General features: G+C 70.1%; 54 protein-coding genes (1 of these 54 cut by a window edge). 36 read left to right on the top strand and 18 right to left on the bottom strand.

The window, feature by feature from the left end:
* A partial coding sequence (locus AB0C25_RS23605; RefSeq protein WP_357376406.1) for a fibronectin type III domain-containing protein occupies positions 1-725 on the top strand: 725 nt, incomplete at its 5' end.
* A gap of 123 nt (positions 726-848) precedes the next feature.
* On the opposite strand, the gene AB0C25_RS23610 is transcribed toward AB0C25_RS23605, so the two are convergent.
* The gene (locus AB0C25_RS23610; protein ID WP_357376407.1) at positions 849-1109 is read right to left on the bottom strand and encodes a YciI family protein; all 261 of its coding nucleotides are present in this window, start codon (positions 1107-1109) and stop codon (positions 849-851) included.
* 165 nt (positions 1110-1274) lie between these two features.
* Positions 1275-1397 (bottom strand): 50S ribosomal protein L36, encoded by a 123-nt coding sequence (locus AB0C25_RS23615; protein WP_030490864.1) that lies wholly within the window; start codon positions 1395-1397, stop codon positions 1275-1277.
* Between the two features lie 125 nt (positions 1398-1522).
* Here AB0C25_RS23615 and AB0C25_RS23620 point away from each other — a divergent pair, with 125 nt between their 5' ends.
* Entirely contained in the window at positions 1523-1867 is a 345-nt protein-coding gene (locus tag AB0C25_RS23620) for an SdpI family protein (protein WP_357376408.1), read from the top strand.
* A 57-nt stretch (positions 1868-1924) separates the two neighbouring features.
* On the opposite strand, the gene mgrA is transcribed toward AB0C25_RS23620, so the two are convergent.
* Entirely contained in the window at positions 1925-2920 is a 996-nt protein-coding gene (gene mgrA / locus AB0C25_RS23625) for an L-glyceraldehyde 3-phosphate reductase (RefSeq protein WP_357376409.1), read from the bottom strand.
* Positions 2921-2990: 70 nt separating this feature from the next.
* Between mgrA and AB0C25_RS23630 the strand changes: the two genes are divergently transcribed.
* The 8 genes from AB0C25_RS23630 to AB0C25_RS23665 all read left to right on the top strand — a co-directional run bounded on the left by AB0C25_RS23630 (position 2991) and on the right by AB0C25_RS23665 (position 11109).
* Positions 2991-3971: an aldo/keto reductase gene (locus AB0C25_RS23630; RefSeq protein WP_357376410.1), complete on the top strand. Its 981-nt coding sequence runs from the start codon at positions 2991-2993 to the stop codon at positions 3969-3971.
* Positions 3968-4474 carry a hemerythrin domain-containing protein gene (locus AB0C25_RS23635; RefSeq protein ID WP_112582361.1) on the top strand — a complete coding sequence of 169 codons (507 nt, stop codon included), beginning with the start codon at positions 3968-3970 and terminating at the stop codon, positions 4472-4474. Before AB0C25_RS23630 ends, AB0C25_RS23635 begins: the two co-directional genes overlap by 4 nt.
* 54 nt (positions 4475-4528) lie before the next feature.
* On the top strand, positions 4529-5773 hold the full coding sequence (locus AB0C25_RS23640) for a histidine kinase (protein WP_357376411.1): 1245 nt from the start codon (positions 4529-4531) through the stop codon (positions 5771-5773).
* Positions 5770-6420 (top strand): response regulator transcription factor, encoded by a 651-nt coding sequence (locus AB0C25_RS23645; RefSeq protein ID WP_357376412.1) that lies wholly within the window; start codon positions 5770-5772, stop codon positions 6418-6420. Before AB0C25_RS23640 ends, AB0C25_RS23645 begins: the two co-directional genes overlap by 4 nt.
* 76 nt (positions 6421-6496) lie before the next feature.
* Entirely contained in the window at positions 6497-7564 is a 1068-nt protein-coding gene (locus AB0C25_RS23650; protein WP_357376413.1) for a hypothetical protein, read from the top strand.
* A 274-nt stretch (positions 7565-7838) separates the two neighbouring features.
* Positions 7839-8012 carry an FxSxx-COOH cyclophane-containing RiPP peptide gene (gene fxsA / locus AB0C25_RS23655; protein ID WP_088946343.1) on the top strand — a complete coding sequence of 58 codons (174 nt, stop codon included), beginning with the start codon at positions 7839-7841 and terminating at the stop codon, positions 8010-8012.
* Between the two features lie 23 nt (positions 8013-8035).
* Entirely contained in the window at positions 8036-9211 is a 1176-nt protein-coding gene (locus AB0C25_RS23660; protein ID WP_357376414.1) for an FxsB family cyclophane-forming radical SAM/SPASM peptide maturase, read from the top strand.
* Positions 9208-11109 carry an HEXXH motif domain-containing protein gene (locus AB0C25_RS23665; protein ID WP_357376415.1) on the top strand — a complete coding sequence of 634 codons (1902 nt, stop codon included), beginning with the start codon at positions 9208-9210 and terminating at the stop codon, positions 11107-11109. Before AB0C25_RS23660 ends, AB0C25_RS23665 begins: the two co-directional genes overlap by 4 nt.
* Here the strand turns inward: AB0C25_RS23665 and fxsT are convergent.
* Together fxsT and AB0C25_RS23675 are read right to left on the bottom strand one after the other, a co-directional pair.
* Positions 11078-15133 (bottom strand): FxSxx-COOH system tetratricopeptide repeat protein, encoded by a 4056-nt coding sequence (fxsT, locus tag AB0C25_RS23670; protein WP_357376416.1) that lies wholly within the window; start codon positions 15131-15133, stop codon positions 11078-11080. The genes AB0C25_RS23665 and fxsT overlap by 32 nt on opposite strands.
* Entirely contained in the window at positions 15117-16397 is a 1281-nt protein-coding gene (locus AB0C25_RS23675) for a TIR-like protein FxsC (protein WP_357376417.1), read from the bottom strand. Before AB0C25_RS23675 ends, fxsT begins: the two co-directional genes overlap by 17 nt.
* Before the next feature lie 208 nt (positions 16398-16605).
* Between AB0C25_RS23675 and AB0C25_RS23680 the strand changes: the two genes are divergently transcribed.
* Genes AB0C25_RS23680 through AB0C25_RS23690 form a run of 3 tightly spaced genes read left to right on the top strand, consistent with a single transcriptional unit; the run spans position 16606 to position 20514 of the window.
* Complete coding sequence (locus AB0C25_RS23680; protein WP_357376418.1) at positions 16606-18066, top strand: sigma 54-interacting transcriptional regulator; 1461 nt, start codon at positions 16606-16608, stop codon at positions 18064-18066.
* 2 nt (positions 18067-18068) lie between these two features.
* Complete coding sequence (locus tag AB0C25_RS23685) at positions 18069-20021, top strand: VWA domain-containing protein (protein ID WP_357376419.1); 1953 nt, start codon at positions 18069-18071, stop codon at positions 20019-20021.
* 28 nt (positions 20022-20049) lie between these two features.
* On the top strand, positions 20050-20514 hold the full coding sequence (locus AB0C25_RS23690; protein WP_357376420.1) for a hypothetical protein: 465 nt from the start codon (positions 20050-20052) through the stop codon (positions 20512-20514).
* A gap of 131 nt (positions 20515-20645) precedes the next feature.
* Here the strand turns inward: AB0C25_RS23690 and AB0C25_RS23695 are convergent, their stop codons facing one another.
* A complete protein-coding gene (locus AB0C25_RS23695) occupies positions 20646-21731 on the bottom strand; it encodes a helix-turn-helix domain-containing protein (protein WP_357376421.1) in 1086 nt (361 codons plus the stop codon).
* Positions 21732-21783: 52 nt separating this feature from the next.
* On the opposite strand from AB0C25_RS23695, the gene AB0C25_RS23700 reads away from it, so the two are divergent.
* Positions 21784-23088: an MFS transporter gene (locus AB0C25_RS23700; protein WP_357376422.1), complete on the top strand. Its 1305-nt coding sequence runs from the start codon at positions 21784-21786 to the stop codon at positions 23086-23088.
* 19 nt (positions 23089-23107) lie between these two features.
* On the opposite strand, the gene AB0C25_RS23705 is transcribed toward AB0C25_RS23700, so the two are convergent.
* Together AB0C25_RS23705 and AB0C25_RS23710 are read right to left on the bottom strand one after the other, a co-directional pair.
* Positions 23108-23809, bottom strand: a complete 702-nt coding sequence (locus AB0C25_RS23705; protein WP_357376423.1) for an RICIN domain-containing protein — start codon at positions 23807-23809, stop codon at positions 23108-23110.
* A 74-nt stretch (positions 23810-23883) separates the two neighbouring features.
* Positions 23884-24354: a YbaK/EbsC family protein gene (locus AB0C25_RS23710; RefSeq protein ID WP_357242109.1), complete on the bottom strand. Its 471-nt coding sequence runs from the start codon at positions 24352-24354 to the stop codon at positions 23884-23886.
* A 93-nt stretch (positions 24355-24447) separates the two neighbouring features.
* Here AB0C25_RS23710 and AB0C25_RS23715 point away from each other — a divergent pair, with 93 nt between their 5' ends.
* From AB0C25_RS23715 to AB0C25_RS23760, 10 genes are all read left to right on the top strand, one after another.
* Positions 24448-25845: an FAD-binding oxidoreductase gene (locus tag AB0C25_RS23715; RefSeq protein WP_357376424.1), complete on the top strand. Its 1398-nt coding sequence runs from the start codon at positions 24448-24450 to the stop codon at positions 25843-25845.
* Positions 25842-27185, top strand: coding sequence for a class I SAM-dependent methyltransferase (locus tag AB0C25_RS23720; RefSeq protein WP_357376425.1), 1344 nt, complete (start codon positions 25842-25844; stop codon positions 27183-27185). Before AB0C25_RS23715 ends, AB0C25_RS23720 begins: the two co-directional genes overlap by 4 nt.
* Positions 27186-27286: 101 nt before the next feature.
* A complete protein-coding gene (locus AB0C25_RS23725) occupies positions 27287-27844 on the top strand; it encodes a helix-turn-helix domain-containing protein (RefSeq protein ID WP_030490876.1) in 558 nt (185 codons plus the stop codon).
* Positions 27837-28706 (top strand): SRPBCC family protein, encoded by an 870-nt coding sequence (locus AB0C25_RS23730; RefSeq protein WP_357376426.1) that lies wholly within the window; start codon positions 27837-27839, stop codon positions 28704-28706. Before AB0C25_RS23725 ends, AB0C25_RS23730 begins: the two co-directional genes overlap by 8 nt.
* 92 nt (positions 28707-28798) lie before the next feature.
* The gene (locus AB0C25_RS23735) at positions 28799-29098 is read left to right on the top strand and encodes a hypothetical protein (RefSeq protein WP_357376427.1); all 300 of its coding nucleotides are present in this window, start codon (positions 28799-28801) and stop codon (positions 29096-29098) included.
* Positions 29099-29168: 70 nt separating this feature from the next.
* Positions 29169-29402 carry a zinc-ribbon domain-containing protein gene (locus AB0C25_RS23740; protein WP_357376428.1) on the top strand — a complete coding sequence of 78 codons (234 nt, stop codon included), beginning with the start codon at positions 29169-29171 and terminating at the stop codon, positions 29400-29402.
* Between the two features lie 6 nt (positions 29403-29408).
* Complete coding sequence (locus AB0C25_RS23745) at positions 29409-29585, top strand: hypothetical protein (protein ID WP_357376429.1); 177 nt, start codon at positions 29409-29411, stop codon at positions 29583-29585.
* A 259-nt stretch (positions 29586-29844) separates the two neighbouring features.
* Positions 29845-32100, top strand: coding sequence for an EAL domain-containing protein (locus AB0C25_RS23750; RefSeq protein WP_357376430.1), 2256 nt, complete (start codon positions 29845-29847; stop codon positions 32098-32100).
* Between the two features lie 50 nt (positions 32101-32150).
* Positions 32151-32909, top strand: coding sequence for a MerR family transcriptional regulator (locus tag AB0C25_RS23755; protein WP_357376431.1), 759 nt, complete (start codon positions 32151-32153; stop codon positions 32907-32909).
* Positions 32910-32981: 72 nt separating this feature from the next.
* Positions 32982-33755: a hypothetical protein gene (locus AB0C25_RS23760; protein WP_357376432.1), complete on the top strand. Its 774-nt coding sequence runs from the start codon at positions 32982-32984 to the stop codon at positions 33753-33755.
* A gap of 8 nt (positions 33756-33763) precedes the next feature.
* On the opposite strand, the gene AB0C25_RS23765 is transcribed toward AB0C25_RS23760, so the two are convergent.
* On the bottom strand, positions 33764-35074 hold the full coding sequence (locus AB0C25_RS23765) for a serine hydrolase (protein ID WP_357376433.1): 1311 nt from the start codon (positions 35072-35074) through the stop codon (positions 33764-33766).
* A 191-nt stretch (positions 35075-35265) separates the two neighbouring features.
* Between AB0C25_RS23765 and AB0C25_RS23770 the strand changes: the two genes are divergently transcribed.
* On the top strand, positions 35266-35550 hold the full coding sequence (locus tag AB0C25_RS23770; RefSeq protein WP_357376434.1) for an antibiotic biosynthesis monooxygenase: 285 nt from the start codon (positions 35266-35268) through the stop codon (positions 35548-35550).
* Positions 35551-35574: 24 nt separating this feature from the next.
* On the opposite strand, the gene AB0C25_RS23775 is transcribed toward AB0C25_RS23770, so the two are convergent.
* Complete coding sequence (locus AB0C25_RS23775; RefSeq protein WP_357376435.1) at positions 35575-37128, bottom strand: gluconokinase; 1554 nt, start codon at positions 37126-37128, stop codon at positions 35575-35577.
* A 246-nt stretch (positions 37129-37374) separates the two neighbouring features.
* Here AB0C25_RS23775 and AB0C25_RS23780 point away from each other — a divergent pair, with 246 nt between their 5' ends.
* From AB0C25_RS23780 to AB0C25_RS23820, 9 genes are all read left to right on the top strand, one after another.
* Positions 37375-38514 (top strand): hypothetical protein, encoded by a 1140-nt coding sequence (locus tag AB0C25_RS23780; protein ID WP_357376436.1) that lies wholly within the window; start codon positions 37375-37377, stop codon positions 38512-38514.
* 45 nt (positions 38515-38559) lie between these two features.
* Entirely contained in the window at positions 38560-39099 is a 540-nt protein-coding gene (locus AB0C25_RS23785) for a hypothetical protein (RefSeq protein ID WP_357376437.1), read from the top strand.
* Positions 39100-39157: 58 nt separating this feature from the next.
* On the top strand, positions 39158-40432 hold the full coding sequence (locus AB0C25_RS23790) for an RNA polymerase sigma factor (protein ID WP_357376438.1): 1275 nt from the start codon (positions 39158-39160) through the stop codon (positions 40430-40432).
* A gap of 115 nt (positions 40433-40547) precedes the next feature.
* On the top strand, positions 40548-41222 hold the full coding sequence (locus AB0C25_RS23795) for a DUF998 domain-containing protein (protein ID WP_357376439.1): 675 nt from the start codon (positions 40548-40550) through the stop codon (positions 41220-41222).
* Between the two features lie 33 nt (positions 41223-41255).
* Positions 41256-41636, top strand: a complete 381-nt coding sequence (locus tag AB0C25_RS23800; protein WP_357376440.1) for a YciI family protein — start codon at positions 41256-41258, stop codon at positions 41634-41636.
* Between the two features lie 205 nt (positions 41637-41841).
* Entirely contained in the window at positions 41842-42978 is a 1137-nt protein-coding gene (locus AB0C25_RS23805; protein ID WP_357376441.1) for an epoxide hydrolase family protein, read from the top strand.
* 107 nt (positions 42979-43085) lie between these two features.
* Positions 43086-43853, top strand: coding sequence for a metalloregulator ArsR/SmtB family transcription factor (locus tag AB0C25_RS23810; protein WP_357376442.1), 768 nt, complete (start codon positions 43086-43088; stop codon positions 43851-43853).
* On the top strand, positions 43834-44229 hold the full coding sequence (locus AB0C25_RS23815; protein WP_357376443.1) for a VOC family protein: 396 nt from the start codon (positions 43834-43836) through the stop codon (positions 44227-44229). The genes AB0C25_RS23810 and AB0C25_RS23815 overlap by 20 nt, the downstream gene beginning before the upstream one ends.
* A 96-nt stretch (positions 44230-44325) precedes the next feature.
* On the top strand, positions 44326-45570 hold the full coding sequence (locus AB0C25_RS23820) for a hypothetical protein (RefSeq protein ID WP_357376444.1): 1245 nt from the start codon (positions 44326-44328) through the stop codon (positions 45568-45570).
* Between the two features lie 130 nt (positions 45571-45700).
* Here AB0C25_RS23820 and AB0C25_RS23825 read toward each other — a convergent pair whose 3' ends face one another.
* The gene (locus tag AB0C25_RS23825; RefSeq protein ID WP_357376445.1) at positions 45701-46138 is read right to left on the bottom strand and encodes a VOC family protein; all 438 of its coding nucleotides are present in this window, start codon (positions 46136-46138) and stop codon (positions 45701-45703) included.
* A 277-nt stretch (positions 46139-46415) separates the two neighbouring features.
* On the opposite strand from AB0C25_RS23825, the gene AB0C25_RS23830 reads away from it, so the two are divergent.
* Positions 46416-47528, top strand: coding sequence for a ricin-type beta-trefoil lectin domain protein (locus AB0C25_RS23830; RefSeq protein WP_357376446.1), 1113 nt, complete (start codon positions 46416-46418; stop codon positions 47526-47528).
* Between the two features lie 440 nt (positions 47529-47968).
* Entirely contained in the window at positions 47969-48268 is a 300-nt protein-coding gene (locus AB0C25_RS23835; protein ID WP_357376447.1) for a helix-turn-helix transcriptional regulator, read from the top strand.
* A 10-nt stretch (positions 48269-48278) separates the two neighbouring features.
* Here AB0C25_RS23835 and AB0C25_RS23840 read toward each other — a convergent pair whose 3' ends face one another.
* The 7 genes from AB0C25_RS23840 to AB0C25_RS23870 form a co-directional block, all read right to left on the bottom strand.
* Positions 48279-51365, bottom strand: a complete 3087-nt coding sequence (locus tag AB0C25_RS23840; protein ID WP_357376448.1) for a DUF3427 domain-containing protein — start codon at positions 51363-51365, stop codon at positions 48279-48281.
* A 53-nt stretch (positions 51366-51418) separates the two neighbouring features.
* Entirely contained in the window at positions 51419-52498 is a 1080-nt protein-coding gene (locus AB0C25_RS23845) for a macro domain-containing protein (RefSeq protein WP_357376449.1), read from the bottom strand.
* Positions 52495-53145 (bottom strand): DUF4433 domain-containing protein, encoded by a 651-nt coding sequence (locus AB0C25_RS23850; RefSeq protein ID WP_357376450.1) that lies wholly within the window; start codon positions 53143-53145, stop codon positions 52495-52497. The genes AB0C25_RS23845 and AB0C25_RS23850 overlap by 4 nt, the downstream gene beginning before the upstream one ends.
* 42 nt (positions 53146-53187) lie before the next feature.
* Complete coding sequence (locus AB0C25_RS23855; RefSeq protein WP_357376451.1) at positions 53188-54786, bottom strand: restriction endonuclease; 1599 nt, start codon at positions 54784-54786, stop codon at positions 53188-53190.
* Positions 54787-55112: 326 nt separating this feature from the next.
* Positions 55113-55679 carry a GNAT family N-acetyltransferase gene (locus AB0C25_RS23860; RefSeq protein WP_357376452.1) on the bottom strand — a complete coding sequence of 189 codons (567 nt, stop codon included), beginning with the start codon at positions 55677-55679 and terminating at the stop codon, positions 55113-55115.
* Positions 55676-57196 carry a hypothetical protein gene (locus AB0C25_RS23865; RefSeq protein ID WP_357376453.1) on the bottom strand — a complete coding sequence of 507 codons (1521 nt, stop codon included), beginning with the start codon at positions 57194-57196 and terminating at the stop codon, positions 55676-55678. Before AB0C25_RS23865 ends, AB0C25_RS23860 begins: the two co-directional genes overlap by 4 nt.
* A gap of 113 nt (positions 57197-57309) precedes the next feature.
* A protein-coding gene (locus AB0C25_RS23870; RefSeq protein ID WP_357376454.1) for a flavoprotein crosses the window boundary here: on the bottom strand, positions 57310-57671 show its 3' portion. The gene runs 157 nt beyond the window's last position; the window shows 362 of its 519 coding nt (coding positions 158-519); its start codon lies off the right edge, out of view; it ends in the stop codon at positions 57310-57312.

The following is a 57671-nucleotide window of genomic DNA, read 5'->3' on the forward strand; positions in this document are numbered from 1 at the left end:
GCTGTTCGGACACGATGAATCTGCTTTTCAATGGGACGACGTACGAGTTCCGGATCCGGGCGACGAACCTCAGCGGTGACTCGGCGCCCACGAACGTTGCCTCCGCCCGGCCTTGGCCTCCAATACCGCAGGCTCCATATACCCTCCGAGGCACTGTTGGTAAGAACGCCGTCACGTTGACCTGGTTTGCCAGTCCGACGCCGCGGATCTACTACCGGGTTTACATGCGTAACGTGACCCGGGGTGGCGGCTGGAGCACCGCGGCCGGATTTCTGACCACCACCTCGGTGTACGTGCCGTACCTGATCGGCGGTGACCGCTACGAGTTCAAGGTTGTGGCAGAGAACATGGCCGGAGAGAGCTCTCCGACAAACACGGCCAGCTTCCGGATACCTGACGTCTACGCAGACGTGAACTGCACCGACTACTACACCTCTATCAGAGGCATTCCGGTCGGGTGGACGGCGGTGGAGTCCAGCGCCTTCGGGATCGCCGGTGGGGACGGCGTGCGCATCAAGGTCCAGCTCAGGGTGTGGGAAAACAACGAACTGTGGACACGAACCGACTTCTGGTTGACCACCAGTAGTATCGGTTTCTGGAGCACCCGGGTGGACGAGCACGAGTCATACGGGGGTGGAGATTACAGCCTCTACGTCAATGTCTACGGGCCGAACGGCGAAGACTGGGGCCGGGACAGCGACTCGGCTTACTGTGACGGATCCTAGCCTCGCTCCCTGATCAAGGGCTGAATCCGAAGCAGGGGGGTCAAGCCACCAAGGGCAGCGGCCCGGTTGATGATCATCAACCGGGCCGCTTCTTTCGTCCCCACCCGTCCGCTCGCCGATGGCCTAGCGGACGATCGGCGACCACTCCTGCTGGCGGACGATCGTTACTCCAGGCGTGCGGTAGTAGGGGTCCTCGGCGACGACCGCGGCGAACGCCTCGGCATCCGGGACATCGAAGATCAGGAGCGCGCCGGAGTCGTCGGGGAACGGCCCGGCCATGGCCAGGCGACCCTCCTGACGCAGGGCCTGGAGACGTTCCCGGTGCGCGGGCCGAGCGGCAAGCCGGTCGGGTTCGTCGCCGAAGGCCAGTTCCAAGATGAACACGGGTTCCTCCTCGTCGGGGCGGTCTTCCGGACCCTAGTCGACGGGCTGTGCCGTCGCTGCCGCACCGAGGGCGTCCGTCGTGGGGCCATCTGCGAATGACAGAACGCCCCGACCGGAAGTGACCCGGTCGGGGCGTGCACTGCACTATGTCCGATAAGGGGGTTATCAGCCCTGGCGGCTCTTCCACTGCGGGTTCGCGCGGTTCACCACGACCACCCGGCCACGACGGCGGACCACCACCGAACCCGGCTTCTGCTTCAGCGCACGCAACGAGCTACGTACCTTCATGTCTGCCTCCTTGGTTCCAGCGGTTCCGAGTATCGAAACGCCGCACCCACCCTGGGGATTCCCCGCCACCTAGAATGATCCTGAGCGATGGGTGGGGAGGTGCCAGGGTGTTAGCCGGGGCATTTGTGACGGCGGTCTACGCGTTCCTCGGTTGGCTCGTGGTGTTCACCTCCCGGGTCGCACTGCGACCCACGGTGAACAGAAACCGCAGCCCCGGGGTGCGGACGCCGGCGACGATGCGCTCGGCCGAGCACTGGCACGCGGCGCACCAACGGGTCGCCCGGCCCCTGCGCCGCACGGGCATCCTGCTGGCGGTCGCCTCCCCGCTGCCGATCCTGCTCGGGGCCGCCTACGGGGACCCGCCGGTGATCGCGGCCGTGCTGGTGCTCGCCCTGCTCGCCGTGCCCTACCTGGCCTACCTGGGCTATCGCGCCGATCGCGCCGCGGCCGCCCTCGACGGAAGACGGTGACCGCGACCAACCGGTCGGGCGGGGCCGGATCTGGTGATCCGGCCCCGCCCGCGCGGATCAGCGCAGCAGACCGTCGATCTCGGCCAGTTCCTCGGCGGTGAAGTCGAGGTTGTCCAGCGCGGCGATGTTCGTCTCCAACTGCCCGACGCTGCTCGCCCCGATGATCAGGCTGGTCATCCGTGGGTCACGCAGCGCCCAGGCGAGCGCGAGCTGAGCGAGGGACTGACCGCGCCGCTCGGCGACCGCGCCGAGCCCGCGGATGGTGGCCATCTTCTCCTCGCTGAGGTCGCTCTCGTTGAGGAAGACACTCGTGCGCACCCGCGAGTCGTCCGGGATGCCGCCCAGGTAACGGTCGGTCAGCAGGCCCTGGGCCAGCGGACTGTACGCGATGCAACCCGCCCCGACCTGCTCCAGCGTGTCGAGCAGGCCGTCGGACTCGGTCCAGCGGTTGAGCATCGAGTACGACGGCTGGTTGATCAGCAGCGGTGTGCCCAGGTCGCGCAGGATCGCGGCGGCCCGTGCCGTCTGCTCGGAGTTGTAGTTCGAGATGCCCACGTAGAGCGCCTTGCCGGAGCGGACGGCGGCGTCCAGCGCGCCCATCGTCTCTTCGAGCGGGGTCTCCGGGTCGAACCGGTGCGAGTAGAAGATGTCGACGTAGTCCAGCCCCATCCGGCCCAGCGACTGGTCCAGCGACGAGATCAGGTTCTTGCGCGAGCCCCACTCGCCGTACGGGCCGGGCCACATGAGGTAGCCGGCCTTGCTGGAGATGACCAGCTCGTCCCGGTAGGCCCTCAGGTCGGTGGCGAGCAGCCGGCCGAAGTTCTCCTCCGCCGAACCGGGCGGCGGCCCGTAGTTGTTGGCCAGGTCGAAGTGGGTGACCCCCAGGTCGAAGGCGCGCCGGACGATGTCGCGCTGCCGTTCGAATGGGCGGTCCGGACCGAAGTTGTGCCAGAGCCCGAGGGAGACGGCGGGCAGTCGCAGGCCACTGCGTCCGCTGCGCCGGTAGGTCATGGTGTCGTAGCGGTCATCCGCGGCGAGGTAGGTCACGATCATGAGCGTAGCTCCGGCCCGTGGAACCCCGGATCACGCGTGCGAATCAGGACAGCGGGGTAGTTTCGACGCCATGCGTTTCATTGCGCTCGACACCCCCAAACCGTTGTCCAGGATCGGGTTGGGCACCTGGCAGTTCGGCTCCCGCGAGTGGGGCTACGGCCCGGACTTCGAGAAGCGGGCCGCGCAGATCGTCCGGCGGGCCGTCGAGCTGGGCGTGACGGTCTTCGACACCGCGGAGATCTATGGCTTCGGGCGCAGCGAACGGATCCTCGGCGGCGCCCTGGGCGACGACCGGCCCAGGGTGGTGGTCGCCAGCAAGATCCTGCCGGTCCTGCCGGTGGCGGCGGTGGTGCAGCAACGGGCGGTCGCCTCGGCGGCCCGGCTCGGCGTCACCCGCATCGACCTCTACCAGGTGCATCAACCCAACCCGCTCGTCGCCGACCACACCACCATGCGCGGCATGCGGGTGCTGCAGGACGTCGGGCTGGTCGGCGAGGTGGGCGTGAGCAACTACGGGCTGCGCCGCTGGCAGGTCGCCGAGGCGGCGCTCGGCCGGCGGGTGCTCAGCAACCAGGTCCGCTACAGCATGCTGGACCGTGCCCCCGAGCAGGACCTGCTGCCGTACGCGCGGCAGGCCGGGCGGGTGGTCATCGCGTACAGCCCGCTGGCGCAGGGCTTCCTCTCCGGCCGCTACGACGCGAAGAACCCGCCGAGCGGCGCGGTCCGGCGGGCCAACCCGTACTTCCTGCCGGAGAACCTGGAACGCGGCGCGGTCCTGATCGACACCCTGCGCCAGGTGGCCGACGCCCACGACGCCACCCCCAGTCAGATCGCCCTCGCCTACCTGCTGCGCCACCCGAACGTGCTCGCCATCCCCGGCGCGTCCGGAGTCGAGCAGATGGAACGCAACGCCGCCGCCGCGGACATCGACCTCGCCGACGACGAGTACGCGGCGCTGGTCGAGGCCGCCAAACGCTTCCGACCGGTCACCGGACTCGCCGCGATGCCGGCGATGCTGCGTGCCCGGTTCGCCAACACCACCGGAAAGTGAGCACAGTGGACGACATCACCGCACTGATCCTGGACGACCACGCCGCCTTCCGGCGTGGCTTCGCCCGCCTCGACGACGCCCGCGACGAGCAGGAGATGCTCGCCATCTGGGACGCCCTCGCCCTGCACCTGGACATCCACGCCGAGGCGGAGGAGGCGATCCTCTACCCGCACCTGGTCAAGCACGGCGACGACGGCGAGGACGAGACCGCCGACGCGATCGGCGACCACAACAAGATCCGCGATGCCATCGCCGAGGCGAAGCTGCACCCGGTCGGCTCGGACCAGTGGTGGGAAGCGGTCGGCACGGCCCGCCGGGAGAACAGCGAGCACCTCGCCGAGGAGGAGGACGAGGCGCTGCCCGACTTCCGCCGGCACGCCAGCACCGAACTCCGCGCCGAGCTGGGCCAACGCTGGCTGACCTTCTACGGCGAGCACAAGAACGGCCGTAACCTGCCGTTCCGCGACAAGGACCCCCAGCAGTACGTGGCCGACCACCGCTGAGATCTCCCCGGCGCGGGGGAGTCGCCGAACCGGCCCCGGCAGCAGAATGACGGAGTGACCCCCCGAACGGCGCTGGCCCCGCTGGTCGCCGGCACCACCTGGCGACGCGGCGTGTTCCTGCTGCTCGGTGGCGTGCTGGCGCTGCCGTACGGGCTGCTCGTGGTGACCTTCGTCGAACTGTTCGCCGACTCGGCGATCCCCCGCTCACTGACGTACGCGCTGCTGGTGATCGCGGTGCTGATCGCCGTGGTGCCGCTGCTGTTGGACGGCAGCCGGGCCCTGGAGATCGCCGCCGTACGGAGATTGCTCGGCGTCGACCTGCCCGAGCCGGCGCTGGGGCATCGCGGCGACCGGGAGACCCGACTGCGCAGTGCGCTCTGGATCGCCACCCACCTCATCGTCGGTGCGCTGGTGATGACCGCGCTGTTCGGCGCCCTGCCGTTGGCGTTGGCCTTCATCGCCCAGCAGTTCGGCGTCGGCACCGAGTTGACCAGCGAGGGGCAGTTCGGGCCGCTGGACGGGCGGGACAGCGGCTGGCTGACCGTGAGTGGAGTGGCGCTGCTTGTCGGCCTCGGCTACGCCGTCGCCGGGCTCGGCGCGCTCGCCGGTCTGATGGCGCCGGTGCTGCTCGGCCCCGCGCAGGCGGAGCGGATCGCCGCCCTGGAGGTGCAGGCCACCCGGCTCGCCGAACGCAACCGACTGGCCCGGGAGTTGCACGACTCGATCGGCCACGCGCTGACCGTGGCCACCCTCCAGGCCGGAGCGGCCCGCGAGGTCCTCGACACCGACCGGGAGTTCGTCCGGCGGGCGCTCACCGCCATCGAGGAGACCGGACGGACCGCGATGGACGAACTGGACCATGTGCTCGGGCTGCTCCGGGAGGCCGGGAACGGTAGGCCCGTGGTGGCGCCGCAGCGTACCCTCGCCGACCTGGACCGGTTGGTCACCGACGCCCGCGCGGCCGGGCTGGCGGTGCACGCACACCGCGTCGGCGACCCGGCGCGGGTGCCCGCGGCGGTCTCCCGGGAGGGCTACCGGATCGTCCAGGAGGGCCTGACCAACGCCGCCCGCTACGGTGCGGGGCCGGTGACGCTGCGGCTGGACCTGCACCCGGGGGCACTGGAGTTGGAGCTGGTCAACGAGGTGCGCTGCCCCGACCGGGCGCATCCGGGGCGCGGCGGTCGCGGCCTGGACGGCATGCGGGAGCGGGTGCTGCTGCTCGGTGGCGGGATCACCGTGGGGCCGGACGGTGACCGTTGGCTGATCCGGGCCCGTCTGCCCTACGAGGAGGCGACATGACCACTGGGGTGCTGATCGTCGACGACGACGAGTTGATCCGGGTGGGGCTGCGCGCCATCATCGACGCCCAACCCGACCTGCGGGTGCTCGCCGAGGCCGCCGACGGCGCCGAGGTGCCGCCGCTGGTCGCCCGGCACCGGCCGGACGTGGTGCTGATGGACGTGCGGATGCCCAGCATCGACGGCATTCAGGCCACCCGGCACCTGCTGGCCACCTCCGCCGACCCGCCCCGGGTGCTGGTGGTCACCACGTTCGCCAACGACGAGTACGTCTACGAGGCGCTGCGCGCGGGCGCGTCCGGCTTCCTGCTCAAACGGGCCCGGCCCGCCGAGGTGGTGGAGGCCGTGCGGGTGGTCGCGGCGGGGGAGTCGCTGCTCTTCCCGGCGGCGATCCGTCAGCTCGTCGGGGCGTACGGGCCGGCCGGCGGCGACCAGCTGCGCGCCGCCCGACTCACCGAGCGGGAGGCCGAGGTGCTGCGGTTGATGACCACCGGCCGGTCCAACCCGGAGATCGCCGCCCACCTGGTGGTCGGGGTGGAGACCGTCAAGACGCACGTCGGCAACGTGCTGGCCAAGCTGGGCGCCCGCGACCGCACCCAGGCGGTCATCGCCGCCTACGAGTCCGGCTTCGTCACCCCGTCCGGCTGATCGGTCCCTCCACCGGGGGAGCGGCTTCACCGCCGGCCGGGAGGGAACCGGCCGGACATCGGTCGAGGCTGTGGGTATGACGACGATCACCGGCTCCCCGCCCCGTTCCGACTCCCGCTGGCCCGACCGGTTCGCCCCGCTGGCCGCCGGCTGGCTGGGCCTGTGGGGCGTACTCGCCCTGATCAGCGTGCTCACCGGCGCCGGCTACCCGCTCGGCGCGAACGAACCGCGCGGCGGTGACGACAACCTGCTGCACCTGGTGCCGGTGGAGCTGGCCACCTCGCTCTTCGCCGGCGTGCTCCTGACCGCGGCCGTGGTCGCGCTGGCCATGACCCGTCCGTCCGGCCGCCCGCCCGGCCCGCTGCGAGCGCTGCTCCTCGGTTACGGCTGGGCCGTGGCGGTCGTCCTCGCCCTTGTCGTCCCGGACACGCGTGTGCTGCTCATCCTCGGCTACCTGCCGATCCTGATCGTCGGGGCGCCGTTCGAGTGGCCGCCGGTGGACTACTCCGACGTCTTCACCTGGGCGCTGTTCGTCCGGTTCGCCGCGTTGGTCGGCGGGCTGCTGCTGGCCGGGGCGGTGCTCACCTGGCAGCGCCGCACCGCGGCGGCGTGCGTCGGCTGCGGTCGCGGTGACACCGGCCGGGGGTGGACCACCCCGGCCTCCGCCGCGCGCTGGGGCCGGTGGGCCACCGGCATCGCCGTGGTCATCCCGCTGACGTACGCGGTGACCCGGTTCGCCTGGGCGGTCGGCATCCCGCTGGGCATCTCCCGGGAGTTCCTGACCGACATGCAGGACACCGGGCTGGTCTGGGCCGGGCTCGGGCTGGGCGCGTTCGCCACCGTCGGCGCGATCCTCACCCTCGGGCTGGTGCAGGGCTGGGGCGAGCGGTTTCCGCGCTGGATGATCGGCCTCGCCGGCCGTCGGGTGCCGGTGAAGCTGGCCGTGGTGCCGGCCACCCTGGTCGCCATCGCGGTGACCGCGGCCAGCCTGGGGCTGCTCGGCCAACCCGAGTTCTGGCAGGAGATCGACGTGGCCGGAGGCCCGGCGCGGCTCTGGCCGCTGTGGGGCGTGGCGCTCGGCGCGGCCACCTACGCGTACCACATGCGTCGGCGCGGAGCCTGCCGGCGCTGCGGCCGGGGTTGATCCGACGTGTCGTCGGAGCCGCTCACCGGATCGATGATGCTTCCCGCCCGGACGCCGGATTTTGGATGGCCGGATGGCCGAGAACAATGTCTGCGGACCGCACTGTGGCGTTGAACCGGATGACCCGCCCGACCCACCGCGCAATCAGCGGGAGGCCGCTAGGATAACCCGGTTCGTCGGCGGGGTCGGCGTTACGTGACGGGTCTCGGCCCGGCGGTTTCCGTACAATTCATTGCTCACTCGGGCGCGAGTCCTTCTCGCGGGTGGACGGATCATGATGGATACGACCGATGGCGCACCGCAGGGCACCCTCGTGGATCTCAGTGACGTGAGCCTGGCTGATCTTCAGGAGTTGGACCAGTCGGTGTTCGCCCACTCGCTACGCCGAATCCTCGACGAGATCGACCGCCCACAGGAGGCGGTCGCCGGGTGGAATTCGGCGATGTGAGGATGCCAGGCGGCGGGCGCGGCATGGCGGGGGCCGTCAGGGTAGCCGAGGGCGGCGTCGCCGCCCGCCCGCGGCCCGTCCCGTTCTCGGAGTTCATCCTCAAGGTCCACAGCAGGTGCAACCTGGCCTGCGACTACTGCTACATGTACGAACTGGCGGACCGCAGCGCCCTCGCCGACCCCCTGCTGATGGCCCCGGCGATCTTCGACCACACCTGCCAGCGGATAGGCGAACACGTTCGCGCCCACGACCAGGCCGATGTGCGGATCGTCCTGCATGGCGGCGAACCGCTCCTGGTCGGCGCTCCCAACCTGGTCCGGATGGCGGACCGACTCCGGGAGGCGGTCGCACCGTCGCAGGCCCAGGTCAGCGTGCAGACCAACGGCACCCTGCTGACTCCACGCGCCCTCTCCCTGCTGGCCGACGCCCGGGTGCGGGTGGGCGTGAGTCTGGACGGAGATCGGACGTCGAACGACCGGCATCGGCGGTACGCGTCGGGCCGCAGCAGCTACGAAGAAGTCGACAGTGCCCTGCGCCTGCTCGCCGAGCGGCCCGACTCGTACGCGGGTGTGCTCTGCGTTGTGGACCTCGCCGCCGATCCCCGACAGACCTACGAGACGCTGGTGTCGTACCGGCCGCCGATGGTGGACTTCCTGCTCCCGCACGCCAACTGGGAGGCGCCGCCACGGCGAGGTGAGGGCCCGAGCCCGTACGGCACCTGGTTGGCGGCCGCCTTCGATGCCTGGTATGACACCTCACCCCGGCTGACCCGGGTGCGTCTCTTCGAGGAGCTGATCAATCTGCTGTTCGGAGGGCGGAGCCGAACGGAGTCCCTCGGACTGAGCCCGGTGGCGGCCGTGGTAATCAACACCGACGGGGCGTACGAGCAGGTCGACACTCTGCGCTCCACCTACCCCGGGGCGGTCGGCACCGACCTGACCGTCTTCACCGACTCCCTTGACGATGTGCTGCGGCACCCCGCCGTCGTCGCCCGTCAGCTGGGAGTTGAGGCGCTCGCCGTGTCCTGCCGAGCGTGCCCGGTGCACCGGGTCTGCGGTGCCGGCAACTATGCCCATCGGTACCGGGAGGGGAGCTTCACCAACCCGTCCGTCTACTGCCCCGATCTTCTGCTGCTCATCGCCCACGTGGAACGACGCCTGCGAGCGGACCTGTCGGCCCTGCCCCGGGAGCGGTCGTGACGGGCTACCACCGGCTTGCCCCCGACGACCTTGCGGCGCTCGCGGCTGGCCTCGGTGACCGGCGGACGATCCGTCTGCTGCGTGAGGGTCAGGTGAGCAAACGCATGCTTCAGCTGCGCGCGCTCCTCGACACGGCCGATTCGGAGGAGACCGCCCGACACTTCGCGCTGTGGGCCGCGGCGGCTGACCGGTCGCCCGAGGCAGGGCCGGCGGTGCTGGCCCTGCCGCACACCGGTGCCTGGTTGGCCACCGCGCTGCGGCGACTGCGTACGCCGAAGCCGTCCGGTTCGACGTCCGCCGCGGCAGTCGGCCGGACGACCGGCGGGTTGGTGGTGGAGGCCGCAGCCGAGTGGCCCGTCGAAGCCGAGCTGACCCCGCTCGGGTCGATCGCCGCGGTGGCGGCCCTTCGGGCCGGAATGGACTTCGAACTCAGCGTCACGCCGCGCGACGGAGTCGTCTACCTGCCCACGCTCGGGCTGGCGCGCGTGGGAGACGCGCGACGGGTGACGATCTCACGGGTGGGATCGCAGCTCCTGGTCGGGCCGGTCACGGTGTCGCTGGTTCCTCCGCCGGACGCCGGGCCGGGTGCGGAGACCGACGACTGGTCCGGCCTGCACCGACTGTGCAGCAGCGCCGACGGGCTGACGCTGCGGATCACTCTCGACGATCTCGACCCGTACCGGGACCGGCACCAGCTCTGCGCCGCGAACCGGCTCACACCCGTCGAGGTTGCCGATTGGCAACGGCTGCTCGACGACGCGTGGCCGATACTGGTACGCCATCACCCTCGGCACGCCGAGGCGATCGCCGAGGGCCTCCGCTGCCTCGTACCGCTGCTGGCCGATTCGGTCAGCGCCGGGGTCAACGTCACCAGCATGGACGCCTTCGGGTCGGTCTCGATGACCCGTCCGATCGACGGGGAAGCGTTCGCGCTCGGCCTGCTGCACGAGTTCCAGCACGCGAAGCTCGGTGCGACGATCGACGTCGAGCCCCTCTACGACGACGACCATCGCTACTACTACGCCCCCTGGCGCGACGATCCGCGTCCCATCGGCGCCGTCCTCCAGGGCGTCTACGCCTTCATCGCGGTGACCGAGTTCTGGCGGGGGCGTCGTGCGTTGCGCAGCGGCGGCCCGGCCCGGATGGCCGAGGTGGAGTTCGCTCGCTGGCGTGACCGCGTGTCCCGCACCTGCGCGGACATCGAGTCGTTCGGCCGTCTGACCGCAGCCGGCCGCGAATTCGTCGCCGGCCTGCGGCGGGTCATCGACGATTGGAGGGAGCCGGTCGACCCGGGGGCGGCCGAGCTCGCCAGGGAAGCCGCCGAGGACCACTGGACGGTATGGCGACTGCGGAACCGTCGGCCAGACCCGGACGCCGTCCACCAGCTCGCCGCAGCCCGCACAGCCGGCCTGCCGTGCCCGGCTGCCACCGTCACGCTCCGGGTGGAACCGGCCGACGGTCGATGGCTGAGCCTCAGCCCACGGCTAGACCTGGTTCGGCTGCGGTTGAGCGATCCGGAGCGGTTCATGCGGCTGCGCACCGGCGCGGAACGCCTCGTCGACGCACTGCCCATGGCGTCCGCCGGTGACCTGGCCCTGGCCGCCGGGGACGACCTTGCCGCCCGCGACAGCTATCGCGGACAGGTGTGCGCCGACCCGGAGCTGCTCTCCGCCTGGGTCGGACTGGCTCTGGCGGAGCAGCGGCTGACGGCGGCGCAGAGAACCCCCGGCGCCGACCCGGAGCTGTGCCGGGCGGTATACCGACAGCTGCGCGCGGCAGGGCACCCGGACGACCCTTTGGACCTGGCCCGGTGGCTGACCCCGGTCACCTGTGTGGCGGCAGCGGGTCCCGACGAAGCGACGTCGGTTACGTCGGGGGCGGTTCCAGATCGCAGTTGAGGCGGTTCGCCTCGACCAGGGCGATGGTGTTCGGGTGGCTGTCCCCCAGCACCCGGCGGAAGAAGGGCATTACCGAATCGCGCAGAGCGCGGGCACCTCGGTGGTCCCCGGCGACGCTCAGACTGGTGGCCAGGTTGTTCGCCACCGCGAGCGTGTCCGGATGCGACGGGCCGAGGATGTACTGCGCCCGGTCGTAACAATCCTGGTCGGCGGCGAGGGCAGCGGCGAACTCCCGACGCCCGTACCAACAGTTGGCGAGGTTGATGTTCGCGGCCAGGGTGTAGGGATGGTCGGCGCCGACCCGTTCGGTGAACCGGTTGACGACCTCGTCGGACAACGCGAAGGCCGCCTCCAGATCGCCGGCCTTCCGGAGGAAGATGGCCAGATTGTTGCCGTACGCCAGGGTGAACAGGTGGTCCTCGCCCATCGCGTCCCGGTACCACCGGTACACCGGACGCGCCCGGCGAAGCGCCCCCGCGTCGTCTTCCAGTGCGGACTCGTCACAGGCCAGGTTCATCGCGCAGGCCTGCACGTCCGGATGATCGGGGCCGAGCCGCCGACGGGAACGGACCAGCACGTCCGCGCTCAACCCGTAGGCCCGTTCCAACTCACCCATCTTCCGCAGGGTCACCGCGTAGTTCTTGATCACTCGCAGGGTCTCGCCGTCCTCGTCGCCGAGCACCTGCCGGTCTGCCTCCACCGCTGACTCCAGGACCCGGCGCGACTCGGTGAGGTCGCCGGTGTCGCGCAGGTCGCGGCCGTACTGCCCTTCGGAGAAGAGGGTGTACGGGTGCATCGGGCCAAGCGCCTCGCGGCGACGGGCCAGGGTGCGTTCGTTGAGCCGCAACGCCCCGCGCAGATCGCCGACCAGACGGAGCGAGAGGGCCAGGTTGTGCGCGGCTATCAACGCCCGGTGGTGCTCCTCGCCGAACACTTCACGGGCCAGTTCCTCCGTGCGGGTGTCCAACTCACGCGCCCGCTCGAAGAAACCGAGCGCGCGCAGATCGGCGGCGAGGCTGCCCGCCACGATCACGGTGTACTCGTGGCTCTCGCCAAGGGTGCTGGACAGCCGTTGGTACACGTCCTGATCGATGTCGTACGCGGCCTGGTACTGCGCCTCGAGTCGGAGTGCATTGGCGAGGTGGAAGCGCATCATCTGGGTTGGCGGGTCATCGGCGCCATGCTCCGCCTGCCACACCTCGATTGCCTTCCCGGCCAGCTCGGAGCAGGTGGCGAAGTCGACCCGACTCCACATGTAACGGGCCACGTCCAGCAACAGCTGTCGGACCTCCGGCTGGGGTGAATTGAGAGTCTTCGACGGCAGCAGGTGTGGCCACAGGTCCGCATATCTGGACCAGTTGCGAGGCTGGTCGGGGTCCTTCGGGTTGACGGCGGCGAGGATCGTGTGGACGTGCCGCCGGTTCGCGGCCTTCTCCTCGTCGGGCAGCGACTCCCGGATCAGCTCCTGCACCAGTGGGTGCATGCGGAGGCTGGCCTGATTGCCGTCGTCACCATGGTCTGGCGTACGGCCGCGCCCGCCAGCGCGCACGCTGTCGATTCGCGCCAGCGCGTACCGGCCGACATCCCGCAGCGCGCGCCCCATGAGCAGGGGATCCCGTACCGAGGGATCGTAGGGGAGAAGCACGTTTATGAAACTGTCGTCGTAGAGCAGCGACATCGGGATCGGCTCGGCGGCGAAGAAGGCGCAGACCTCCAGCAACTTCGCCGCCGCCGGGTTGCGCTCCCGCAGGCTCTCGAGTGAGACGAGCCAGGGCTCCGCGCCGGTCTGCTGATAGTCGGTGGGGAGCTCGTCGGAGAGCATGCCTGGCAGATACCGGCGTAGTCGCCGCAGATACTGGTCGGCCGATTCGCCGGTGGTGGCGAGCCAGGCTCCGGCCTGCTCGACGGCGAGCGGCAGGTCGCCCAGGCGCTCAGCGACCAGCTCGGCATCGGACAGGGGCAGGCGTGGTATTCGCCGACGCAACAATGCGGTGCTCTCCGCGCGGTCGAAGGCACCCACCTCGAAGCTCCGGGCGTGCCGTGCCCAGAGGTGGTTGCGCGTGGTGACGAGCACGTGGCCGAGCCCCTGCGGCATCAGGTCGTGCAACTCGGCGGGGTCGTCGGCGTTGTCGAGGACCAACAACCACCGGCGGAAGGGATCGCCCCGGCGCAGGGCGTCCAGCACCCACTGGACCCGCTCGGCGACGTTACCTCCGAGTGGTGTGTCCGAGGTGTCCGCCAGCCGGTCGGCGAGCGAGGCCAGAGCGAGCCGCATGACGCTCGGTTGTTGTGCGGAGATCCACCAGACGACGTCGTACTCGGCGCGGAAGCGGTAGGCGTACTCAAGAGCGATCTGGCTCTTGCCGACGCCACCCAGACCCTGGAGTGCGAGCGGGGTGTGCCCGGCCTCGGCCGACGACAGCCAGTCGCGCATCTCCTCCAGGAGCGGGCTGCGGCCCACGAACTGGACGTTGCGCGGCAACGGCACCCGCCATACCGGCGGTTCGTTGCCGGGGAACCGCCGGCGTTGCCCGGCCCCCTCCGGGTCGATCGCCGGGCGTGCGGGATGATCCAGGGCATCGAGCAGCCGGGCCACCGCCTCGTCCTGTGTGGCACCCACCAGGTCGACCGGAACTCGCTCCAGGAACGCCGTCGGCGCCCGGGAATTGTCCAGCCGGACGGGCACCAGGAAGTTGCCGCCGCTGCCTGACTCGTAGGTGGTGGCCTCGGACCACAACTCGCCGGCGTTCGGCGACTGCATGTATTCCTGGGACAGCAGCACCACCAGCCGGGCCGCGTCCTTGAAACCGATGGCTGATGATGTGAGCCCGCCCGGGCTGGCCGGAAAGTCGACCTCTCGCATCACCGTACGAAGGCCAGCCGACCGGAGCTCATCGCGGACCCATTCGGCCCAGGACCGATCGAGGGACACGTAGCTGACGAACACGTCCGGGGTCTCGGCGGAGATACGTTGCCGCTCGAACTTGGCCAGCCACTGACGGCGCAGCCGATCCAACATGGCGGGCAGGCTGTCGACCGCGTCCTCGGTGATCGCCTTGGTCAGCCGCTCGTAGGCGGCGAGCAGCGTGCCCTCATGGTGGGCCCGGTCGCCGAACCCCGCCAGGATCTCCTCGTACGCGTAATAGGGCAGGTAGGGGATCTCGATCTCGCCCCAGTACCGGTCGCTCTCCTCGACCGAGGTCCGGGGTAGCAGAGGCGCGAAGCGGCGACGCGCGTGGTCCCGTCCGGCCTCCAACTTGAGCTGCTCGGCGTTGTCCACCCGCATCGGCACCGGCAGGATCCGGATGGGTCGGTCGCCACGCTGCCGGATGATGGAGCGGGTGACCCCGGCAGCTCCGTCGATGCTCTGGTCGTTGAGCGTGAAGGAGGTGACCACAACGTCGGGCAGCCGGACGGTGCAGATGCCCGCACCGTCGCTGACACCGGTACGGCTGTCGATCAGCACGTAGTCGTAGTTGTCCCGCATGCTGGCAGCCAGTGCGTCGAGGAAACTGTTGCCGCCCAGCCTCTCGAAGAACGCCTGCCAGTCGAAGGTGCTCACGGCCTTGGTGTACGCCGTGTCCTGTCTGCCGGCGGGTAACAGGTCCAGGCTGCCCTGCGGAACCGGACCTGCGGACGCCCGGACGGCGGCACTGGGAGTGGGGAACTCCCAGTGCAGTGAGACGGCGTGGTGCAACACGTCGGCCGCATTGCGGAGCCAGTCCTCGTCCTCCGTCTCCTCCAACGGTCGAACGACCGCCTCGGCGTAGTCGCGGACCATGTCGATGACCCCGGTCGACGTCCGCAGATCCTTGTCGAGGAGGAACGGGTGAAAATACTTGTGCAGACCAGGGGATTCCAGGTCCCAGTCGACCGCGAGCACCCGGTAGCCGTTGGCGGCCAGGATCCAGGCGACGTTGGCGAGCGCCATGGTGCGGCCGGTGCCACCCTTGTACGAGTAGAACGTAATGATTCGACCCTCGACACCGTCGCCGGTGATGCCCGGGTCAGCGCTCGTCGTCACGGCCGTCCTCCGCTGTGGTGTCGTCGCCTTCCGCGCCCCAGGGCCCGTCGATGCGTGGTGGTCGGGGGTCCGTGGTGAGGCCGGGAGGCCGGTGCACCGCTCCTCGGCTGAACACCCGGTTACGAGCGACCTCCAGGACCTCCGGCAGTTCCTCGTGGAAGGCGCGGTGGGTGAGGATGTTGGACCGGTATAGCTCGTCGTCCGAGGCCAGCTCTTCGAAGATGTCCCGACAGGCGCGCGACAGCGACTGCCAGTGCTCCCGGGTCTCGGTGTCGTCGCGGCTGCTCGGGATCAGCACCGCCGTGGTGCCACCGTCGCGCAACGCGGCCGTGGCGTGGGCGGCCAGCGACTGTCGTTGCTCGGGCAGACGAGTCAGCCAGGCGTCGACGATCAGCACCATGATCTGGTTGTAGCGGGCGGCCTGCTCGGCGCGGCGGGCCACCTCCGGCAGGTCCACCACCGTCGACCGGTAGCTGTGGTCGGCGGCGATCTCACGGGCATAGTCGACGACCGGGTCGGGCAGCGGCGGCCCGTACGGCGCCCAGTCCATCGCGTGGTTGCCGTACATGGTCACGTCTTGGCGTACCGTGCTCATCTCCTCCCGGTGCGACGCCGCGACGACGAAGTGGACCAGCATCGGTGCGAACTGGTCGACGTCCGCCGCGAGCTGCCCGGGGCCGGGTGCCTGGTGGAAGGCACTGGCGGTAGCGCGTAGGTCGATCGTGCGTTGGCCCTCCGGCAGCGGATGTTCCTCCACACTCGAGACGATCTGGGTGGCCAGTTCGAAGAGGAATGTGCGGTAGTCGTCGCTGTGCCGTTGCAGCCGCATCAGCTGCCGGACTCCCAACCGCTGATAGAGGTCACCCAGGCTGTGAGAGGAATATTGCAACGGGGAGGCGACCGGATGGATGCGGCCAGGTCGGGCCGGGATCCACATCAGCGGTTTGAGGAGCGAGCTGTCCACCCCGTTCTGTTGGTCGAAGCGGGCGGTGCGGTCGGCGAAGATCCGCCATTCCTGACCGCAGGGCTCACTCTGAAAATACCTAGGTGTCATCAGAGCGAGGAAGGATCGACAGGTGCTCAGCGCCTCGACCAGCCGCTGCGGCCACCGCTCGCCCAGCAGGATGGTGCGATCGACGAAACCCACCCGCTCGTCGCGGGGTAGACCCGCGATCAGCCGTACCTCTGCGCTGAGATCCTCGTAAAGGCGTTGGACCAGTGTGTCCTCGTCGCCCCTCGCGTAACTGAGGAAGAAGTACAGCACCGCACCTCCGCGCCGGGAGAGGTTGACCATCGGATGGCCGGGCCGTTACCCCGTCGGCCACGGCCATTTTCCGGTGGCCGTAGCGGCGGAGCTAACGGTGAGTATAGGGGCGGAGACGGCGTGCCACAGCCCGCCGATCGGCGCATCAAGAGGGCGTCTCGGATATCACTTTCCGTATTGGCGTAGGTCGACTCCGGGGTGAGCTAGCGTGGGTCGGGTGACTGCGTCTAACCCGGTAATCCCAGTTCCACCGGCCGACCTGCCCGGCACGCTCGGCGCGCTGCGGGCGGCCGGTCACCAGTACCGCACCGTCAAGCAGGAACTCCGCGACAACCTCCTCGCCCGGATGCGCTCCGGCGAGGCCCGCTTTCCCGGCATCGTCGGCTACGACGACAGCGTGCTGCCCGAGGTCGAGCGGGCACTGCTCGCCGGGCACGACATGGTGCTGCTCGGTGAGCGCGGCCAGGGCAAGACCCGACTGATCCGCTCGCTCGGCGCGCTGCTCGACGAGTGGACCCCGGTCATCGTGGGCTCGGTGCTCAACGAGCACCCGATGCACCCGCTCACCCCCGCGTCCCGCGCCCAGGTCGCCGAGGCCGGCGACGACCTGCCGATCGGCTGGCTGCACTTCTCGATGCGGTACGGCGAGAAGTTGGCCACCCCGGACACCAGCGTCGGCGACCTGATCGGTGACGTCGACCCGATCCGGATCGCCCAGGGCCGCACTCTCGGCGACCCGGAGACCATCCACTTCGGGTTGGTGCCGCGCACCAACCGGGGCATCTTCGCCGTCAACGAGCTGCCCGACCTGGCCGAGCGCATCCAGGTGGCCCTGCTCAACGTCCTGGAGGAACGGGACATCCAGGTCCGTGGCTACCAGCTGCGGCTGCCGCTGGACCTGCTCCTGGTGGCCAGCGCCAACCCGGACGACTACACCAACCGGGGTCGGATCATCACTCCGCTGAAGGACCGGTTCGGCGCGGAGATCCGTACCCACTACCCGGTCGACCTGGAGTTGGAGCTGGCGTTGATCCGGCAGGAGGCCGACCTGGTCGCCGCCGTGCCGGAGCACGTCCTGGAGGTGCTGGCCCGCTTCGCCCGCGCGGTCCGGGAGTCACCGTCGGTGGACCCGCGCTCGGGTGTCTCCGCCCGGTTCGCCATCGCCGCCGCCGAGACGGTCGCCGGTGCCGCGCTGCGCCGCGCCGGCCTGCTCGCCGCGACCGGCACCCCGGAGGGCCGCCCCGAGGCGGCGGTGGCCCGGGTCGGCGACGCCGTCTCGGTGACCAGCACGCTGCGCGGCAAGGTGGAGTTCGAGTCCGGCGAGGAGGGGCGGGAGATCGAGATCCTCGCCCACCTGCTGCGGACCGCGACCGCCGAGACGTTCCGGGCGCACCTGGCCGGGCTGGACCTGTCCGGGTTCACGGCACTTGTCGAGGACGGCGCGGCGATCGAGACCGGCGAGCTGGTCAGCGCGACGGAGCTGCTGCGCCAGGTCGGCACCGTACCCGGACTGGCGAAGGTTCTCGACCGGCTCGGCCTGGGCGACGCGCCCACCCCGGAGGAGGCCGCCGCCGCCGTCGAGTTCGTGCTCGAAGGGCTGCATCTGACCCGCAGGCTGGGCAAGGACGTCACCGACTCGGGGCGCACCGTCTACGGCGGCCGGGGCTGATCATGGCCGGCAACCGGTTCCGGTACGGGCAGTGGACCGGCGGGCCCGACCCGCTGGCACCCCCGTACGACGTACGCGAAGCCGTCGACGAGGTCGGCGCCGAGGTGCTGGCCGGCGGCAGCCTGCGGGAGGCGCTGCGGGACCTGCTGCGCCGTGGCCCGCAGGGGCTGGGCGGATTGGACGACCTGGCCGCCCGCGCTCGGCGGCTACGCCGGGAGGCGCTGCGCCGAGGCGACCTGGACGGCGCGGTGACCAGGGCACGGGCACTGCTCGACCAGGCCCTCGCCGCCGAGCGGGACGAGCTGCGCGGCCGCGACGACGACGGCGCGCGGTTCGCCGAGTCGGTGCTGGACAATCTGCCCCGCTCGACCGCGCGGGCGGTGGAGGAGCTGTCCGGCTACCAGTGGGCCAGCGAGGACGCCCGCCGGTCGTACCAGCAGATCCTCGACCAGCTCCGGGACGACGTGCTCGGTCAGCGCTTCGCCGGGTTGCGCGACGCGGTGCGGGCGTCCGCCGACCCGGCCGCCCAGCAGCGGCTGGCCGAGATGATGGGCGACCTGAACGACCTGCTGGAACGGCACGGCCGCGCGGAGGACACCACGGACGCGTTCGCCGAGTTCATGCGTCGACACGGTGACTTCTTCCCGGAGCAGCCGGAGACGGTCGACGAGCTGATCGACGTGCTGGCCCGACGCTCGGCGGCCGGCGAGCGGTTGATGAACTCGCTCTCCGACCGGCAGCGCGCCGAGCTGGCCGGCCTGATGCAGCAGTCGCTCGGCGACCGTCTCGCGGGTCAGTTGTCCGCGCTGGACGTCAACCTGCGGGCGCTGCGCCCGGATCTGCGCTGGGGGCGCGGCGAGCGGGTCCGGGGCGATCAGCCGCTGGACTACGCCGACGCGGCGGGCGCGCTGGGTGAGATCGGCGAGCTGGACGACCTGCTGGACCAGCTCGACCAGGACCACCCGGGCGCCACGCTTGACGACGTGGACGTCGACGCGGTCGCCCGCACGCTGGGCCGGGAGGCGGCCGACGACGTGCGCCGGCTGCGGGATCTGGAGCGGGAGCTTCGCCGGCAGGGCTGGGTGAGCCGGGACGCGGAGGGGCTCACGCTGAGCCCGAAGGCGCTGCGCCGGCTCGGCGGGACGGCGCTGCGACGGGTCTTCGCCGACCTGACCGCCGGGCCGCGCGGGCAGCACGACCTGCGCTCGGCGGGGGCCGCCGGCGAGGTCAGCGGTGGGTCCAGACCCTGGGAGTACGGCGACGAGCAACCGCTGGACGTGGTCCGGACGCTGACTCGGGCGGTCCGCCGGGCCGGGCCGACGGTTCCGGTGCAGCTCGCGGTGGACGACTTCGAGGTGGTGGAGACCGAGAGGCGAGCGTCGGCGGCGGTGGTGCTCTGCGTCGACCTGTCGTACTCGATGATCTCGCAGGGTCGTTGGGGGCCGATGAAGCAGACGGCGCTGGCGCTGGCGCACCTCATGGAGACACGTTTCCCGCAGGACGCCCTGCAGATCGTGGGCTTCGGCCGGGAGGCGATGGCGCTGACCCAGCAGGAGTTGGCCGCCGTCGAGCCGGACGGGGAGCAGGGCACAAACCTCCAGCACGCGCTGCGGCTGGCCGGTCGGCACCTGCGCCGGCACCCGGACGCCGAGCCGGTGGTCCTGGTGGTCACCGACGGCGAGCCGACCGCCCACCTGGACCCGGACGACGGGGAGGCGCTGTTCCACTGGCCGCCGCTGCCGGAGACGATCGAGGCGACGGTCCGTGAGGTGGACCGGCTGAGCCGCTACGGCGCCACGCTCAACCTGTTCATGCTCGGCGACGACCCGGGCCTGCGGCGCTTCGTCGACGCGGTGGCCCGCCGCAGCCGTGGCCGCATGTTCACCCCCGACACCGACGACCTCGGTGAGTACGTGGTCAGCGACTACCTGCGCTCCCGCCAATCCCGCCGCTAACGTCCCTCCGGGCAGGTTGACTGGGGGGATGGAGAGTGGAGGGTTGCGGCGGGCCTATGACGGGGTGTTCGTCGAGCTTGACGCGGGGGAGTTCGGGACGGCTCCGGAGGGTCAGCTCAGCGCCGAGCAGATCGTCGCGCATCTGGTCGCCAACGACGAGCTGATGATCAATGCCACCGAGGCGTTGCTGGCCGGGTCGCCGTTCGCCTACTACGAGCTGGAAGAGGACATACACCGTCCACAGCTCGACGCGCTGGCCGCCGAGCAGGGCGGTCTGCGGGGGCTGACCGCGCTGCTGCACGGCACCAGCGACCGGCTGTGCGGGCTCGTCGACCGGCTCGGCCTGGCGGCGGAGACCCCGGTCGAGACCCACCTGCGCGAGGGCTTCGACCTCATCGTGGACGAGTCACTGCCCTGGTCGCGCACCCTCGACCTGCACACAAGGGTCCACCTGCCGAAACACCAGGCCCAACTGCACGTCCTCCGTGCTTGAGCAGAGCCGATGGCTGAGCGGCTCGGTCGGGGGTCGCCGCCCGGCGTGCTCGGCGTGGCGAGGCCCCCGGGCATGCCGCCCCGATGAGCGATATACCTGTCAGTCATAAATATGACTCACAGGTATATCGCTCACCGCGGTGATGCCTCCGCAAGCGCTGTCGCGTCGTCCGCGTCGCCCGTGCTGGTGCCGGTCAGGCTGCCGGCCTGCGGGTGGGCGGCGGGCGCCGGGCGGGGGTGGAAGGTGCGGCGGTAGGTGGAGGGCGCCACGCCGATGCGTTGGTGGAGTTGCTGGCGCAGGGAGGCGGTGGTGCCGAAACCCGTGCGGTGCGCGATCTGGTCGACGGTGAGGTCGGTCGTCTCCAGCAGCAGTCGCGCGTGATCGGTGCGCTGTTGCAGCAGCCACTGCGCCGGGCTCAGGCCGGTCTCCGAGCGGAAGCGCCGGGTGAAGGTACGCACGCTCATCCGCGCCTGCTCGGCCAGGTCCCGCAGCGCGATCGGCTCATGCAGCCGCTGCCGCGCCCACTCCCGGGCGCCCGCGGTGCTGGAGTCGGTGACCTTCGGCACCGGCCGCTCGATGTACTGCGCCTGGCCGCCGTCCCGCCACGGTGGCATCACGCAGCGGCGGGCCGCCCGGTTGGCCACCTCGCTGCCGTGGTCGAGACGGATCACGTGCAGGCAGAGGTCGATGCCGGCGGCGACTCCGGCCGAGGTGAGCACCCGGTCGTCGACGATGAAGAGCACCCCCGGGTCGAGGTCCACCTCGCCGTGCAGGCGACGGAACTGCTCCGTGTACGCCCAGTGGGTGGTCGCCCGACGACCGTCGAGCAGCCCGGCGGCGGCCAGCACGAACGCTCCGGTGCAGATCGACATGATCCGGGCACCCCGCTGGTACGCCGCCCGGAGCGCCTCGGCCGCCTCCGGCTCGACGGTGCCCGAGGTCAACGCGGTGCCGGCGTGGATGCCGGGGACGATCACGCTGTCGGCGGTGTCGAGCAGCTCCAGACCGTGGTCGGGGAGCACCTGGAAGCCGCCGGTGCTGCGGACCGGCTGGCCGCCCGGTGTGCACACCCGGACGTCGTAGAAGTGCGTGTCGTCGGTGGCCCGGGCGGTGCCGAAGACCTGGGACGGGGTGCCGAGGTCCAGGCCGACCACCTGGTCCAGGGCGAGTACGGCGATCCGGTGCGGGCGAACGGTCATGGCCCGATTATTGCGCATGATGGCTTTCCGGCCACTCGTCGCGGTGCGCGGCCCCGCCCAGACTTGTCGCGTGACCAAGAACCGCCGTCTGCATCCCGCCTGGCTGGTCGCCGCCGTCGCCTTCGTGGCGCTGGTCGGCGCGGCCGGCTTCCGCGCCACCCCGTCGGTGTTGCTGCACCCGCTGCACGAGGAGTTCGGCTGGCCACTGGCCACCATCTCCGCCGCCGTGTCGGTCAACCTGCTGCTCTACGGGCTCACCGCGCCGTTCGCCGCCGCCCTGATGGACCGCTTCGGCATCCGCCGGGTGGTCTCGGTGGCCCTGCTGCTGGTCGCCGCGGGCAGCGGGTTGACGGTCTTCATGAGCGCCAGCTGGCAGCTGCTCCTCTGCTGGGGTGTGCTGGTCGGGCTGGGCACCGGGTCGATGGCGCTGGCGTTCGTGGCCACCATCACCGGGCGCTGGTTCGTGCGCCGGAGAGGTCTCGTCACCGGAGTACTGACCGCCGGTGGGGCGGCCGGACAACTGGTGTTCCTGCCACTGATCGCCATCCTGGTCCGTGACCACGGCTGGCGTACCGCCGCGCTCGTCGTGGCCGGAGCCGCGCTGGCGGTCGTACCCCTGGTGGTGTGGTTGCTGCGTGAGCACCCGGCGGATCTCGGGCTGCCCGCCTACGGGGCGACCGAGGTCGTCGCGGCGCCGCCGGCGACCGGCGGTGCGGCGTCCCGGGCGCTGGGCGCGCTCGCGACGGCGGCCCGGACCCGCCCGTTCTGGCTGCTGGCCGGCGGGTTCGCGATCTGTGGCGCGACCACCAACGGCCTCGTCGGTACGCACTTCGTGCCCGCCGCCCACGACCACGGCATGCCCCAGACCACCGCGGCCGGGCTGCTCGCCCTGGTCGGGCTCTTCGACATCGTCGGGACCATCGCCTCCGGCTGGCTCACCGACCGGGTGGACAGCCGGTTGCTGCTCGGCATGTACTACGCGCTGCGCGGGGCGTCCCTGCTGATCCTGCCGAGCCTGTTCGTCGGCACCGCCGAACCGAGCATGCTGGTGTTCATCATCTTCTACGGCCTGGACTGGGTGGCGACCGTGCCGCCGACCGTCGCACTGTGCCGGGAGTACTTCGGTGCCGCCGGCGCCGTGGTGTTCGGCTGGGTGTTCGCCGCCCACCAGTTCGGCGCGGCGGTCGCCGCGACCGGTGCGGGGCTGCTGCGGGACCAGCTCGGTGACTACGCGATGGCCTGGTACGCGGCCGGTGCGCTGTCGATCGGCGCCGCCGGGCTGTCGTTGCTGCTGCGTCGCCGGCCGGGCCGGCCGGTGCCGGCGGCCGTGCTGGCCGCCGCGACCGCACCAAAGGCGTGGAGCTTCCGGGGCTGAGCTGCCCTGCGACGGCCGGTCAGCCCACGCTCCACTGCTGGGCCGGCCGGCCGTCGCAGGGTCGCTGCCGGATGTCGTCGCCGGCCTCGACGCCCTCCTCGTCGGCCTGGGCGCACTTGCCGCTGTGCACGGCGACCAGCAGCACCGGGCCGGTGCCGGTGGGGCTCAGCCGCCACTGCTGGTTGGCCTGGCCGTGGCACGGAAACTGCATCAGCCGGGTGCCGTCGTCACGACTGCCGCCCTCGACGTCGAGGCACTGACCGTGCGCGGCGTTCGTCACTGTCACCGCGTCCGCCCCGGCCGGGTTGACCACCCACTGCTGCTCCGGGCCGCCGGTGCAGGTCGCCAACTCGGCCGCCGCCTGCCGTCCGTCGCCGTCGAGCCCCAGGCAGAGCCCCGAGGCGGCCTTGAACACCCGGGGCCCGGTCGGCGGGACCGGCGGGGTCGGCGACGGCTCGGCCGGTGCGCTCGGGCTCGGCTCGGCCGCCGCACCGGTGGGCTGCGCATCGGTGGACGGCGCGCCGACCGTCGCCGTCGCGGCCGGCTCGTCGTCACCGTCGAGCAGCCCGGTGGCGAAGACCACCCCGAGGAGTGCGCCGACCAGCCCGACCGCCAGCGCCACCCGCAGCAGCGGATCGGCCAGCGGGCCGGACCGTGCTGCGCGTCGGCTGCCGCCGTACACGGTGCCAGTTTTGCCGGGGCGTTCCTCGGGCGCGGACATAGCCGCCATCCTCACCCACCGCCGTCGGCGACTGCCAGTCGGTGGGTCGGCTGGGCGACCCGGATCGGCGGCGCTCAGCGGGTGGGTTGCGGGTCCGTGACGTCGGCGACGGTGGCGTCGAGGGCCGTGATCGCGGCGTCGGCGTCGATCGCGATGGCGAGGCCACGCTCGCCAGCGCCCAGACTGATCTCGCGGCCGCGCAGTCGCTCGTCGGCGATCACCGGCCAGGCCGTGCTCGCGCCGAACGGGGTGATGGTGCCGCGCTCGTAGCCGGTGGCGGCCAGGGCGCCGGCGGCGTCCGGCATGGAGAGTCGGTGCACCCCGAGCAGGGCGCGCAGCTTGGGCCAGGAGATGACCCGGTCGCCAGGGGTGAGCACGAACAGGTGATCGTCCGCACTCCGGCGGACCACGATCGTCTTGACGACGTCGGGGACGGCCACGCCCCGGGCCGCGGCGGCCTCCGCGAGGCTGCCGACCGCACCGTGGCTGACCAGCCGATACGTCAGTCCGGCGGCGTCCAGGGCGGTGATCGCGGGCGATGGCATGCCCGCCACGGTAACCGCCTGGCCCGCCAGCGGACGGGAAACTGCCAGCGCCGACATCCCACCGTTTCCAAACGGCGAGCGTAAGGTGATCACATGCGCGCTGAGCGTGTGGATCACCCCATTGACCATGATCAAGCGGTGGACACGCTGCGGCGGTCGTACGCCGCGGTGCCCACGGGCGAGCCTGTCCGGCTGGCCAAACGCACCTCCAACCTGTTCCGCCCCCGATCCGCGCCCCGGACTCCGGGGCTCGACGTGAGCGGCCTGAACGGCGTGTTGTCGGTCGACCCGACCGGGCGCACCGCCGACGTGCAGGGCATGTGCACGTACGAGGACCTGGTCGACGCGACGCTGCCGCACGGGCTGATGCCGCTGGTGGTGCCGCAGTTGCGCACCATCACGCTGGGCGGCGCGGTGACCGGCCTCGGGATCGAGTCCACCTCGTTCCGCAACGGTCTGCCGCACGAGTCGGTCCGGGAGCTGGACGTGCTCACCGGCTCCGGTGAGATCGTCACCGCCCGACCGGACGGGGAGCACGCCGACCTGTTCGCCGCCTTCCCCAACTCGCTGGGCAGCCTCGGTTACGCGACCCGGCTACGCATCGAGCTGCAACCGGTCGGCCGGTACGTGGCGTTGCGCAACGTCCGGTTCACCGACCTGGAGGCGCTCACCGACGCGATCGCGGAGGTGACCGCGACCCGGTCGTGGGCCGGGCAGCCGGTCGACGCGATGGACGGGGTGATGTTCAGCCCCGGCGAGGCGTACCTGGTGTTCGCCACGTTCACCGACGCCGGCGACCCGCCCAGCGACTACACCGGTCAGGCCATCTACTACCGGTCACTGCGCCGGCGCACCCGGGACGTGCTCACCGCGTACGACTACCTGTGGCGCTGGGACACCGACTGGTTCTGGTGCTCGTCGGCGTTCGGCGCGCAGCACCCGGTCGTGCGCAGGCTCTGGCCGGCGCGTTACCGGCGCAGCGACTTCTACCACCGGCTGGTCCGCCTCGAGCACCGCCACCAGGTGGCGGCCCGGATCGACCGGCTGCGCGGGCAGCCGGTCCGGGAGCGGGTCGTGCAGGACGTGGAGATCCCGCTGGACCGTACCGCCGACTTCCTGCGCTGGTTCGCCGGCGCGGTGGGGATGAACCCGGTGTGGCTGTGTCCGTTGCGGTTGCGGGAGCCGGCGGGTGCCGGTTCGGCGCGGTCGTGGCCGCTGTATCCACTCCGGCCAGGGCAGGACTACGTCAACATTGGGTTCTGGGGGAGCGTGCCGATCGCGCCGGGCGCCGCCGACGGCGACGTCAACCGCACGATCGAACGCAGGGTGTCGGAGTCGGGCGGCCACAAGTCGCTCTACTCCGACGCGTACTACGACCGGGACGCCTTCGATCGCCTGTACGGCGGCGACACGTGGCGGGCGGTGAAAGACCGCTACGACCCGGACCACCGGCTGACGGGACTGTACGAAAAGGCGGTAGCACGAGCATGAGCCTGACCGACAGAGATCAAGGGGCGGCGAGCGTCCCCGCCACCCCGCCGGCGGGGGGCCGGCACACGGGTCCGACCGTGGCGGATGTCATCCGCGCGGTCACCACGGGGCCGTTGCCGGTGCGGATCACCGGGTACGACGGCAGCTCCGTCGGCCCGTCCGACGCGGGCATCACCCTGGCGATCCATTCCGAGCGGGGCTTGTCCTACCTGCTCACCGCCCCGGGAGACCTGGGCATGGCCCGGGCCTACGTCAGTGGTGACCTGGCGTTGCAGGGGGTGCACCCGGGTGACCCGTACGAGGCGTTGCGGGTGCTCAAGGACGAGCTGCGGTTGCGCCCGCCGTCGCTCGCCGAGGGGCTGGCGCTGGTCCGAGGGTTGGGCTGGGAGCGGCTGCTGCCACCGCCGGCTCCACCGCAGGAGGCGCAGCCGCGGTGGAAGCGGGTGGTGAACGGGCTGCGGCACTCGCGGGTACGCGACAGCACGGCGATCTCGCACCACTACGACGTCTCCAACGCCTTCTACGAGAAGGTGCTCGGCCCGTCGATGACGTACACCTGTGCGGTCTACCGGTCCCCGGGCGACACGCTGGAGCAGGCCCAGGCGGCGAAGTACGACCTGGTCGCCGGCAAGCTGGCGCTGCAGAAGGGGATGCGGCTGCTGGATGTGGGCTGCGGCTGGGGTGGCATGGTGCGCCACGCCGCCCGCGAGTACGGCGTGAAGGCGCTGGGGGTGACCCTGTCGAAGGCGCAGGCGCAGTGGGCGCAGGCCGCGATCGAGCGGGAGGGGTTGAGCGAGCTGGCGGAGGTGCGCTACCTGGACTACCGGGACGCGCCGGCCGAGCAGTTCGACGCCATCTCCTCGATCGGGTTGACCGAGCACATCGGGGTGCGCAACTACCCGGCCTACTTCGGCGCGCTGCGCAGTCGGCTGCGGCAGGGTGGGCGTCTGCTCAACCACTGCATCACCCGCGCGGACAACCGGGCGCCGCACCGCTCGGGCGCGTTCATCGACAGGTACGTCTTCCCGGACGGCGAGTTGGCCGGCCCGGGTCGGTTGATCAGCGAGGTGCACGATGCCGGGTTCGAGGTGCACCACGAGGAGAATCTGCGCCAGCACTACGCGCTGACGCTTGCCGCCTGGTGTCGCAACCTGGTGGAGCACTGGGACTTCTGCGTCTCGGAGGTGGGTGCGGGCACCGCCCGGGTGTGGGGGCTGTACATGGCCGGGTCCCGGATGGCGTTCGAGCGCAACGGCATCCAGTTGCACCAGGTGCTGGCCACGCACAACGGCCCGGACGGTGTGAACGGCTACCCGTTGCGACCGGACTGGTTGCCCTGATCACCTGCTGACCGCTGCCTGAAGCCGCGTCGAGGAAAGTCGGCGCGGCTTCTCGCGAACCGATTGACAAACAAGTTTTGTACGTACAAACTGATTTTGCCATGAGAGACGTCCTGTACCTGGAGCAGATCGAGCAGGCCGAAGTCCTGCTCAAGCCGCAGCGCGTTGAGGTGCTGCGGCAACTCGCCGAACCGCGCACCTGCACCGAGGTCGCGGCCCGACTCGACCAGACGCCACAGCGCGTCTACTACCACGTCAAGCAGCTCGTCGCGGCTGGCCTCGTCGAGCTGGTGAACGAACGTAAGGTCCGCGGCATCACCGAGGGGATCTACCAGGCGGCTGCCCGGTCGTACTGGCTGTCCCCCCGGCTCGTCGGCCGGATCGGCCTCCGCCGCGCCCGGGACGAGCTGAGCCTGGGCTACCTGCTCGACCTGATGGAGGAGGTCCAGGCCGACATCGCCGGTCTGGACCGGGCAGCGCCCGAGCTGCCCTCGATCGGGGTCTCCGGCGAGATCCGGGTGCCCGCCGAGCAGCGCCAGCAGTTCCTGCACGACCTGCAAACCGCACTTCAAGACCTGTTCACCCGCTACGGCGGCAGCGAGGGCGATGCCTTCAAGCTGGCCGTCGCCTGCTATCCGAAAGGCAACGACAATGAGTGAACCGTTGAAGGTCCAGGCCCGTCTCTCCGCGCCGGTCGGGCGCGTCCGCGCGGCCCTGACCGACCCGGCCGAGCTGCGTCTCTGGCTGGCCGAGCACGCCGAGGTCGAGCTGCCCCAGCGGTACGAGTTCTGGGGGCGCTACACGCCCGAGGGCGACGCCCCGCACCAGCGGCTGCTGCACGCCGACGACGACACGCTGCGCTTCGGCTGGCTGCTCGACGGGGTGGAGACCACCACCGAGCTCCAGCTCACCGCCGAGGGCACCGACAGCACCGTGCTGACGCTGACCCAGAGCCACTTCGACTTCGCCGAGGCGATGAGCGGCTCCAGCATCCGGGGCGTGCTCCAGACGTACTGGGCGCTGTCCATCGCCAACCTGGCCGCGCACGTGGAGGGCAAGCCACTGCTGCCCCGTACCGACTTCACCTCCGCCGACCTGCGGGGCGAGTTGGTCATCGCCGCCCCCGCCGACAAGGTGTGGGAGTCGCTCACCGACTCCGAGCAGGCCAGCGCCTGGTTCGGCTACCCGATCGGCATCGAGCCCTGGGTCGGCGGCCGGTACGCCATGGGCGGCTTCGAGACCGGTTACGCGGCCAAGGTCATCGACCTGGAGCCCGGCCGACGGATGTCCATCGACTGGGGGCCGACCGGTGTGACGAGCTGGGAGCTGGCCGAGTCCGGTGGCCGCACCACGCTGACGTTCGTGCAGAGCGGCTTCGACGAGGCCAACCCCCCGTACGGGGCCTGGAGTGGGTCGGTTGCCGGGCTGTTCGAGCTGCGCCGTTTCCACGAGGTGCCGAACTGGCAGCCGATCTGGCTCGCCGAGGAGGTCCCCGGCCTGGAGCCGGCACCGGCCAGCTGACCGTTGCCCCTTGATCGTGCTCGATCACGGATGTGGTGGTCTCGTTCGCCCTGGAGGCCACTGCATCCTGGATCGAGCGCTATCTTGTGCGGGTGGCAGGTCCGGAGCACATGGACAACCGCAACTGGAAGGGCGTCATCAACCAGATCCTGTACGGGTTGATCTTCACCCCTCAGTTGGACGACGACACCGCCGCCCAGATGGCCGCGGCGATGGTCGAACGACGCTACTTCGGCGACGGCCCGGGGGTGTACGCGGACGCGATCGCCCAGGCGCAGCGGTACGACGGCCCGCTCACCGACGAGAGTGAGACATCGCACAGCGAGCAGGAGTTCCGCGACTTCCTCCGCCGGCTGGCGGGCGAGCTGGACCAGCGCCGGCCCTGGCACTGAGGGCGCGGCTCGACCCGATCCGTTGGCGCAATCTGGTGACTTTTCGCGGCTGAGTGGGTACTGGCGGGCGATGTTCTTCATCTTTGGTCTGCGTACCAAGGTCGCCAGGTCCGGTGTCGTGCAGCAGGTCTGCCGGCACTGCGGCAACCAGGCCGCACAGGTGATCACCCGTCGTTCGACGAAATTCACCCTGTTCTTCATTCCCCTCATTCCCATCCGCACCCGGTACGCGCAGCAGTGCACGTTCTGCGGTGCGGAGTACGACATCTCCAGGTCCGAGGCCGAGCGCCTCCCGGTCGGCTGATCGTCCATGGAACGTTTCCTCTGCTGGCTGATCGGCCGACCGACGCCACCTGTCGACGTGGCGGTGCACACCGTGGCCCGCCCGCCCTGCACCCCCGGCCGCCGCAGACGTCGCCGCGCCCGCCGACCACTGGCCGGCACCGCGCTTCCCCGCTCTCCCTGGAACCGCTCCGCCGGCCGGTGACCTCCCGGCGTCCGGGTACGCGGTCGTGCATGGAGAGTCGGAATGCGGGCACTGTGTGGCGGGGCACCTCCGCCCCCCATCTGGGGCAGGTCTACAGCGGCATCCACCAGGGGCGCCTGTCGAGGTTGGACAGTCATTTTCGGCTGACCCGCGGGTACGGTCGGCCCTGGCGGCGTACCTGGGGGCTGGTTAGGCTTTCGGGGTTTGCCGTGGACCGGTCTTCCGAGGGTGCACGCACGATCGAAGAGCCGGAGCGACCGTGTCCCGACAGGACGGAAAGCAGGCTGTGGGGCGGCTCAACCCCGCTGGTGCTGTCGTCGCGGCCGCGGTCATCCTGGTGGAGGCATGCTGGCTGGTCGCCGCGTTGCCCGGAGCCGCGCTGGTCAGTGACATCGGCGCGCTGCTGGTGGCCGGTTGGGCGACGGTCGCCTGTGTCGGCGTGGCCCGCCGGCATCCGGCACCGCTGCGCAGATTCTGGATGCTGCTCGCCGTCACCATGGCCCTCGCCGCGCTGGGCCGGGCCATCTGGACTGCGCAACGTCTCGTCGGCGGCGACCTGCCGCACACACCGGTGGTCGGGGTGGTCTTCACCGCCGGCATCCTCACCGGTACGGCCGCGCTGCTCAGCTCACCGTCCGCGCCACGGACCGCGGTGGGGCGGGCCCGCACGCTGCTGGACGGGGTGATCGTCGCCCTGGCCCTGGTGCCGATCGCCTGGGTGCTGGTGTTTCGGGGGGTCGCCGCCGCCGAGTTGGCCGACCCGGCGCGCACGCTGGGCCTGCTCTACCCGATGTTCGACCTGATGCAGCTCACCATCCTGGTCGCGGTGGCCGGGCCGGCCCGGCCGATGTGGCGGCCGATGAGTCTGCTCGCGGCGAGCCTCACCCTGCGGGTCGTCGCCGACGTCGTCTACGTCTCGCTCGTCGCGCGTGCCGACTACGCCGCCGGTCACCCGATCGACCTGTGCTGGCCGGTGAGTTACCTGCTGATCGGCCTGGCCTCCCGCAACCCGCCGCCGCCGGACTGCGACGGCACCGACGACACCGCCGAGTCGCCGCTGCCGCCCTGGTGGCGGGTGGCGTTGCCGTACCTGCCGGTGGGTGGGGCGATCGTCGCGGTGGTGCTGGCCCGCCGACCCACCGGGCAGACCCCGCACCTGATCTTCGTGACCATGATGGTCCTGCTCGCGGCTCTCGCCGTGCGGCAGGGGTTGGCCGCCAACGAGAACCTGCGGCTGGTGGTCCGGCTGCGCCGTCTCGCGTACGGGGACCAGCTCACCGGGCTGCCCAACCGGTTGCTGTTCAACCGGAGGCTGCGGCTGGCCCTGCGCGACGGCCGGCCCGCCGCCGTGCTGCTCCTCGACCTGGACGGGTTCAAGCAGGTCAACGACCGTTTCGGGCATGCCACCGGCGACACCCTGCTGACCGGACTGGCGGCCCGGATGCGGGCTGTCGTGGCCGACGACGGCATCATCGCCCGGCTCGGCGGGGACGAGTTCGCGGTGCTTGTCGACGGCGATCGTCAGGTCTCACCCGAGCGGCTCGCCGAGCGGCTGCTGGACGCGCTGCGACCCTCCGACGGTGAGGACGACGTCGGCGTGCACCCGTCGGCGAGCATCGGCATCGCCGAACTCGGCCCGCAGCACGCCTCGCACACCGACCTGCTGCGTGACGCCGACATCGCCATGTACGCGGCCAAGGCGGCGGGGAAGTCCGCGTACCGGACGTGCACCTCGGCGCTGCGCGAGTCGGCCGTGTCGCGTGCCGAGCTGATCGCCGATCTGCGCCGCGCGGTCGACGAGGATCAACTGTGTCTGGAGTTCCAACCCATCGTCGACCTGGCGACCGGCACGGTACGCAGCGCCGAGGCGCTGGTGCGCTGGCGGCACCCCCGGCTGGGGATGCTGCCGCCGTCGAGGTTCCTGCCGCTGGCCGAGGAGACCGGGCTGATCCTGCCGATCGACAGGTGGGTGATCCACGAGGCGTGCCGGGCGGCGGCGACCTGGCGGGACCGGGCGCCGGACGCGACGGTGGCGGTGAACATCGCCGCGGCGCACCTGCGCCGTCCGGACCTGATCGCCACGGTCACCGCCGCCACGAGCGCCGCCGGGCTGGCGCCTCGGGCGTTGACCCTGGAGCTGACCGAGTCGGCGCTGATCGAGGGCACCGAGGCGGTGTTGGAGCGGCTGCACCAGCTCCGCGAGCTGGGCATCAAGATCGCCATCGACGACTTCGGTACGGGCTACTCGTCGCTGAGCTACCTGCACCGCATCCCGGCGACCGAGTTGAAGATCGACAGGTCGTTCGTGACGCGGCTGGGGACGGACGACCGGGCGTACGCCACCGTGGAGATGGTCACCCGGTTGGCGGGCGCGTTCGACCTGACGGTCGTCGCCGAGGGGGTGGAGACCGAGCGTCAGCACGAGGCGGTCGCCGCGATCGGGTGCCCACGCGGTCAGGGCTATCTGTACGGGCGGCCGGACGCGCCCGCCATGGTGGGCCAGAATCGGGCTTGACCCTGACGTAGCGGCAGGCGGGAGCCTGGTTTCCGGAAGGGAGGGGAACCATGGCGTACACGGTGGGTCAGGTGGCGAAGGTCGCTCGCGTGACGGTGCGGACTCTGCACCACTACGACGAGATCGGCCTGCTCTCGCCCAGCGGGCGGACCCCGGCGGGTTACCGCCGCTACGACGAGGCGGACCTGCAACGGCTGCAACTCGTCCTGTACTACCGGGAGCTGGGTTTCCCGCTTGAGGAGATCACCGCGATCATCGACGACCCGGCGGCCGACCCGGCCGCGCACCTGCGCCGCCAGCACGAGTTGCTGACGGGACGGGTGAAGCGGTTGCAGGAGATGGTCGAGGCGATCGAGTTCGCGATGGAGGCGAGCAAGATGAACATCCAACTCACCCCGGAGGAGCGGTTCGAGGTCTTCGGTGACGCCGACCCGGAGCAGTACGAGGCCGAGGTGAAGCAGCGTTGGGGTGACACCGACGCGTACCGGGAGTCGAACCGGCGGGTCTCCCGCTACACCAAGGAAGACTGGCTGCGGAACAAGACGGAGAACGAGGACTGGGGCCGGCGGATCGTCGCGCTGATGGCCTCGGGCGCGCCGGCGGACAGCCCGGAGGCGATGGACCTGGCCGAGGAGCACCGGCAACTCATCGGCCGCTGGTTCTACGAGTGCACGTACGAGGGGCACACCGGGTTGGCCGACATGTACCTGGCCGACGAGCGGTTCACCGCGTACTACGAGAACATGGCGCCGGGGTTGGCCGCGTACCTGAACGAGGCCATCCACGCCAACGCGATCAGCCGCGCCTGATCGGCCCGGGACAGCGGCGGGGTGCGGTCCGGCTACTCTGGCCGGACCGCCACCGCCCCCGGGGAGAACACCGTGCAGAAGCCGAAGCTGATCGCCGCCGGTGCCATCCTCGCGGTGGCGGTCGCCGCCGGGGTGTGGGCACTCGTGGCCACGGGCGACGAACCCGACGCGGGTCGCGCTCCGGCGTCAGCGGCACCGACCGACCCGGTGGGTGTGCTGACGGCCGCGGCCGCGAAGGTCGACCAGCAGACCTACAAGCTGACGTTGGGCACCGGGGGGACAGCGGGCGGGGACGGCACGGTGGTGCTCTGGGACCCGACGGCGAAGCGTGGCCTGGAGACCACCTCGCTCAAGGTGCCCGCCGGTGCGGTGAAGATCGAACGACTCACCACCGGGCCGGACGTCTACGTGCGGATCAGCGCCCCGGACCGCCGCGTCCCGGTCTGGGACGGCAAGACCTGGTGGCACGTCGGGGCGCCGGGTTCGCCGCCCGCCCAACAGGGTCTGGACAACACCAAGCTCGCCGGCACGCTCAGCACGGCGACGGCCGTCCGGCAGACCGGGTCACGGGAGTACGCCGGCACGCTGGACCTGCGCGAGAGCGCTGCGGTGCTGGGCAACGGGGTCGGCGGTGTGCTCGGTGACCGGGCCGGGGCGGTTCCGTTTACCGCGGCCGTCGACGAGCAGGGCCGGTTGGTCCGCTACCGCATCGAGTTGGCCAGTGAGCAGTCGGAGACCGCCCAGCTCGACCTGACGTACTCGGACTTCGGGTTGTCGGTGTCGGCGGATCCGCCGGCGGCCGACCTGGTCGGCGAGGATCCGCCGGCGAACATCCCGGGCGCCTGACCGTCGGGTCACTCCTCGACCGCGCCGGCGGTGGGGGTGACCAGGAAGTCGTAGACGGTGCGCGCCATCCGGCGGACCGTCTCGTCGCCGCTGGCCATCGGGCCGGCGGTGAGGAACGCGACGGCGGTCTCGGTGCCGGGGATGAGGTAGTAGCCGACGTCGTGGGAGGCGTCCGGCAGGTCACCGGTCTTGTGGGCCACCGGCACCCCGGGTGGCAGCGCCGCCGGGATCTTGGTGTTCAGGGTCTGCTCCCGCATGAACCCGATCATCAGGTCACGGGAGGCGGGGGTGAGGATCTCGCCGTCCCAGACCGCCCCGAGCAGGGACACCACGTCGTCGGGGCTCGTGTAGTTCTCCTCGCCGCGTTGCGCCGCCGCGCTGTCGAGCATCCGGCGGGCCAGGATGGTCGATCGTTGGTTCATCGAGTCGATCAGCGCGTTGACCGGGGCGAACCCGCCGAGGTAGGTGATCAGCACGTTCGCGGCGACGTTGTCGCTGTACTTGATCAGGTACTGGGCGAGTCGATGCAGGGTGACCACCTGCGGGAACGTCTCGAACTGGAGTTGACCGGTGCCGCCGACCACGTCTTCCGGGGTCACCAGTACGCCGTCGTCGAGCGAGACCTGTCCACAGTCGACCCTCCGCAGCAGCTCGACGAGAATCCACAGTTTGATCACGCTGGCGGCCTTGGGGCGCAGCGCGCCGTTGACAGCGATCTGCTGGTCGCCGTACCGGCCGGACAGGTCGCGGACGGTGACTCCGGCCGGGTTGAGGCGCGCGTCGGCGACCACCCGGGCGAGTTGCCCGCTGAGCGGGAACAGTCGGGCTCCCGCGACCGGGTCGGTGGGCGGCTGCGGGCTGGTGACCACCACGCCGGTCAGTTCGACCGGCGGGCGGTGCTGGGGGATCACCTCGAGGCTGCCCTCGCTGCGGCCGGTCAACGGCACCCGGTAGCGGTAGGCCGTGCCTCCGACGACTACCGCACCGCTGGCCACCCCGGCGGCGACGAGCATGCCCGGGTCGGCGACCCGTCCGGTGTCACCGTCGCAGGCCCGGTAGCGCACGGTGTGCCCGAGCGAGTCCACCGCGAACACCCCACCGGGGAACGACAGCCAGGACACCTCGCTCGTCGGCGCCCGCTCCGGCGTCGGCTCGACACCGGGCTCGTGCCCCTGCCCGCCGCCCTGGTGCCCCGGCTCGGCCGGCCGCGTCGGGTCCGCGCCGGGGCCGTCCGCGGTGGCCGGCCCGGTCGTGGCCAGCACGGCGAGCGCGACCGCCGCCGCCAGCCCCTTCCGAGGTACGCGGACAGCGATCGCCAATGGGGAAGATGAGGACCTCTTGTCGCTTCTTCTCACGTTTGTACGATATGAAGCGCCGCGGAGCGGTGCGACAAGCGAGGTCGGCGTCACCCGTCCGGGCGGCGATGTCCCCATGGGCGCGATGACTCACAGGTATAAAGATGACGCACAGGCATCAACCTCATCAGTGACACCGACCCCCGGAGGTCCCCATGTTGATCATCGCAGGCAGCCTGCGGGTTGAACCCTCCGCACGCGAGGCGTACCTGTCCGACTGCGAAAAGGTCATCGCGCAGGCGCGCGCCGCCGCCGGTTGTCTCGACTTCCTGCTCGCGGCCGACCCGCTGGAGCCGGGACGGATCCACGTCTACGAACGCTGGGAGTCCGCGGAGCAGTTGGCCGCCTTCCGTGGCTCGGGGCCGAGTGACACGCAGGAAGCGGAGATCCTCGACGCCGATGTGCAGCGCTACCTGATCTCCGGCGTCGAGGCACCCTGATCCGGTCGTTCCACGGCCGGAGGGTCACATCGGCGGTCCCGATGCGGGCTCGGGTTCCGCGGGCAGCCCGGGCGCCAGCCGGCGGATCGAGGCGAAGGCGGGCGTCAGCGCTTCGTACAGCTCGGCGAACAGTGGCAGCAGCGCCGCGTACGTGGCGGCGGCGGCCGGATCGGGGCGGATCGTCTCCTCGATCCGGACGAGGTCGGCGGCGACGTCGATGCTGGGGATCAGCCCGAGCGCCTGCATGCCGAGCAACGCCGCGCCGAAGCTGGACCCCTCGTGTGCGGCCGGAAAACTCACCGGCACGCCGAGCACGTCGGCGAGCATCTGCCGCCACAGGCCGCTGCGGGCGAAGCCGCCACCGGCACGGATCTCGCGGACCTCGTTGCCGGCCGCCCGTACCGAGCTGAGCACCAGGGCGAGCTGCTGGCAGACCCCCTCCAACGCGGCACGGATCAGGTGCTCGCGGCGGTGGCTGTGGGTCAACCCGACGTACGCCCCGCGCGGCAGCGCGCTCCAGTGTGGTGCCCGTTCGCTGTGCAGGTACGGCAGCATGATGAGCCCGCCCGAGCCGGCCGGCGCGCGGGCCGCCAGGGCGACCAGGTCCTCTTCGGAATGTTCACCCAGATCCGGGGCGAGCGCCTCGCCGGCCCACTTGAGGACGATGCCGCCGTTGTTGATCGCACCGCCGACCGCCCAGCGGTGCTCGGTCAGCGCGTAGCAGAACACGCCGCCGAGCGGGTCCACGCCGGGCCGCTCCACCATCACCCGCATCGCGCCGCTGGTGCCGATCGAGCAGGCCACCATGCCGGGGTGCACCGCGCCCAGGCCCAGGTTCGCCAGGGGGCCGTCGCCCGCGCCGACCACCACCGGGGTGCGCTCCGGCAGGCCGGTGGTGGCCGCGGCCTGCGGGGTGAGGCCGGGCAGCACGGCGGTGGTGGCGACCAGTTGGGGCAGTTGCTCCTCGGTGATGCCGGCGATGCTCAGCGCCTCGCTGTCCCACTCCAGCCGGTGGATGTCCAGCAGGCCGCTGGCCGAGGCGATCGAGTGGTCGGTGACCAGCGCGTCGCAGAGCCGCAGCAGCACCCAGTCCTTGATGCCCACCCAGTGCGCGACGCGCTCGAAGAGTTTCGGCTCCTGCTCGGCGAACCAGACCAGCTTGGGCAGCGGCGACATCGGATGCATCGGCGTGCCGGTACGCCGGTGCAGGGCCAGCCCGGACGGCACCGCCCGGAGCCGCTCGGCCTGCCGGATCGCGCGTGAGTCGGCCCAGGTCACCGACGGCGTGAGCGGGTTGCCGTCCGGGTCCAGCCCGATCAGGCTGTGCATGGCGGAGCAGAACGCCAACCCGGCCACCGGCTGGACCAACTCGGCCACGACCACGCTCACCGACTTGAGCACCGCGTCGAGGATGAGGTGCGGATCCTGCTCGGCGTAGCCGGGTTGCGGGTCGTTCAGGGGGTAGCCGACCGAGTGGCTGCCGAGCTGCCGCCCGTCGGTGTCGTACGCGACGGCCTTGGTGCTGGTGGTGCCGATGTCGACACCGACGACCACTCCGGGCCGGGTCTCCTGTGGCACGCGCTCACCCCCTTCGCACGGCGGTGCGGCGGCGACGCCACCCGGCTGCGGTTGACGTTACCGAGACAGCGTCCGCCCCCGCAGGACACGCGAACTGGACATCCGTCGACGCGAAAGTATCGGCCGATCGTGCGGTTTTATCCGCCGATCGGATATTTCGCCCGTTCCGGCATGTCCGGGTACCACGCCGCGTCTGTTGAACGGGGAGACACCCAGATTGGTGGCCTACGCGGCGAAGGAGTCGGCGTGGCAAAGACTGATTCAACGGGTTCCACCTGGCGGTACCGGTGGGCGCACCGGCAGAACGTGCGGCGGGTCAGCACGTTCCGGGGCGCCGAGACGGCCTGGCGGCGACGTGCCGACGAGTTGCGGCGACTGCACGCCCTCGCCGCCGACTTCCAGGGCTCCGCCGCGGCCGGCGACGGCCTGCCCCTGGAGTTGACCGCCGACGAGGCGGTGCTCTGGGTGCTGCCCGCCGCGCAACTGGTCGAGGTACGGCACACTCCGGTGCTGCCCGCCCCGGACCTCACGGTCGCCCCGCCGAGCGGGCCGCTACGTCCGCGCCGCCCGGACGGCGTACGCGTCACCGATGCCGGCATGGCCGTGATCACCAGCCGCCGCCTGGTGCTGCTCGGCGGACGCGGCCGGCGCGACTGGGCGTACGGCCGGATGACCGGCCTGGCCCACGACCCCGCGTCGCCGGTCACGTTGATCCAGGTGCTGGACCGGCGGACGACCGCCGGCTTGCTGCTGCCCGTCGACGCGGCGCCGGACTTCCGGTTCAAGCTGACCCTGGCCTTCGCCGACGCGATCGAACAGCGCGCCGCCGTGCTCGCCCAACTCGACGAGCTGATCGCCGAGCACGCCCAGCTCAAGCCGTTCCGGCCGGCCGCGGCCACCCCGGCGCAGGCCCGGATCACGTCGTTCGTCCCCGGTGGTCGCCGGACCATCGCGGTGGCGGCCGCGCTGGCGTTGCTGGTGCCGGCGGCGCTCATCGAGTCGGATCCGTCCGACCCGACCGGAGGCCCGGAGGTCGCCGCCGCCGCAACCCCCAGCGCGGAGCCCGTGCTGATCCGCCCGGCGGCCCCGGCGCTCACCCGCGTCACCCCACCGCCGAAGCCGACGACGTCGCCACGCTCGGCGCCCCGCACGACCGGCGACCCGCGCTGCGGCGCGCCGGAGAACCCCCTCGGGTACGGCTTCTGCGGCGGCACCCGGATCCGTCGGCCCGCCCCCGAGGTGTGCGACTGGTTCGACTGCGTGCCGCAGTTCTGGGCCGGGCGGGGTTACCTCGTGCAGTGTCGCGACGGTTCGGTCAGCCTGGCCGGTGGCGGGGCCAAGGCATGCGGCGAGCACCGTGGGGTGCGGCGAACCATCACAAAGTGACTGATTTGGGGCTTAAAGTCGGCTTCGGTCGGCCACAATTGCCCAGTGGAGATCAGGTCTGACGATGGCGCGCGGGTGCGGATACGCCCCGTCGGCTACCAGCCTGGCATCGACCCGCCCGACGACCCCGACCGGGCCGCGCCCGGCTGGCACGACTGGCTGCTCATCGAGGTGGACGCCCGCACCGCCGACGGCCAGACCTGGTCGCACCACTACCCGAGCCTGATGGTCGAGGAAGCCCGCGCGTTCGGCGGCTGGCTGCGCGGGCAGGCCACCTCGGCGCTCGAATCGAACGCGCCACCGGCGATGGTCAGTTTCACCGAACCCAACCTGGCCCTCCGCTCCCGGGTGCTCCGCCGACGCCGGCTGGAGCTGATCGTGGAGTTCTCCGCCGAGTCGCTACCGCCGTGGATGCGCCGCCCGTCCGGCGCGATCTACCCGTTGCTGCTCACCGTCTCGGCGGACGCCCTCGCGGCTGCCGCCGAGCAGTGGGCCGAGCACTGCGCGGCGTACCCGCCACGGACCCGGTCGAGGTTCCCCGCCGAGAACCCCAGGTCGGTGCACCACCCGCGCCGCGCGGGCTGAACGGCTCACCACGCGTTGTCCTTGTGGAGCCGGTAGCGCCCTGCTCTGATGTGCGGTCATGGGTGCTGAGCAGGTCCACCGCACGGTGGAGGCGGTGTGGCGCATCGAATCCGGACGGGTCGTCGCCGCCCTGGCGGGGCTGGTCCGCGACGTCGGCTGGGCCGAGGAGTTGGCCCAGGACGCCCTGGTCGCCGCGCTGGAGCAGTGGCCGCGCGACGGCGTACCGGCCAACCCGGGCGCGTGGCTGACCACCGTCGGCAAACGGCGGGCGATCGACGCGCTGCGTCGGCGGAGCCTGCTGGAACGCCGGGTGGCCGACCTCGGGCGCGACCTCGACGACGAGCGGTTCACCCCCGACTTCGATGCCGCGTTCGAGGAACGCATCGACGACGACCTCCTGCGGCTGGTGTTCACGGCCTGCCACCCGCTGCTCACACCACAGGCGCGCGCGGCACTGACCCTGCGGGTCTTGGGCGGGCTGAAGACCGAGGAGATCGCCCGGGCGTTCCTGGTGGCGGAGACGACAGTCGCGCAGCGCATCACCCGGGCCAAGAAGACGCTCGCCGAGGCGAAGGTGCCGTTCGAGGTGCCCGGCGTGGCCGAGCGCGGCGAACGGCTCGCCTCCGTGCTGGAGGTCATCTACCTGATCTTCAACGAGGGCTACTCCGCGACGGCCGGGGACGACTGGATGCGCCCGGCGCTCTGCGCGGACGCGCTGCGGCTGGCCCGCCTCGTACAGGAGCTGATGCCCGAGGAGTCGGAGGTGCACGGGCTGGCCGCGCTGCTGGAGATCCAGGCGTCGCGTACCGCCGCCCGGGTCGACGCCGACGGCGAGCCGATCCTGCTGCTGGAGCAGGACCGGGGACGCTGGGACCGTCTGCTGATCCGTCGTGGCCTCACCGCGCTCGGCCGGGCCAGAGCGGCGCCCGGCCCGCCCGGCCCGTACACCCTCCAGGCGGAGATCGCGGCCTGCCACGCGCGCGCGGCTACCCCGCAGGAGACCGACTGGGCGCGCATCGCCGCCGGCTACGCGGAGCTGGCCCGGGTCGTACCGTCCCCGGTCGTGGAGCTGAACCGGGCCGTCGCGGTCTCCTTCGCCGACGGCCCAGCCGCCGGTCTGGAACTGGCCCGGGCGCTGGCCGACGAGCCGGCGCTGGCCGGCTACCACCTGCTGCCCAGCGTGCTCGGTGACCTGCTGGCCAAGCTGGGCCGCCACGACGAGGCGCGCGCCGAGTTCGAACGGGCCGCCGAGCTGACCGGCAACGAACGCGAACGCGCACTGCTGTTCGCCCGTGCGGCCGACTGCGCCCGTGGGATCACGCCAAGCCGGTGAAGAATTCTTCGACAGTCATGTCGTATCCCGCCCCGACCGCTCGACGCGTCAGCGAAAGCCGGCTCGCACCGGCACGCGGGACCGGCGACCGGCCGGCACGGAGAAGGAGAGTGGCATGACGACGACAGCGAACGGAACGGGCGCGGGGTCCGCGGTGGCGGGCGTCGACTCCCGGCGTACGACGACCAGGGCTCTGCTGGCCGGCGGAGCCGCCGCCGGCCCACTGTTCCTGGTGGTGGCCGCCGCCCAGGTGCTCACCCGCGACGGGTACGACCTGAGCCGGCAGCCGCTCAGCCTGCTGGCCCTGGGCGACCTGGGTTGGATCCAGATCGCCAACTTCGTGTTGACCGGGCTGCTGGCCCTGGCCGGCGCGGTGGGGCTGCGCCGGACGCTGCGGGGTGAGCCGGGCGGCACGTGGGGTCCGGCGTTGATCGCCGTGCACGGCCTCGGCCTGGTCATCGGCGGGGTGCTGGTCTCGGACCCGAGCATGGGCTGGCCGGCCGGCGCGCCGGAGGGCACGCCCGACACGATCAGCTGGCACGCCATCGGTCACGGTGTCGGCGCGGGGCTGGCCTTCGGCTCGCTGCCCATCGCCTGCCTGGTTTTCGCCCGCACCTGGTGGCGGGCCGGGCAGCGCGGTTGGGCCGCCTACTCGCTGGGCAGCGCCCTGGCCGTCGTCGCGATCCTGGCCTGGCCCGACCAGGACACCCTCAGCATCCGGATGGCGCTCGCCTGTCTCGTCACCTTCGGCTGGCTCACCGCGCTCTGCGCCCGACCGCTGACCCGCTGACCCGCATCCAACGATCACGAGAGGACCACACCGATGCGCTACATGATGATGCACAAGCTCGACGAGAACCTGCCCGGAGCGTTCAACCCGAGCCCGGAGTTCATGGCCCGGATGGAAGGTTTCATGAAGGAGGTCGCGCAGGCCGGGATCCTGGTCGCCGCCGAAGGGCTCTGCCCGACCGTCACCGACGCCACCCGGATCACCGTGCGCGGTGGCACGACCACCGTCACCGACGGGCCGTTCACCGAGACCAAGGAACTGATCGCCGGGTTCGCGCTCGTCGACGTGCGCTCCCACGAGGAGGCCGTGCACTGGGGACGACGGTTCGTCGACGTCTTCACCGAGACGATCGGCGAGGTGGAGGTGGACATCCGCCGGGTCTACGAGGCTCCCGAGGCCGGCCAGCCGGGCTGACCCCTCGTCGCGCCGCCGCCCGGGTGACCCGGGCGGCGGTCCGACGTTCACGCCCGGCCGGGGAATGGGTAGGGTGATCTTCGTCAGCCACGAGAAGGAGGTGAGCCCGGTGACCACCCGACGTCAATCCTGGGCGCTCTTCTCGGCCGTCCCCCTCAGCTGACCACTCGCGTCGGGGAGTGCGCCCTCCGTTCTCGGAGGACACATGTCCATCTCCCCGTTCCGCATCGACGTACCCGATGCGGTCCTCGACGACCTGCGGGCCCGACTGGCCCGTACCCGCTTCACCGACCGCAGCGGCCACCAGCCGTGGCAGGGCGGCGTCGACCCCGACTACCTGCGGGACCTGGTGTCCTACTGGCACGACGGGTTCGACTGGCGAGCGCGCGAAACCGAGCTGAACGCGTACCCCCACCACCTGGCAGTCGTCGGCGGCCGGAAGCTGCACTACCTGCACGTCCGGGCGGCGCGCCCAGCCGGTGCGCCCACGCCGTTGCCGTTGCTGCTGAGCCACGGCTGGCCCAGCAGCTTCGTCGAGATGCTGCCGCTTGTCGACCGCCTGACCGACCCCGATCGGCCCGGCGGCGCGTTCGACGTGGTGGTGCCCTCGCTGCCGGGCTTCGGCTTCTCCGAGGTCCCGGACGAGCCGGTGACCCGGGCACTCCTCGCCCGGACACTGCACGAGCTGATGACCGAGGTGCTCGGCTACGAGCGGTACGGTGCTTTCGGCGGCGACGTCGGGGGTGTGGTGACCGGCTGGCTCGGTGCCCTGCACCCCGAACATGTCGCCGGCATCCACCTGATCCACCCACCGTTCCCGGCCAGCTTCGACGCCCGTCCACTGTCGGCGGCCGAGCAGGCGTACCTGGACGCCGAGGCCGCGTACGACGAGACCGACGGCGGCTACAGCGCCATCATGGGCACCCGCCCGGACACCCTCGCGGCGGCACTCGCCGACTCACCGGCCGGGCTGGCCGCCTGGCTCGTCGACAAGTACCGGGACTGGACCGACAACCACGGCGACCTGGCCAACAGCATCGACCGGGACACCCTGCTCACCATCATCACCCTCTACTGGGTGACCGGCTCGATCGGCTCGTCGTTCCGGCAGTACGCCGACTTCGACCACAACACCCCACGACCCATGATCGAAGTGCCGGCGGCGTTCACGGTGAGCACCGAGCCCTCGCAGGCCAACTTCCCGCGCGAGATCGCCGAGCGGGCCTGCACCGACATCCGGCACTGGAGCGAGCCGGGCCGGGGCGGGCACTTCCTGCCACTGGAGGAGCCGGACCTGTTGGCCGATGAGCTGAGGCGGTTCTTCACCTCGCTGCGCGGGTGATGCGCGGCGGCGGAGCCGCGCTCAACACGGCCGGCTCCGCCGCCTGGTCTCACTCGCGCCGCAAGTGCACATTACATCAAATCAGTTTGATGTAATGTGGGGCTGTGATGTCAGATGCAGCCGGCACCATCGCACCGCCCGGGTTCGTGACCGCCGTCGGGCACCCGGTGCGGTGGCGGTTGATCAGCGAGCTGGCCCACAGTGACCTTGCCGTGCACGAGCTGACGGCGCTGCTCGGCCAACCGCAGAACCTCGTCTCCTATCACCTCGGCAAACTGCGCAAGGCCGAGTTGGTGACCGCGCGGCGCAGTAGCGCCGACGGCCGCGACACCTACTATTCGCTCGCCCTGGCCCACTGCGGCGACCTGCTGTCCGGCACCGGCGCTGCCCTGCACCCCGGGCTGCGGCTCACTCCGCCCACGCCGGCCACCGCGGTGACCGGACGAGTGCTGTTCCTGTGCACGGGCAACAGTTCGCGGTCGCAGATGGCCGAGGCGCTGCTGCGAGAACGCACCTCCGGCACCGTGGCGGCATACAGCGCCGGAAGCCAACCCAAGCCGGTCCATCCGCACGCGACAAGCGCCATGGCAGCGCGCGGCATCGACCTCACCAAGGCGCTGCCCAAACACGTGGACCAGTTCACCGGTCAGCGGTTCGACGTCGTGATCACCCTTTGCGACCGGGTCAAGGAGGTCTGCCCCGAGTTCCTCGAACATCCACGGCTCGTGCACTGGAGCATTCCGGACCCGGCCGCCGATCCCGACGGGTTGCCCGCTTTCCAGCGGGTCGCCGACGACCTCGCCCAACGCGTCAGTTTCCTGCTGTACACACTCGCCGTCCACGAGAGAAGGCATCATGACCAGCCCCACCAATGACAACACCGTGAGCGTGCGCTACCTCGTCGATGACGTCGCCGCCGCGATCGACTTCTACACCACCCACCTCGGCTTCACGTCGGCCCACGCATTCCTGCCCGCTTTCGCCGACGTCCGACGCGGCAACCTGCGGCTACTGCTGTCCGGCCCGGACAGTTCCGCTGGGCGGTCGATACCGGACGGACGCCGTCCGCACCCCGGCGGCTGGAACCGCATCCACCTGATCGTCGCCGACATCGACGCGGAGGTTGCCCGGCTGCGCGCCGCCGGGGTCGCCTTCCGCAGCGACGTCGTCACAGGTCCGGGTGGTCGGCAGATCGTCCTGGACGACCCGGCCGGCAACCCCGTCGAACTCTTCGCGCCCGCCCCTGCCTGACCTGTCCGTCAATTCTCTTCTTTCGGGCGCAACGGGATGCATCGATCGTGGTCGCGTTCCCTGTCACGTACATGAGCGGTTGTACCGCGTGTGACCGTGACCTCTGTGGCCTGCGCCCCCTGGCGGATCGCCTGGGCCGAGCGCGAGAACGAGCGCCGGCAGCGCGCGTACCGTGACGCCACCGACGCCTGGCTGCGCCACGACGACCACCTGGTCCGGCTCCGCATCGAAGCCGCCGGCTTCCTCGGGTGTACGCAGCCCCGCACCGGCCTGCCCGTGGACCTCGACCACGGCGAACTCGTCTTCCGCGTCCTTCCCGTCGCCACGCTCGTCGAGGCCGAGGCGCGACACGTCCCCGGCCTGCCCACGCCAGGTCCCTGCGACTTCGCCGACACCGTTCACGCGGCGCTGCCAGCGGGCCTGCGGGTGCTCGACACCGGGATGGTCGTCGTGACCAGCCATCGCGTGGCCTTCGCCGGCCGCGAGCACCGGCGCGAGTGGCGGTACGCGGACCTGGTCGGCCCCGCCCACCACCCCGACGTGCCGGTCACCCTGCTGCCCGTTGACGGTCGCGGATCTGCCGAGTCCGCGCGACCTCGGCACCGACTCTCCGGGCTGCTGGTCCCGGCCGCCGCCGTGGTGAACTTCCGCTTCTATCTCACCCTCGCGGCCACCGCCGATCGCGCGGCCGTCAGCGCGCAGGTCGACGCCCTGCTGGCCGCCCACCGGCACGCCCGGCCCGCGCCTCCGGTGTTGGCGGCACCCGACGACGCGCCAATGACGGCGGTACGCCCCGACCGGCGGGCTCTGGGGGCTGCCGCCGTCGCAGCTGTGGTGTTCGCGACGTTAAGCCCCGGCGCTGTGGGACCGCAGCAGGCCGGCCCTCTGCGCCGGGCGGAAGCGGCGACCATCGCGACGGGTCAGCCGATCGTGCGGACCGCCTCGGTGCGGGCGCCCTCCGTCCTGGTGGCACCGCCGAGCCCGAGCACGCCCGCCCGTCCGGTACGACCTCCGGCGGCCAATCGGCCGCGGCCCGCCGCGCCGGTGCCGCCCGCCGCTGTGGCGGCTGCGCCGGTCCCCACCACCGCTCCGCTGCCGTTCATCGAGCCGGTGCCAACCACCGCGCCGGTGCCGCTCATCGAGCCGGCCCCGTCCAGCGTTCCCGCCCCGTCGGTCAGCGCGACGCCGACGCCCACTCCCACGCCGACCGACCCGCCCACGGCGGCCTGGCCGGGCTCACCGTCGCCGACCGTGCCGCCCGAACCCGCCCTGATGACGGCGTGCCTGGATCTCCTGCTGCCGCTTGTGGACCGGCTGCTCTGCCCGTCGACCGGGCCGTGATCTCGGGCCGTTGCCGTCTCGGGTCCGGACCTCGGCCTTCGTCGCCTTCGCCGCTGCGGTCGGGTCGGTCTCCGTTGCCCTTGCCGCTGCGGAGCGGGCGGTCTCCGTTGCCTTCGCTGCTGCGGTCGGGTCAGGTCGTCGCGCTGAAGTCGGGGAGCGTGAGGGAGCCGTCCGGGCCGAGGGTGAAGCCGGGGTTCCAGGCGATCTCCCAGACGTGACCGTCCGGGTCGGCGAAGTAGCCGGCGTAGCCGCCGTAGAACGTCTCCCGCGCCGGCTGGGTCACCTCGGCGCCGGCCTTGCCCGCGGTGGCCATCACCTCGTCGACCTCCGCCCGCGAGCGGACGTTCTGGGCCAGGGTCATTCCGCCGAAGCCGCCGGTGTCCGGGTTGGGGACTCCCGCGTCGGCGGCCAGCTTGTCCCGGCTCCACAGCACCAGGGCCAGGCCGCCGGCCTGGAGGAAGACCGTCTCCTCGACCTCCTGGCCGTGCCAGCCGAGGTGCTCGTAGAAGGCTTTGGCGCGCGTCAGGTCCGAGACGCCGAGGGTGATCAGGCTGATCCGCTGCTCCATCCTCGTAACCTAACGCGCCAGCGCCCGGGGGCGCGGCAAGGTAGACCAGAGCAATCCGAGGAATCTACACTCTTCTCTGTTAACGCTCACACTCGTCCCAGTGCTGAGGCAGTGACGCCATGCCGATCTGACGATCGGCGCCCGCCGGGTGAACCCCGGCAGCCGGCGGCTGCTCGGTCCGGCCGGCCCCGCTCCCAGACGGATGCCGGCTGCCCGTGGCAGCTCCACCGGCCGGCCCATGCCCTCGGCCAGCTCGACCAATCCAGGGGAGACAGCTATGCGAACGAGGGCACGATGGCTCGCGACGCTCGCCGCGCTCGGTGTCGTCATCGCCGGCGTGGTGGCACCCACCGGTCCGGCCAGTGCGGAATCCAACGGTGGGGTACGGGTGATGCCGCTCGGCGACTCCATCACCGAGGGCACCCAGGTGCCGGGCGGGTACCGCATCGGGCTCTGGCAGCGTCTCGCCACCAACCGGTACACGGTGGACTTCGTCGGATCGCAGTTCAACGGGCCGGCCAGCCTGGGTGACCACGACCACCAGGGGCATCCCGGCTGGCGCATCGACCAGATCGACGCGAACATCGTCGGCTGGCTGAACACCCAACGACCGCAGACCGTCCTGCTGCACATCGGCACCAACGACATCCTGCAGAACTACAACGTGAGCACCGCGCCGAACCGCCTCTCCACCCTCATCGACAAGATCACCACCACCGCGCCCACCGCCGAGGTGTTCGTGGCGCAGCTCATCCCGCTCTCCAACAGTGGCCAGGAGGCGGCCAACCGCACCTTCAACGCGGCGATCCCCGGCATCGTCCAGAGCAAGGTCAACGCCGGCAAGCGGGTGCACCTGGTCGACATGCACAGCGCCCTCACCACCGCCGACCTGATCGACGGCGTTCACCCCACCGCCGGCGGCTACGACAAGATGGCCGCCCGCTGGTACAGCGCGTTGCAGTCGGTGCCCGGCAGCATCGGCAACCCGGGCAGCGGCGGCGGACAGACCACCACGATCGTGGGCACCCGGTCCGGCAGGTGCGTCGACGTCCCCGGCTACTCCACCACCAACAGCACCCAGCTGAACCTGTGGGACTGCCACGGCGGTACGAACCAGCAGTGGACCTACACGTCCAGCAAGGCGCTCACCGTCTACGGCAACAAGTGCCTCGACGCCGCCGGCAACAGCACCGCGCCGGGCACCCAGGTCACCATCTACGACTGCCACGGCGGCACGAACCAGCAGTGGAACGTCAACGCGAACGGCACCATCACCGGAGTGCAGTCCGGCCTCTGCCTGGACCCGTACAACCAGGGCACCGCCAACGGCACGAAGCTCGTCCTCTGGACCTGCACCGGCCAGGCCAACCAGCAGTTCAGTCGCCGATGAAACAGCCAACACGATGGCTGACGACGAAGGCGTAGTCGGAGAGGAGGCGGGCACCGCGCGCGGCGCGTTGGCCGTCCGATGCGGGCGGTGTGTCGCGCCCGAGCGGTCCCTGTCGTTGTGAGCGGTATACCTGTGCGTCATATTTATGACTCACAGGTATATCGCCTATTGAGGTGACGGCGGTCCGACGACAGTCGAGCCGCGTCATGCGGCTCGGAGCAGAGCCGGTTGATGACTGCGCCTCGGTCAGCGTCGTATGACCCCAGACATCGAGGTGCGCGGCGAGGCTCGCCGACATACTCCAGGGCAGCCGTCGTCAGGGCGGCACCAGGCGTCTCACGAGAGATCGGCGCCATGACGATCGACGACACGCATTCGGATGAAGCTCTCGTATAACCGAGCAGCCCATAGCATCGATGCTATGGGCAGGGGGCAGAGCGATGACTGATCGCCTGGATTGGAATGACCTGCGTGAGCGTCGGATGGCTGAGCCGGGGGCAGCCGAGACGTACGAGGCCACCCGGATCGCCTTCGAGCTTGGTGAAGAGGTGCGCCACCTGCGGGAGGGGCATGGTTGGAGCCAGAGCCAGTTGGCGCGAGCCGCTGGCATGACTCAGTCTGCGGTGGCCCGCTTCGAGGCAGGTGGCACCGTGCCGACGCTGCCGGTCCTGGAACGCCTCGCGCGTGCCCTGGACAGGCGGCTCGACGTCAGGTTCACGCCGAACGCGGACGCCGCCTGACCGAGCAGGTTTAGGCGGCGATCGTCCGGGCGGTGGCGTAGACGTCGGCGGGTAGGGCGTGGTGGAGCCGCCAGAGAATCCGCATCGGCCGGTCGCCGGTGTGCGACTCGTACGTCATGGTGCCGGCGTACAGGTACGGCGGGGCACCCAGGTCACGGTCGGCGATTCGGGTCTCCCGCACGAAGAGGTGCACGGTCGAGCCACCCGAGACGTAGCGCTGCCCCGTCGCCGAGGCCGCCGAGGTGGTGCTCTGCGACTCCCACTGGAACAGGGTGTCGGTGATGGCCCGGTCGGCGTACATGGTGGTGGGGGAGTAGTGCGCCTCCGACTTGACCAGGGTGACGAAGAACAGGTCAGCTCCGGCGTCGGGCAGCCACTTCACCCCCTCGCGCAGCGAGCCCGGGTTGGTCATCCCGAAGGCGGCGCAGGCCTCGTTGCGGCTGTAGCGGGCGTGCACCCGCAACGGCACCCCACCCGGAGCGACAGTCGGCGTGACCCGATGGATGCGGTCCCGTAGCACCTCGGCTACCTGCCGCAACTCGATGCAGCGCGCCGGGTTCTTCCACAGTCCTGTCAACCGCTCGTCGCGCCCGGTCAGGGGTGCGTTCGGCCCCCAGAGGCTGAAGTGCAGCATGTCCAACAGGCGGCCGTTGCCCGCGTACACCTGCTGACCTGGCGCGGGCGGTCCGGCCGCGACCCGGGTCAGCAGCTCCAGCCGGTCGACGTCGTCGGTGTGCAGCATGCGGCCGATGGCGCGGCCCAGGTCCCGGTCAACCTCGCCGGGCGCGGACGTCTCGATGCCGGCGAGCCGCCGCAGCCCGGTCCAGCCGCCGATGCTGGCCGAGCGGTACACGTCCTCGATCTCCAGGCCCGTCTCACGAAGGAACGTGGCCAGGCTGACGTCCTCGAGTTGCCGCAGCTCAGACACCAGACCGGCCTTCGAGGTGGGCAGCGCGCTCTTCAGGTTGGCGAGCACTACCTCCTTCGCCACCCGGTCCAGTTCGACGTGGCAGCCACTCGGCAGGCTCGGGAAGTCGTCGCGGACCGCCTCGGTGATCGCCCGTCGACTCACCCCGGTCAGGGCACGCCACCGGAGGTCAAAGCGGAAGTTGGCGTGCTGCCCACCGATGAAGTCGAGCACCGTGAGACAGGGCTTGTCGTCGTCCAGGCGCAGGCCACGACCGAGCTGTTGCAGGAAGATCGTGGCGCTCTCGGTGGGCCGCAGCATCAGGATCGTGTCGACCATCGGCAGGTCGACGCCCTCGTTGAACAGATCCACGGTGAAGAGGACCCGCAGCTTGCCGGCCTTGAAGTCCCCCAGCATCCCCTTCTGCGTCGCGCGGTCCACTCCCGACGTCACCGCCGCCGCCTCGACGCCGTGCTGCCGGAACCAGTCGGCCATGAACTCCGCGTGCCCGATGCTCACGCAGAACCCGAGCGCCCGCATCCGCCCGACGTCCACCTTGTCGCCGACCGCACGCAGCACCGACCGTGCCCGAGCGTGGTTGCCGGTGTAGAGGACGTTGAGTTCCGCCAGGTCGTAACCCTGCCCGCGCTTCCAGGTGACCTGCGACAGGTCAACGTCGTCGTGCAACCCGAAATATTGAAACGGCGCCAACAACTGCCGCTCCAACGCCTCCCACAGGTGCAGCTCAACGGCCGCGCGGCCGTCGAACCACCGGCGCACGTCGCCGCCGTCGGCCCGGTCGGGCGTCGCCGTCAACCCGAGGAGTACGCGGGGACGCAGCCGCTCCAACAGCCGCGCGTACGTCGGTGCCTCCGCGTGGTGGAACTCGTCCACGATCACCATGTCGTACGCCTCGGGGTCGACCTCCCGGCGGTGCAGCGACTGGATGGAGGCGAAGACGTGCTTCCAGCCGTTCGGCCTCTCGCCCCCGACGAGCGTTTCGCCGAAGCTGCCGTCCCCCATGACCTGCCGGAACGTCGACAGGCTCTGCCGCAGGATCTGCTCCTGGTGGGCGACGAAGAGCAGCGAGTCTGCCCTCCCTGCCTTGTTCAAGCGGCGGTAGTCGAGGGCGGCGACGACGGTCTTGCCGGTCCCGGTCGCCATCACCACCAGGTTGCGCCAACGCCCGTGCACCAGCCGCTCGGCGTCCAGGTCGGCCAGGATCTCGGCCTGATACGGGTACGGGCGTACGTCCAGGTTCGAGATCTCGGTGGGTGCCTGGTCGCGGCGCTCCCCGCTCAACGCGTGCCGTAGCCGTTCGGCGTCCCTGGTCGCGTCGTACGTCTCGAACGCCGGATCGTTCCAGTAGTCCTCGAACGTCGCCGTGAACGTGTCGATGACGTGCGGCTGCTCGATGTTCGAGATGCGGACGTTCCACTCCACGCCGTCCACGAGCGCGGTCTTCGACAGGTTCGACGAGCCGACGTACGCGGTGGTGGTGCCGTTGTCGCGGCGGAACAGCCACGCCTTGGCGTGCAGTCTTGTCGTCCTCGTCTCGTACGACACCTTGATCTCGGCGCCCAGCTCTTCTAGCCGGTCGAGCGCTCGCTGATCGGTCGCGCCGAGGTAGGTCGTGGTGATGACGCGGACCTTGCCGCCTCGGGCGATCAGCTCGCGGATGGCTGGCTCGACGATGCGCAGGCCGTACCACTTGATGAACGCGCAGAGCAGGTCGACGCTCTCGGCCGACGCCATCTCGTGGTTGACCTCGTGGCCGATACGGGGCTGGTGACGGCCGTTGACGAGCAGGGCGCCGGTGGAGAGGGGGGTGGTGGGGCGCTGCGGGAAGGCTGGCAGGGCCGGTGGGGTTGGTGGGGCGGCGATGGCGTGGAGCAGGTGCTTGGCGTCGGTCACCTGGTCCTGGTGTGTTGCCGCTTTCGGGCTGAGGGCGGCGATGGCGTCGGCGATCTGGTTCGCCATTGCGATCTGGTGGTGGAGCTTGTCGTCTCCGTTGGGGACGGCTTGGAGGGCGCGGGCTGCCAGGGTGGCGAGGTGGCGGGCCAGGGTTTGGTGGGCATCGGCGGGGTCGAGCTTGTGGTGCTGGACCAGGGCGGGGTCGACGTGCTGGAGTCGGTCGGCCAGGTCACGGGTGATCAGGTGCTCGTAGACGCCCCGCTCAAGATCCGTCATCCGCACAGCTAAGCAGTTACGGCGCCGGGCCGTGGACCCGGAACACGAATTGTTTAGCTGTTGGTCAGAACGGGGAGTAAACCTACTGACTGCAGGCGTTCGTACGCCATCCGTATATGCGCTGGGGTGAACAACCTCGCCTTGCGGCCACTCCAAGCCTGGACTCGCTCGATCAACTCACTGATTTCGCTGGTTGGAGGAGTCATTTCAGCGGCGTAGTGCACAGTGGCCAACAATTCGAGGCTGTATGGCGCCTCGAAGCCCTCAACCAAGCTGGCCAGCCGCTCCAACGAATGCCGTGTTGGTGATCCGTGCGGTTCCAACCATGCTGACACGGCCTCCGTCGTTCCGGCTGTCAGGCGGATTGGCTGGAATTCTTCGACCCGGGCACTGCGGTCGCCATAGCCGGTTAGGTAATGCCCTTCAAGTCGGTCGAGGACCTGGTTCAGGTTGTCGGCATAAGGTCCATACCGTCCCCGGTTGAATTTCAGCCGGAGGGGCTGCCCCAGAACCTGAAGGAAATAGGCGATCTTCTGGATTTCCAGCACGGTCACCCCATCCCGAGGCTCCAGCGCACCTGCCCGATCGAGGTAGCGGGCGATGGCGCAGAGGAGGGTGGCGCGGCCAGGAGTCAGCGGAGGCTTGGTCGTTGCCACTGGCATATCCGCAGGGTTGGGAGCGCCTTCCGGCGGAAACAGCAGAACCCGAACCTCCGGTAGGTCAGCGAAGCTCCGCTCTATCAACGGCCGGATCTCCTCCCAGTCCAGCCCTCCGTTGCCGCATCCCAGGGCGGGCACAGCGAGCGAGGAGATCCCACGGTCACGGACGACGCGAACGAGGTCGTTGAGGCCGTCCTTGATGTCCTTCAGCTTTGAACTGGTGCGCCAGTGACCCTTGGTCGGGAAGTTGATCACGTAGCGTCTAGGGCCGAGGAGAGCTGAATCAAACAGGAACATCTGACCTAGTTTGACCTCCCCGGCGGCGCAGGCTGCCCGGTAGGCGGCGTAGTTCGCCGGGTAGGCGCGCTTGAACTGCAGAGCTATCCCCTTGCCCATCACACCCACGGTGTTGACGGTGTTGACCAGGGCCTCGACGTCAGCGGTCAGCAGGTTGCCGTGCGCAGTGACGATCATTCGCGTGCCTCCCCCCGTCGGAACCCGTAGTACCAGTTAGGTCTGACATCAACGTACGCGTCGATGATGCCAGCATCCCGTAAGACCTGCCTCAGCTGTTCCTGTCGCGCCGGCGTCCGTACGACGTAGCCCGCCAGTAGATCGAGAGGGAACTCACGGTGGACCAGCAGTTCGGCCATTCGACGCCGGACCCGGTCGGGGTCTTCGGGCAGGTTCTTCCAGATCCGCTCGCTCATCAACGCCCAGTCGACGAGTTCAGCAAGGTCGTCCAGAACTCCCGAGAACCTTGTCAAGGTTGCGGCGCAGTTGCCGTCGCTTGCGACCCATCTCAACTGGGCGTGATGCACCTTCTCCAGCGAGCTCACGAGGTAGACCAGCGGATCGTCCCCGTCTGGGTAGCAACCCTGCCTTCCGTCCTGATGCTCCCGCGCGATCCGGAACATCATCGGTGAACGCGGAGCGAAGTAGAAGGGCACGTAGTCGGCCACCGCCCCACCGGGAGGGCATGGGACGACTCGTCGACGGCGGCTGGCTTTGATATCGGAAGCACCCACGTTCCTGGCTAGCCTGGTGCCGACCATGCTGTCGGCGAAGAGCCGGCCTGCGGCGAGGATGGCTGGCAAGTTCTCGATGTGGGTGAAGTGCAAGATCCTAGTATGGCTTGGCTGACCGGCTGGCCCCGGCATAGATCAGTCCAGGTCAGTTGGATCGATGCGGGCCTTGACGTCCCCGTGTTCGGCGAGTAAGTAGAGCAGGTTCGAGCCGTCGATTAACTCAAGTGGTTTGCCGGAGGCGAACTCGTATGAGGCGGGACCAAATCCGCTCGTTGTCACCAAGATCCCCTTAGATGCGCCTTCGTTCTGCAGGGTCCCAAATAGGTCGCGGACTGAGGAAACATCTACTGTATTGCGGTAGCGTTTTGCCTGAATGACGACCTTGCCACCGAAAATGGGTCGGGGATCGAAGGCCACGCAGTCTACGCCGCCGTCCCGTGATGCGCGCGTTTGTTTAGTGTCTAGGCCCATCTTGGCGAATAGGTTCTGGATGAGGCTTTCGAACTCGTTCGGCGTCAGCCTCAAGAGGTTCGGCCGCTGGTCGAGGTCAGCGAGCACGTCGACTTCATCGATGAAGCGCTTATCTACCATGTCGAACTCAAGTACCGGTCGAACTGGCGCAAGGGCCTCGGGACGCTTCGACACCGAGGCGTTAAGGTGCTGCAGGCATGCGGCAGGATCGACGCTGCGCAGATTCAATGCAGTAAATGCGTCGCCGGTCGTGCGGAGTGTCACAAGGCAGGGCTGGACAGAAGTGCCGGTGCGCGGGTCGGTTGTGTCGACGATGCCGTTGAAGGCGATCGTGTCTACCAACCCAGCACGGTCGGACTCGAAGAGTTCGTGGATGGTCCGTAGAGTCACTTGGCTCACGGTGCTTGCGTAGCGTTCCTTTATTTCCTTCGCTGGGCGCGCCACAGTGCTGATCTCATCGCGCACTTTGACGTAGCGGCACTCCCGCACAGCTGGAATTACGTCCAACGTCGGTAGGTTGTATTCCACCACGAGCTGCCGGGATTCGGGCACGTATGCCAAGCGGTAGTGCTGGGGGAAATCGTCGGGATAGACCGAGTTGCCGAGCACCATCCCAAAGTAGTCCACCACCGCTGCTGGGTCTCCGGCGGCCACTGCGGCCGCAAAGCGATCGACCTCGGCGTTGTGTGCCTTGGTCTCGGCTTCGACTTTCGATCGTCCCTGCTGGTATTCCTGGTATGCGACGGCCAGGCGGCGCTGCCGTTCGGCCTCGGCGGCTGCATGCTGCGCCTGAGCCTGCCCGAAGGCATGTTGGGCCTGAGCGAGTTGCTGCTGATATTTAGTCTGGCCGCCGAATAGCTTCCCAATCCCAGACGGAGCAATCGGTTCGAAGCGTCGCCAGTCCGGTGGTGACAGGGGCGTGCTAAGGGATCCAGGCTGGAAGGGCGGGTGCTTCAGAGATTTATGAAGCCGCCGAAAATCAATGTGATCGTCTACGTCAAGCGTGGCCAGCAGCAAGCCGTCGAGCTCGTCTATACGTGCCTGCAGGTCCGAGTTGCTTGCTGCGACCTCGGCGATGCGCGCCTCAGCGTAGAGTCGCTTGCGCTCTCGTTCATTAGCGACCGACGCGCGCTCTGCGGCCTTCCTGGCGCGATCTGCCTCGCGGTGAAGATGCTGATGATGCCGGTAAGCGGCGGCTTGAGCCTGCCTTTGGGCGCGCTCTTGGCGAGCCTGCGCCCGCTGCATTTCCTTGAGAATCCCCACGCTATTCCTAAGGTCGCGACGACTGCGGTCCGAACACCATAGCCAGCAATCGAGCATCCCGACACCCGCTGCTTGGCCGCGCTCCCGATTATGGGAGTACCTTACGTCCTGCCTTGTTCGTATTCATTAGCGTTCGCAGTGTCGGATCTCAGACAGAATCATCTCTGCGTTGCGGCTGGGTCGACTCCGATTGCTGCACTTGGCCGGGAGTTAACCTCTATGCGCACGAGAGCTGTAAGGTGGCGTCGGGCAAAGGTAGCGTTAGTGCTTGTCGAGACCGATTGCTAAACCTTCCCCTGCCCTTCACTCTCAGTCCCCGGACTGCCCTAGTGCCCACTTAAAAACGTGCGGCTCCCTGCGGCGTTGCGAACCAAGACGTCGAAGATTGGTGCATTTTCCCAGTTCGGTTGCAGCTTGCTGATCTTGTTCCAGCCCCAGGAACCGTATGCGGTCTGGGCGGCGATATTGTCAGGACGGGCCAAGAGCGTCATTCGGGGCTCTGCCCGGCTGCGGGCCAGCTCATCGTGCAGCGCCCTCGCGATGCCTTGACGCCGCCAGGCGGAGTGCACCAGCAGTTCGCTGAGCGCGAAGGTGCGCTTCCCGTCCTCCTCGGTGAACCCGGGTGGCACAGGCTCGTGGATGCCCTCCCACCACCGTGTCTGTGGAGGAAGTGGGAAGCCATAGATGTAGCCGACTAAAGCCCCATCGATAGTTGCGGTAACCAGCTCCCAGTCAACTCGCTGCATGTGGAGGTCGAGCTGACGCCGGTAGCGGTCCTCGCTGTAAAACTCGCCACCGCCCGCGTAGACCTCCAGGTAGAGGTCCACAAGCTGGTCAAGGATCCCCTCAGCCTCGTCGGCGCTGTGATGGCGGAGTCGCAGCCCCTCGATCACGGGCTCACCGCCTGGTCGTAGGCGTCAACAAACTGGCGGGTCGTCGTGGTTGCCTGCCGTGGCGCAGCCAACTTCCTGCGCACCTGCGCGAGATGTTGACTCACACGCTTTGAGTTGATCTGACGTACCGCGGGCAGGACGTCCAGAGCTATACGCGCCGCTTCGTTGACGTCGCCCTGCTGGTACGCCGCCTCCGAGAGACGCACCGTGTAGTAGACCTGGTTCCGCCGGTGGCTAGGCGAGGGGTTTTCAGTGATCGCGCGCAAGGACCGAACAGCGCGCTCGGGCCTGTCGAGAGCGAGGTGTGAGAGCCCTTCGATTCCGTTCAGCTCTTGCTCGTTCACGAAGTGCACGAAGCTCTGGTCATCTTCGTTTGTGCCCCGGTCCAGTTCTCGGCGGGCCTTGGTCATTTCGCGGCTGAATCCACTCGCATCCCTGAGCACTGCGTAGGCATGGGCCCTCCGTAGGTGCAGCAACGTGCTGAGTCGAGGCGTGGTCCACCCGGCAGAGATCCGTAGGGCCGCTTCGGCGCAGTGCAGCGACTCGCCGGGCTGACTCTCGCGGATCAACAGCGACAGGTGCGTGAGCGCACGGACTTCCACCTGTGGGTCATCCGCGATTCGGGCACGAGTGATCGCCTCATGCAGGTATGGCCTCGCCTCGGGTCGGCGATCCGCGTCGATGGCGAGCCAGGCGGCCTCGATGGACAGATCAGCCAGGGCGCTTTGGAGCGCGTCACCGACCTCTCGGCTGTAGCTCGCCCGCGCTGCCCAGGCCGACAGCCTGGTGTGTGCTTGCATGGCGACATCGCAGAGCAGGTCAGCGCCGCCTGCCGCATCAGCCCGCCGCAGATCGTCAACCAGGGAGCTGGCTAGATGTACCTGTTCCATGCCGATGTTTCCCGGCACCTCAGCAGGCGGCCCTGGGAGCAGGTACGTGTGACCGCCTGCGGCGAGTCCCGCGAGTGCGGCCAGTACGTTGAAGCGTCGTCGGTCCGTAGCGCCACCCCCTTGGCTTGGTGCCTGCTCCACGTTAACCGCCATGGCTGCCCGTTCGCCTCGCTCGACCACCTGATCGTCACCATGGGCGCTATTTGTCGTGCCCCCCATGGGACTCGGCAGCGTCCAGCAATGCTGATCGGGAAGGCGGAACCAGAGACTTCCCGGCGGCACCCGAAGAAGCTGAGCCCAATGCGCCAGCCGATCCAGGTGCACCAGCGGCGGCCCGTTCTCCACCCGGCTGAGCTGCGCCTGCGTGATCCCCAGCCACCCGGCCACCACGCTCTGCGGCAACGCGACCCGCCCGTGGTACGGATGGCATCGGTACGCCCGAATCACCCGCCCCAGATGCCGCCCGGCGAGGGCCTGTCGCACCGGCTCGTGCTCCCAGAAGTTTGCCGGCACCATCGGTGGCGCGCTCAGCCGGTCCCGTTCGGCGGCCTGGCACGGCGCACACCGTCCGCTGTCGTTGTCGCGGGCCAGCCGTCCGCCACATCGAGGGCAGTTCGAGTGGGTCACCGGCGGCTCCGTTCATCCAGCTGCATCGAGCCTATCCATTGAACACGCTGCGTGGAGCGCTGGTATACGCGCGACGCATATCTCAAGGACCGCCGAACAGGGGGAGCAGATACTCAGGCCGGACGAAGCAACCGCAGCGCCTCGATAACCACGTCCCAACGATCCGGGCCGTCAGCCGAAGCAAGCGTCTTGCCTTCTGCGACGACCACACCGGCAGCGCGCAGCACCGCTAGGTGCCCCGCATACGCTGGATGAGCTGCCAACTCCGCCTTGGTGTGCGGAAACGCAAGGATCGGCAGCCCCGCGCCCAGCGACTCGTTGAGGACCCCGAGCGCCAGCGTGTCGTTGATGCCCAACGCCCACTTCGTCACCGTGTTGAACGTGACAGGCGCGGCCACCACCACATCGGCCGGCGGATGCGGCTCGGGGTCGCCGGGCATCCGCCACTCCACGCGTACCAGATAGCCGGTCTTGT

The sequence above is a fragment of the Micromonospora sp. NPDC048839 genome, assembly GCF_040649915.1.
In the GTDB taxonomy this organism is placed as follows: Bacteria; Actinomycetota; Actinomycetes; order Mycobacteriales; family Micromonosporaceae; genus Micromonospora.

Coding starts and splice junctions, on each gene's coding strand:
- AB0C25_RS23615 (WP_030490864.1), bottom strand. CDS start 1,397: ATGAAGGTACGTAGCTCGTTGCGTGCGCTGAAGCAGAAGCCGGGTTCG.
- mgrA (WP_357376409.1), bottom strand. CDS start 2,920: ATGATCGTGACCTACCTCGCCGCGGATGACCGCTACGACACCATGACC.
- AB0C25_RS23630 (WP_357376410.1), top strand. CDS start 2,991: ATGCGTTTCATTGCGCTCGACACCCCCAAACCGTTGTCCAGGATCGGG.
- AB0C25_RS23645 (WP_357376412.1), top strand. CDS start 5,770: ATGACCACTGGGGTGCTGATCGTCGACGACGACGAGTTGATCCGGGTG.
- AB0C25_RS23650 (WP_357376413.1), top strand. CDS start 6,497: ATGACGACGATCACCGGCTCCCCGCCCCGTTCCGACTCCCGCTGGCCC.
- fxsA (WP_088946343.1), top strand. CDS start 7,839: ATGATGGATACGACCGATGGCGCACCGCAGGGCACCCTCGTGGATCTC.
- AB0C25_RS23660 (WP_357376414.1), top strand. CDS start 8,036: ATGGCGGGGGCCGTCAGGGTAGCCGAGGGCGGCGTCGCCGCCCGCCCG.
- AB0C25_RS23685 (WP_357376419.1), top strand. CDS start 18,069: ATGGCCGGCAACCGGTTCCGGTACGGGCAGTGGACCGGCGGGCCCGAC.
- AB0C25_RS23690 (WP_357376420.1), top strand. CDS start 20,050: ATGGAGAGTGGAGGGTTGCGGCGGGCCTATGACGGGGTGTTCGTCGAG.
- AB0C25_RS23695 (WP_357376421.1), bottom strand. CDS start 21,731: ATGCGCAATAATCGGGCCATGACCGTTCGCCCGCACCGGATCGCCGTA.
- AB0C25_RS23705 (WP_357376423.1), bottom strand. CDS start 23,809: ATGTCCGCGCCCGAGGAACGCCCCGGCAAAACTGGCACCGTGTACGGC.
- AB0C25_RS23710 (WP_357242109.1), bottom strand. CDS start 24,354: ATGCCATCGCCCGCGATCACCGCCCTGGACGCCGCCGGACTGACGTAT.
- AB0C25_RS23715 (WP_357376424.1), top strand. CDS start 24,448: ATGCGCGCTGAGCGTGTGGATCACCCCATTGACCATGATCAAGCGGTG.
- AB0C25_RS23720 (WP_357376425.1), top strand. CDS start 25,842: ATGAGCCTGACCGACAGAGATCAAGGGGCGGCGAGCGTCCCCGCCACC.
- AB0C25_RS23725 (WP_030490876.1), top strand. CDS start 27,287: ATGAGAGACGTCCTGTACCTGGAGCAGATCGAGCAGGCCGAAGTCCTG.
- AB0C25_RS23730 (WP_357376426.1), top strand. CDS start 27,837: ATGAGTGAACCGTTGAAGGTCCAGGCCCGTCTCTCCGCGCCGGTCGGG.
- AB0C25_RS23740 (WP_357376428.1), top strand. CDS start 29,169: ATGTTCTTCATCTTTGGTCTGCGTACCAAGGTCGCCAGGTCCGGTGTC.
- AB0C25_RS23745 (WP_357376429.1), top strand. CDS start 29,409: ATGGAACGTTTCCTCTGCTGGCTGATCGGCCGACCGACGCCACCTGTC.
- AB0C25_RS23755 (WP_357376431.1), top strand. CDS start 32,151: ATGGCGTACACGGTGGGTCAGGTGGCGAAGGTCGCTCGCGTGACGGTG.
- AB0C25_RS23770 (WP_357376434.1), top strand. CDS start 35,266: ATGTTGATCATCGCAGGCAGCCTGCGGGTTGAACCCTCCGCACGCGAG.
- AB0C25_RS23790 (WP_357376438.1), top strand. CDS start 39,158: ATGGGTGCTGAGCAGGTCCACCGCACGGTGGAGGCGGTGTGGCGCATC.
- AB0C25_RS23795 (WP_357376439.1), top strand. CDS start 40,548: ATGACGACGACAGCGAACGGAACGGGCGCGGGGTCCGCGGTGGCGGGC.
- AB0C25_RS23800 (WP_357376440.1), top strand. CDS start 41,256: ATGCGCTACATGATGATGCACAAGCTCGACGAGAACCTGCCCGGAGCG.
- AB0C25_RS23805 (WP_357376441.1), top strand. CDS start 41,842: ATGTCCATCTCCCCGTTCCGCATCGACGTACCCGATGCGGTCCTCGAC.
- AB0C25_RS23810 (WP_357376442.1), top strand. CDS start 43,086: ATGTCAGATGCAGCCGGCACCATCGCACCGCCCGGGTTCGTGACCGCC.
- AB0C25_RS23815 (WP_357376443.1), top strand. CDS start 43,834: ATGACCAGCCCCACCAATGACAACACCGTGAGCGTGCGCTACCTCGTC.
- AB0C25_RS23825 (WP_357376445.1), bottom strand. CDS start 46,138: ATGGAGCAGCGGATCAGCCTGATCACCCTCGGCGTCTCGGACCTGACG.
- AB0C25_RS23830 (WP_357376446.1), top strand. CDS start 46,416: ATGCGAACGAGGGCACGATGGCTCGCGACGCTCGCCGCGCTCGGTGTC.
- AB0C25_RS23835 (WP_357376447.1), top strand. CDS start 47,969: ATGACTGATCGCCTGGATTGGAATGACCTGCGTGAGCGTCGGATGGCT.
- AB0C25_RS23840 (WP_357376448.1), bottom strand. CDS start 51,365: ATGACGGATCTTGAGCGGGGCGTCTACGAGCACCTGATCACCCGTGAC.
- AB0C25_RS23845 (WP_357376449.1), bottom strand. CDS start 52,498: ATGATCGTCACTGCGCACGGCAACCTGCTGACCGCTGACGTCGAGGCC.